Annotated in this window: 49 protein-coding genes (1 of these 49 only partly in view); 22 read left to right on the top strand and 27 right to left on the bottom strand. The window is 70.8% G+C overall.

Translation table 11 applies throughout. The features are described 5' to 3' along the window. The 5 genes in view from ACFQ8T_RS06700 to ACFQ8T_RS06680 are tightly spaced (at most 20 nt apart) and all read left to right on the top strand, a layout consistent with a single transcriptional unit that may run on beyond the window. A protein-coding gene (locus ACFQ8T_RS06700; protein WP_430545773.1) for an ABC transporter substrate-binding protein crosses the window boundary here: on the top strand, nucleotides 1–1,394 show its 3' portion. The gene continues 13 nt to the left of window position 1, outside the view; only the last 1,394 of its 1,407 coding nucleotides appear in the window; its start codon lies off the left edge, out of view; its stop codon occupies nucleotides 1,392–1,394. Next, nucleotides 1,391–2,335, top strand: a complete 945-nt coding sequence (locus ACFQ8T_RS06695; protein WP_430545772.1) for a carbohydrate ABC transporter permease — start codon at nucleotides 1,391–1,393, stop codon at nucleotides 2,333–2,335. The genes ACFQ8T_RS06700 and ACFQ8T_RS06695 overlap by 4 nt, the downstream gene beginning before the upstream one ends. Then, the gene (locus tag ACFQ8T_RS06690; protein WP_430545771.1) at nucleotides 2,335–3,201 is read left to right on the top strand and encodes a carbohydrate ABC transporter permease; all 867 of its coding nucleotides are present in this window, start codon (nucleotides 2,335–2,337) and stop codon (nucleotides 3,199–3,201) included. Before ACFQ8T_RS06695 ends, ACFQ8T_RS06690 begins: the two co-directional genes overlap by 1 nt. Nucleotides 3,202–3,221: 20 nt before the next feature. Next, entirely contained in the window at nucleotides 3,222–4,370 is a 1,149-nt protein-coding gene (locus ACFQ8T_RS06685) for an ROK family transcriptional regulator (RefSeq protein WP_430545770.1), read from the top strand. Next, entirely contained in the window at nucleotides 4,367–5,296 is a 930-nt protein-coding gene (locus ACFQ8T_RS06680; protein WP_430545769.1) for a Gfo/Idh/MocA family protein, read from the top strand. Before ACFQ8T_RS06685 ends, ACFQ8T_RS06680 begins: the two co-directional genes overlap by 4 nt. Nucleotides 5,297–5,393: 97 nt before the next feature. Here ACFQ8T_RS06680 and ACFQ8T_RS06675 read toward each other — a convergent pair whose 3' ends face one another. The 5 genes from ACFQ8T_RS06675 to ACFQ8T_RS06655 form a co-directional block, all read right to left on the bottom strand. Next, the gene (locus ACFQ8T_RS06675; protein ID WP_430545768.1) at nucleotides 5,394–6,053 is read right to left on the bottom strand and encodes a 4Fe-4S single cluster domain-containing protein; all 660 of its coding nucleotides are present in this window, start codon (nucleotides 6,051–6,053) and stop codon (nucleotides 5,394–5,396) included. After that, nucleotides 6,043–6,771, bottom strand: coding sequence for a ComEA family DNA-binding protein (locus tag ACFQ8T_RS06670; protein WP_430545767.1), 729 nt, complete (start codon nucleotides 6,769–6,771; stop codon nucleotides 6,043–6,045). Before ACFQ8T_RS06670 ends, ACFQ8T_RS06675 begins: the two co-directional genes overlap by 11 nt. Nucleotides 6,772–6,862: 91 nt before the next feature. After that, complete coding sequence (locus ACFQ8T_RS06665; RefSeq protein WP_430545766.1) at nucleotides 6,863–7,069, bottom strand: DUF2997 domain-containing protein; 207 nt, start codon at nucleotides 7,067–7,069, stop codon at nucleotides 6,863–6,865. Beyond that, a complete protein-coding gene (locus tag ACFQ8T_RS06660) occupies nucleotides 7,066–7,434 on the bottom strand; it encodes a hypothetical protein (RefSeq protein WP_430545765.1) in 369 nt (122 codons plus the stop codon). The genes ACFQ8T_RS06665 and ACFQ8T_RS06660 overlap by 4 nt, the downstream gene beginning before the upstream one ends. Nucleotides 7,435–7,520: 86 nt before the next feature. After that, nucleotides 7,521–9,203: an AAA family ATPase gene (locus ACFQ8T_RS06655; protein WP_430545764.1), complete on the bottom strand. Its 1,683-nt coding sequence runs from the start codon at nucleotides 9,201–9,203 to the stop codon at nucleotides 7,521–7,523. A 164-nt stretch (nucleotides 9,204–9,367) separates the two neighbouring features. Here ACFQ8T_RS06655 and mobF point away from each other — a divergent pair, with 164 nt between their 5' ends. Continuing rightward, the gene (gene mobF / locus ACFQ8T_RS06650; RefSeq protein WP_430545763.1) at nucleotides 9,368–12,706 is read left to right on the top strand and encodes a MobF family relaxase; all 3,339 of its coding nucleotides are present in this window, start codon (nucleotides 9,368–9,370) and stop codon (nucleotides 12,704–12,706) included. A gap of 336 nt (nucleotides 12,707–13,042) precedes the next feature. On the opposite strand, the gene ACFQ8T_RS06645 is transcribed toward mobF, so the two are convergent. The 3 genes from ACFQ8T_RS06645 to ACFQ8T_RS06635 are packed head-to-tail and all read right to left on the bottom strand — an operon-like array spanning nucleotide 13,043 to nucleotide 18,923. After that, nucleotides 13,043–14,227, bottom strand: coding sequence for a GIY-YIG nuclease family protein (locus ACFQ8T_RS06645; RefSeq protein ID WP_430545762.1), 1,185 nt, complete (start codon nucleotides 14,225–14,227; stop codon nucleotides 13,043–13,045). A 2-nt stretch (nucleotides 14,228–14,229) separates the two neighbouring features. Continuing rightward, entirely contained in the window at nucleotides 14,230–16,212 is a 1,983-nt protein-coding gene (locus ACFQ8T_RS06640; RefSeq protein ID WP_430545761.1) for a DEAD/DEAH box helicase, read from the bottom strand. After that, on the bottom strand, nucleotides 16,209–18,923 hold the full coding sequence (locus ACFQ8T_RS06635; RefSeq protein ID WP_430545760.1) for a DNA methyltransferase: 2,715 nt from the start codon (nucleotides 18,921–18,923) through the stop codon (nucleotides 16,209–16,211). Before ACFQ8T_RS06635 ends, ACFQ8T_RS06640 begins: the two co-directional genes overlap by 4 nt. A gap of 272 nt (nucleotides 18,924–19,195) precedes the next feature. On the opposite strand from ACFQ8T_RS06635, the gene ACFQ8T_RS06630 reads away from it, so the two are divergent. The 6 genes from ACFQ8T_RS06630 to ACFQ8T_RS06605 all read left to right on the top strand — a co-directional run bounded on the left by ACFQ8T_RS06630 (nucleotide 19,196) and on the right by ACFQ8T_RS06605 (nucleotide 24,989). After that, nucleotides 19,196–19,885 (top strand): hypothetical protein, encoded by a 690-nt coding sequence (locus ACFQ8T_RS06630; RefSeq protein WP_430545759.1) that lies wholly within the window; start codon nucleotides 19,196–19,198, stop codon nucleotides 19,883–19,885. Beyond that, nucleotides 19,878–20,996, top strand: a complete 1,119-nt coding sequence (locus ACFQ8T_RS06625) for an XRE family transcriptional regulator (protein WP_430545758.1) — start codon at nucleotides 19,878–19,880, stop codon at nucleotides 20,994–20,996. Before ACFQ8T_RS06630 ends, ACFQ8T_RS06625 begins: the two co-directional genes overlap by 8 nt. A gap of 390 nt (nucleotides 20,997–21,386) precedes the next feature. Beyond that, the gene (locus ACFQ8T_RS06620) at nucleotides 21,387–22,517 is read left to right on the top strand and encodes a 3-oxoacyl-[acyl-carrier-protein] synthase III C-terminal domain-containing protein (RefSeq protein WP_430545757.1); all 1,131 of its coding nucleotides are present in this window, start codon (nucleotides 21,387–21,389) and stop codon (nucleotides 22,515–22,517) included. After that, complete coding sequence (locus ACFQ8T_RS06615; protein ID WP_430545756.1) at nucleotides 22,514–23,242, top strand: iron-containing redox enzyme family protein; 729 nt, start codon at nucleotides 22,514–22,516, stop codon at nucleotides 23,240–23,242. The genes ACFQ8T_RS06620 and ACFQ8T_RS06615 overlap by 4 nt, the downstream gene beginning before the upstream one ends. Next, nucleotides 23,242–24,069 (top strand): DUF6999 family protein, encoded by an 828-nt coding sequence (locus tag ACFQ8T_RS06610; protein ID WP_430545755.1) that lies wholly within the window; start codon nucleotides 23,242–23,244, stop codon nucleotides 24,067–24,069. The genes ACFQ8T_RS06615 and ACFQ8T_RS06610 overlap by 1 nt, the downstream gene beginning before the upstream one ends. A gap of 38 nt (nucleotides 24,070–24,107) precedes the next feature. Continuing rightward, a complete protein-coding gene (locus tag ACFQ8T_RS06605) occupies nucleotides 24,108–24,989 on the top strand; it encodes an alpha/beta fold hydrolase (RefSeq protein WP_430545754.1) in 882 nt (293 codons plus the stop codon). A 41-nt stretch (nucleotides 24,990–25,030) separates the two neighbouring features. Here the strand turns inward: ACFQ8T_RS06605 and ACFQ8T_RS06600 are convergent, their stop codons facing one another. From ACFQ8T_RS06600 to ACFQ8T_RS06570, 7 genes are all read right to left on the bottom strand, one after another. Then, nucleotides 25,031–26,071 (bottom strand): NAD(P)-dependent alcohol dehydrogenase, encoded by a 1,041-nt coding sequence (locus tag ACFQ8T_RS06600; RefSeq protein WP_430545753.1) that lies wholly within the window; start codon nucleotides 26,069–26,071, stop codon nucleotides 25,031–25,033. A gap of 77 nt (nucleotides 26,072–26,148) precedes the next feature. Beyond that, complete coding sequence (locus ACFQ8T_RS06595) at nucleotides 26,149–27,630, bottom strand: MATE family efflux transporter (RefSeq protein ID WP_430545752.1); 1,482 nt, start codon at nucleotides 27,628–27,630, stop codon at nucleotides 26,149–26,151. Between the two features lie 127 nt (nucleotides 27,631–27,757). Further along, nucleotides 27,758–28,201: a MarR family winged helix-turn-helix transcriptional regulator gene (locus ACFQ8T_RS06590; protein WP_430545751.1), complete on the bottom strand. Its 444-nt coding sequence runs from the start codon at nucleotides 28,199–28,201 to the stop codon at nucleotides 27,758–27,760. 93 nt (nucleotides 28,202–28,294) lie between these two features. After that, nucleotides 28,295–28,831, bottom strand: a complete 537-nt coding sequence (locus ACFQ8T_RS06585) for a gluconokinase (RefSeq protein ID WP_430545750.1) — start codon at nucleotides 28,829–28,831, stop codon at nucleotides 28,295–28,297. Nucleotide 28,832: 1 nt separating this feature from the next. Beyond that, nucleotides 28,833–29,774, bottom strand: coding sequence for a D-isomer specific 2-hydroxyacid dehydrogenase family protein (locus tag ACFQ8T_RS06580; RefSeq protein WP_430545749.1), 942 nt, complete (start codon nucleotides 29,772–29,774; stop codon nucleotides 28,833–28,835). Then, nucleotides 29,771–32,086: an alpha-xylosidase gene (gene yicI, locus ACFQ8T_RS06575; RefSeq protein WP_430545748.1), complete on the bottom strand. Its 2,316-nt coding sequence runs from the start codon at nucleotides 32,084–32,086 to the stop codon at nucleotides 29,771–29,773. Before yicI ends, ACFQ8T_RS06580 begins: the two co-directional genes overlap by 4 nt. 47 nt (nucleotides 32,087–32,133) lie before the next feature. Next, a complete protein-coding gene (locus ACFQ8T_RS06570; RefSeq protein ID WP_430545898.1) occupies nucleotides 32,134–33,144 on the bottom strand; it encodes a LacI family DNA-binding transcriptional regulator in 1,011 nt (336 codons plus the stop codon). Nucleotides 33,145–33,315: 171 nt separating this feature from the next. Between ACFQ8T_RS06570 and ACFQ8T_RS06565 the strand changes: the two genes are divergently transcribed. The 3 genes from ACFQ8T_RS06565 to ACFQ8T_RS06555 all read left to right on the top strand — a co-directional run bounded on the left by ACFQ8T_RS06565 (nucleotide 33,316) and on the right by ACFQ8T_RS06555 (nucleotide 36,345). Further along, on the top strand, nucleotides 33,316–34,521 hold the full coding sequence (locus ACFQ8T_RS06565; RefSeq protein WP_430545747.1) for an extracellular solute-binding protein: 1,206 nt from the start codon (nucleotides 33,316–33,318) through the stop codon (nucleotides 34,519–34,521). A 46-nt stretch (nucleotides 34,522–34,567) separates the two neighbouring features. Further along, nucleotides 34,568–35,518, top strand: coding sequence for a carbohydrate ABC transporter permease (locus tag ACFQ8T_RS06560; protein ID WP_430545746.1), 951 nt, complete (start codon nucleotides 34,568–34,570; stop codon nucleotides 35,516–35,518). A gap of 74 nt (nucleotides 35,519–35,592) precedes the next feature. Continuing rightward, nucleotides 35,593–36,345 (top strand): carbohydrate ABC transporter permease, encoded by a 753-nt coding sequence (locus ACFQ8T_RS06555; RefSeq protein WP_430545897.1) that lies wholly within the window; start codon nucleotides 35,593–35,595, stop codon nucleotides 36,343–36,345. Nucleotides 36,346–36,433: 88 nt separating this feature from the next. Here the strand turns inward: ACFQ8T_RS06555 and ACFQ8T_RS06550 are convergent, their stop codons facing one another. The 3 genes from ACFQ8T_RS06550 to ACFQ8T_RS06540 form a co-directional block, all read right to left on the bottom strand. After that, complete coding sequence (locus ACFQ8T_RS06550; RefSeq protein WP_430545745.1) at nucleotides 36,434–38,971, bottom strand: polysaccharide lyase family 8 super-sandwich domain-containing protein; 2,538 nt, start codon at nucleotides 38,969–38,971, stop codon at nucleotides 36,434–36,436. Between the two features lie 110 nt (nucleotides 38,972–39,081). Beyond that, complete coding sequence (locus tag ACFQ8T_RS06545) at nucleotides 39,082–39,765, bottom strand: hypothetical protein (RefSeq protein ID WP_430545744.1); 684 nt, start codon at nucleotides 39,763–39,765, stop codon at nucleotides 39,082–39,084. A 335-nt stretch (nucleotides 39,766–40,100) separates the two neighbouring features. Further along, complete coding sequence (locus tag ACFQ8T_RS06540) at nucleotides 40,101–40,697, bottom strand: DUF6318 family protein (RefSeq protein ID WP_430545743.1); 597 nt, start codon at nucleotides 40,695–40,697, stop codon at nucleotides 40,101–40,103. A 261-nt stretch (nucleotides 40,698–40,958) separates the two neighbouring features. Between ACFQ8T_RS06540 and ACFQ8T_RS06535 the strand changes: the two genes are divergently transcribed. The 3 genes from ACFQ8T_RS06535 to ACFQ8T_RS06525 all read left to right on the top strand — a co-directional run bounded on the left by ACFQ8T_RS06535 (nucleotide 40,959) and on the right by ACFQ8T_RS06525 (nucleotide 43,437). Continuing rightward, nucleotides 40,959–42,116 (top strand): FAD-dependent monooxygenase, encoded by a 1,158-nt coding sequence (locus tag ACFQ8T_RS06535; protein WP_430545742.1) that lies wholly within the window; start codon nucleotides 40,959–40,961, stop codon nucleotides 42,114–42,116. Then, nucleotides 42,113–42,901, top strand: a complete 789-nt coding sequence (locus ACFQ8T_RS06530; RefSeq protein ID WP_430545741.1) for a hypothetical protein — start codon at nucleotides 42,113–42,115, stop codon at nucleotides 42,899–42,901. The genes ACFQ8T_RS06535 and ACFQ8T_RS06530 overlap by 4 nt, the downstream gene beginning before the upstream one ends. A gap of 107 nt (nucleotides 42,902–43,008) precedes the next feature. Then, nucleotides 43,009–43,437 carry a YybH family protein gene (locus ACFQ8T_RS06525; RefSeq protein WP_430545740.1) on the top strand — a complete coding sequence of 143 codons (429 nt, stop codon included), beginning with the start codon at nucleotides 43,009–43,011 and terminating at the stop codon, nucleotides 43,435–43,437. A 39-nt stretch (nucleotides 43,438–43,476) separates the two neighbouring features. On the opposite strand, the gene ACFQ8T_RS06520 is transcribed toward ACFQ8T_RS06525, so the two are convergent. After that, on the bottom strand, nucleotides 43,477–44,139 hold the full coding sequence (locus tag ACFQ8T_RS06520; RefSeq protein ID WP_430545739.1) for an SDR family NAD(P)-dependent oxidoreductase: 663 nt from the start codon (nucleotides 44,137–44,139) through the stop codon (nucleotides 43,477–43,479). A 252-nt stretch (nucleotides 44,140–44,391) separates the two neighbouring features. Between ACFQ8T_RS06520 and ACFQ8T_RS06515 the strand changes: the two genes are divergently transcribed. Beyond that, nucleotides 44,392–44,889, top strand: coding sequence for a pyridoxamine 5'-phosphate oxidase family protein (locus ACFQ8T_RS06515; protein ID WP_430545738.1), 498 nt, complete (start codon nucleotides 44,392–44,394; stop codon nucleotides 44,887–44,889). 29 nt (nucleotides 44,890–44,918) lie between these two features. On the opposite strand, the gene ACFQ8T_RS06510 is transcribed toward ACFQ8T_RS06515, so the two are convergent. From ACFQ8T_RS06510 to ACFQ8T_RS06490, 5 genes are all read right to left on the bottom strand, one after another. After that, entirely contained in the window at nucleotides 44,919–45,206 is a 288-nt protein-coding gene (locus ACFQ8T_RS06510) for an SHOCT domain-containing protein (protein ID WP_430545737.1), read from the bottom strand. Nucleotide 45,207: 1 nt separating this feature from the next. Further along, the gene (locus tag ACFQ8T_RS06505; RefSeq protein ID WP_430545736.1) at nucleotides 45,208–45,639 is read right to left on the bottom strand and encodes a DUF6325 family protein; all 432 of its coding nucleotides are present in this window, start codon (nucleotides 45,637–45,639) and stop codon (nucleotides 45,208–45,210) included. A 174-nt stretch (nucleotides 45,640–45,813) separates the two neighbouring features. Next, the gene (locus tag ACFQ8T_RS06500) at nucleotides 45,814–47,232 is read right to left on the bottom strand and encodes an MFS transporter (RefSeq protein ID WP_430545735.1); all 1,419 of its coding nucleotides are present in this window, start codon (nucleotides 47,230–47,232) and stop codon (nucleotides 45,814–45,816) included. A gap of 114 nt (nucleotides 47,233–47,346) precedes the next feature. Then, nucleotides 47,347–47,958 (bottom strand): TetR/AcrR family transcriptional regulator, encoded by a 612-nt coding sequence (locus ACFQ8T_RS06495; protein ID WP_430545734.1) that lies wholly within the window; start codon nucleotides 47,956–47,958, stop codon nucleotides 47,347–47,349. A gap of 33 nt (nucleotides 47,959–47,991) precedes the next feature. Beyond that, nucleotides 47,992–48,498: a GNAT family N-acetyltransferase gene (locus ACFQ8T_RS06490; RefSeq protein ID WP_430545733.1), complete on the bottom strand. Its 507-nt coding sequence runs from the start codon at nucleotides 48,496–48,498 to the stop codon at nucleotides 47,992–47,994. 104 nt (nucleotides 48,499–48,602) lie between these two features. Here ACFQ8T_RS06490 and ACFQ8T_RS06485 point away from each other — a divergent pair, with 104 nt between their 5' ends. Next, nucleotides 48,603–49,184, top strand: a complete 582-nt coding sequence (locus ACFQ8T_RS06485; protein ID WP_430545732.1) for a hypothetical protein — start codon at nucleotides 48,603–48,605, stop codon at nucleotides 49,182–49,184. Nucleotides 49,185–49,195: 11 nt separating this feature from the next. Here the strand turns inward: ACFQ8T_RS06485 and ACFQ8T_RS06480 are convergent, their stop codons facing one another. Continuing rightward, a complete protein-coding gene (locus ACFQ8T_RS06480) occupies nucleotides 49,196–49,696 on the bottom strand; it encodes a pyridoxamine 5'-phosphate oxidase family protein (protein ID WP_430545731.1) in 501 nt (166 codons plus the stop codon). A gap of 129 nt (nucleotides 49,697–49,825) precedes the next feature. Between ACFQ8T_RS06480 and ACFQ8T_RS06475 the strand changes: the two genes are divergently transcribed. Next, nucleotides 49,826–52,501 carry a right-handed parallel beta-helix repeat-containing protein gene (locus ACFQ8T_RS06475; protein ID WP_430545730.1) on the top strand — a complete coding sequence of 892 codons (2,676 nt, stop codon included), beginning with the start codon at nucleotides 49,826–49,828 and terminating at the stop codon, nucleotides 52,499–52,501. Here ACFQ8T_RS06475 and ACFQ8T_RS06470 read toward each other — a convergent pair. Continuing rightward, nucleotides 52,468–52,878, bottom strand: coding sequence for a VOC family protein (locus tag ACFQ8T_RS06470; protein ID WP_430545729.1), 411 nt, complete (start codon nucleotides 52,876–52,878; stop codon nucleotides 52,468–52,470). The two genes, ACFQ8T_RS06475 and ACFQ8T_RS06470, sit on opposite strands and share 34 nt — an antisense overlap. A gap of 130 nt (nucleotides 52,879–53,008) precedes the next feature. On the opposite strand from ACFQ8T_RS06470, the gene ACFQ8T_RS06465 reads away from it, so the two are divergent. Next, complete coding sequence (locus ACFQ8T_RS06465; protein WP_430545728.1) at nucleotides 53,009–53,974, top strand: helix-turn-helix transcriptional regulator; 966 nt, start codon at nucleotides 53,009–53,011, stop codon at nucleotides 53,972–53,974. Nucleotides 53,975–54,010: 36 nt separating this feature from the next. Here ACFQ8T_RS06465 and ACFQ8T_RS06460 read toward each other — a convergent pair whose 3' ends face one another. Then, on the bottom strand, nucleotides 54,011–56,500 hold the full coding sequence (locus ACFQ8T_RS06460) for an amylo-alpha-1,6-glucosidase (RefSeq protein WP_430545727.1): 2,490 nt from the start codon (nucleotides 56,498–56,500) through the stop codon (nucleotides 54,011–54,013). Nucleotides 56,501–56,620: the final 120 nt, after the last annotated feature.

Genomic DNA, 56,620 nt, shown 5'->3' with positions numbered 1-56,620 from the left:
GGCAATCGCGGCGACTCAGGCAGGTCGGCTGCATCGCCCTGGCCGCCGCCGTCGTCGCAGGGACCGGTGCCTGCGCACCACCGTCGGACGCCGGCGACGACGACACGCTCGTCGTCTGGTCGCTGGAGAACCTGCCGGAGCGGGTCGCGGCGACCCGCGCCATCATGGACCGCTTCACCGACGAGACCGGGATCGACGTCCAGCTCGTCGCCGTCGACGAGCAGCAGGTGCCGCAGCTCATCCAGTCGGCGGTGCTCTCCGGCGAGATGCCCGACGTCATCGGCGCGCTCTCACTGTCGTACGTGCGGCAGCTCGCCGGCCTCGGCCTGGTCGACACGGCGACGACGAACCAGGTCGTGGCGGACCTCGGCCCGGAGACCTTCGAGGACTCCGCGCTCGAGCTGACCAGCGACGGTGACGACCACCTCTCGGTGCCCTCCGACGCGTGGAGCCAGGTCCTCGTGTACCGCAAGGACCTGTTCGAGCAGGCCGGCCTCGAGCCGCCCACGTCCTACGACGCGATCCGCAAGGCCGCCGACGAGCTGACCGGCGACGGTCGGTTCGGCATCACCCTGGCGACCGACCCGGCGGACGTGTTCACCACGCAGTCGTTCGAGTCCCTCGCGCTGAGCAACGACTGCCAGCTCGTGGACGCCGCCGGCGAGGTCACCCTGGATTCGCCCGCGTGCCAGCAGACGTGGGACCTCTACGGGCAGCTCGCCACCCAGGACTCGCCCCGCGGCACGCAGTCGGTGGACTCGACCCGCGCGACCTACTTCAACGGCAGCGCCGCCATGACCGTGTGGTCCACGTTCATCCTCGACGAGCTCGCCGGCCTGCGGAACGACGCGATGCCCGCGTGCGACGAGTGCGAGAACGACCCCGAATGGCTCGCCCGCAACAGCGGCGTCGTCACCTCGATCTCAGGGCCCGACAACCCTGACGGCGCCACCTACGGCGAGATCACCTCGTGGACGCTGATGGATGGCGCACCCACCGACCAGGCGTCCCAGCTCGTCGAGTACATGCTGTCCGACGGCTACGAGGACTGGCTGGGCATGGCCCCCGAGGGCAAGTTCCCCGTGCGCGCCGGCGACGCCGAGGACCCGCAGCGGTTCGCCGACGCGTGGGAGAACCTCGAAGCCGGCGTCGACACCAAGAAGCCCCTGGCCGACGTGTACGACGCGCAGACCATGGACGCCCTGCGGTCGGTCGGCAAGAACATCGACCGATGGGCGATCACCGAAGGGCAGGGCGGGCTGCTCGGCCCGGTCAGCACGCAGCTTCCGCTGTCCAAGACCGTGAGCGAGCTCGCCGGCGGCCTGCCGCCCGAGGACGCCGCGGCCCAGGCCCAGCGCGACGTCGAGGCCATCAACGAGGAGGTCGAGCAGTGAGCGCACCGACCATGACCCGGCCGGAGGCCGCTCCGGTGGCCCGGCGGCGGGCCTCCCTGGCGTCCCGGCTGGAGAACCGCGACGGCCTGATGATGATCGCGCCCACCGCGCTGATCATCCTCGTCGTCATCGTCATCCCGATCGCGTGGAACGTCGTGCTGGCGTTCCAGGACACGTCGCTGGAGACCATCGCCCAGCAGGGCATCACCGGCTCGCCGACGCTCGACAACGTCATCGGCGTGGTCACCGCCCCCGGATTCTGGTCGTCGCTGTGGACGACGGTCGTCTACTCGGTGTGCGCGACCGCCGGGTCGGTCGCCGTCGGCCTGGCGGCGGCGCTGGCGTTCCGGCGGCCGTTCCGCGCCCGCGGCGTGCTGCGTGCCTTCATGCTGCTGCCGTACGTCGCGCCGGTCGTGGCCGTGGCGTTCGTGTGGGAGATGCTGCTCAACCCGCAGTACGGGCTGGTCAACACCTGGGGCACCTCCCTGTTCGGATGGGACCAGCCGGTGGACTTCCTCGGACAGAAGCCCTTCGCCCTCATCACCGTCATCTTCTTCGAGGTGTGGCGGTACTTCCCCTTCGCCTTCATGTTCCTCACCGCCCGCCTGGTCGCCCTCCCGAACGAGATCGAGGAGGCGGCCCGCGTGGACGGCGCGACGCCGTCGCAGGCCTTCCGGCACGTGATCCTGCCGCAGCTCGTGCCGACGATCGCGCTGCTGTGCCTGCTGCGCCTGATCATGACGTTCAACAAGTTCGACGACGTCTACCTGCTGACCGGCGGCACCGCCGGCACGGAGATCGCGCCCGTGCGCGTCTACAACCAGCTCACCGGCAACCTCGACATCGGCGGTGCCGCCGCGAACGCCCTCGTGCTCGCGGTCGTGCTCGCCCTCTTCCTCACCGTCTACATGCGGTTCTTCGGCCGGAAGGAGCAGGACTGATGAATCGGCTCGCCTTCGAGCTCAGGCTCTGGCCCATCCTGCGGTGGGTGCTCATCGCCGTCCTCGTGATCGCGACGGTCTTCCCGTTCTACTACATGGTGCTGCTCAGCTTCGTGCCCATCGAGCAGCTGCTGCAGCACCCCGAGCGGCTGTGGGTGCCCCTCGAGAATCTCACCACCGACACCTACACCGAGGTGCTGCGCAGCGAGGCCGACGGCGGCCAGGGCTTCGGCCTGTTCATGCGCAACTCCGCGATCGTGTCGCTCTCGTGCACCTTCCTCACGTTGCTCGCCGTCATCCCTGGCGCGTACGCCGTCTCGCGGCTGACGTTCAAGGGCCGCGACTCCATGGGCGCACTGTTCCTGGCCGTCTACCTGTTCCCGGCCATCGTCATCGCGATCCCGCTGTTCGTGGGCTTCTCCCGCGCGGGGCTGGGCACCTCCCTCGTCGGGCTGGTGCTCGTCTACATCGCGCTCACCGTGCCGACGTCGATCCACATGCTGCGCTCCTACTTCGAAACCATTCCGGGATCGATCGACGAGGCAGCCACGCTCGACGGCGCCAGCCGGTGGACGATCCTGCGGCGCATCACCGTGCCGCTCGCCATGCCGACGATCATGTCCACCGCGCTGTACATCTTCATGATCGCCTGGAACGAGCTGCTCTTCGCGCTGTTGTTCCTGGTCACCGACCGGGACAAGTGGACCGTGTCGCTCGGGCTGTCGCAGCTCGCCAACGGCATCGAGGTGTCCAAGACGGTCCTGATGGCGGGGTCGGTGCTGCTCACGATCCCGGTAGTGCTCCTCTATGGTCTCGCGGAGCGGGCGCTGACCGAGGGGCTGACGGCCGGCGCGGACAAGGGCTGAGAGAGCGGGGCGCACGAAGCATGGGTATCGGACCGGGAGACGTCCTCGAGCTGGTGCGGCACGGCCGCGCCACCACGCGGGGGGAGATCGCGGAGGTAACGGGCCTGTCGCGGGTCACCGTCGCCCAACGGGTCGACGCCCTCCTGGAGGCCGGGCTCGTCGAGGGCGCAGGCGCAGGCGACGCGACCGGCGGACGACGGGCCACCCGGCTCGGGTTCAACGCCCGGGCCGGGCGGGTCGGCGTGGCCGTCGTCGAGACGGCCCACGCGCAGGTCGCGGTCACCGACCTCGCGGGCGAGATCCTCGCCCGCTCGACGCTCGACGTCGACGTCGCGGACGGCCCGGAACCCACGCTCGCCGCCGTGTCCACGGCGCTCCGCACCCTCCTCGACGACGCCCCGGACGCGCCGCTCCTCGGCGTCGGGGTGAGCCTCACCGGACCGATCGACCCCGCCACCGGCCGGCCGAGCGAACCTCCCATCCTGCCCGGCTGGGACGGGTACGCCGTGGCCGAGGACGTCGTCGAGCGGCTCGGGCGCACCGTGCCCGTCGTCGTGCGCAACGACGCCGACGCGATGGGCTTCGGGGAGTACGCCGCCCTGCCCGACCCGCCCAAGTCCCTGTTCATGCTCAAGGCGTCCACCGGCATCGGGTCCGGCATCGTCCTCGACGGCCGGATCTACCAGGGCAACGACGGCGCCGCCGGAGACATCGGGCACGTGCGCGTGCCGGAGGCCGAGGGCATGGTGTGCCAGTGCGGCGCGACGGGGTGCCTCGCTGCGGTCGCGTCCGGGCGTGCGGTGGTTCGCCAGCTGCGCGAGCACGGTCACGAGGCGCAGTCGGGGCGCGGCGTGCGGGAGCTGCTCGCGCACGGCGACCCGGACGCCGTCCGCCTCACCCGCGAGGCCGGCCGCACCATCGGCCGGGTGCTGGCCACCGCCGTCACGCTCGTCAACCCGGGCATGCTGCTGCTCGGCGGCGACCTCGCCTCGGGGGCGCTGCTCAGCGGCGTCCGCGAGTCGCTGTACCCCGCGGTGCTGCCGCGGGCCACGCGTCATCTGTCCATCCAGCTCGCCCGGCTGGGAGACGACGCGAGCCTCGTCGGCATGGCCGGCCAGGTCATCCAGCAGGAGCTGTCGGCCGAGGCCGTGAACAGGAGGATGGCGTGAGCACCGGACCCGTGTCCGTCGGTCTCGTCGGGACCGGCTACTGGGCGCGCACCATGCACGCCCCGCTGCACGCCGGCGACGGACCCACCCGGCTCGCGGGCGTCTGGGGCCGCGACCCCGACCGGACCGCCTCGGTCGCGGCCGAGCACGACGTCACCGCGTTCCGCAGCTTCGAGGAGCTGCTCGACTCGTGCGAGGCCGTGGACTTCGCCGTCCCACCGGCGGTCCAGGCCGAGCTCGCCCCGCAGGCCGCGGCGCGGGGCCACGGGCTGCTGCTCGAGAAGCCCCTCGGACTCACCCTCGACCAGTCACGCCGCGTAGCCGACGCCGTGCAAGAAGCGGGTGTGCCGCACCTGGTCGTGCTGACCAAGCGCTACCACGCGCGCACCCGCGACTTCCTCGCCGCTGCCGCACGACTGCAGGACAAGGGCCCGATGCTCGGCGCGTCCGCCCGCTACCTGCACGGCGGCTTCCTGCAAGGGTCCTTCGCCGCCGCCGCCGACACCTGGCGGTCCGGTCCGCTCGGCGCCCTGCGCGACCTCGGCCCGCACCTGCTGGACCTCGTCGACCTCGCCGTCGGGCCCGTCGTCGCCGTCGCCGCCGAGCAGGCGCGCGACCAGCTCACCACCGTCACCACCTGGCACGCCGACGGCGCCGTCGCCCAGTCCGTGCTGTCCGGGGCCGTCGCCGCCGACGGCGTGCTCACCGACGTCGACGTCTACTCCTCCGCCGGCGTCGCGCGCTACACCACCGCCGACATGGACCACGACGAGTGCTGGACCAGCGTCCGCAGTGAGCTCGCATGCGCAGTCCGCAGCGGAGCCCCCGTCACCGTGGACGTCGCCCGAGCCACGCGCGTAGCCCTGCTCGTCGATGCTGTCGAGAGGTCACTGGCCGACGGGGCCCGCGTATCCGTCGAGCGGTAGATCGTGCCGTTGGCGGACCGAGCTCGGTCCGCCCCGTACGCACCCGCGAGGACGTCCACACGTCTGGCACCCGAGGCAGTTCGAGCACGGCGTCTGCCTAGCGGTCTCTCCCGCGCCCGGCCAGCGGAGTCACGCCCGCGAGCAGGTTGTCGAGTTGGTCCACCGGGGCCCAACCATTGATTGCGACGCTGCCGTCCATCCCAACGCGGATCTCCACCCGATCGTGAAAACTCGTCAGCCTGGCCGCCAGGTGTCGATAGCGGTCCGTGAGGAAGTGGAAATTCTGGTTGGTCGAGCCCACCCAGGGCCGCGCAAAATCGGGAGATTCCGCGCGGTAGGGGCCGTCCACCAGAATGTCGGTCTCGGCCAGCAATGTGCCTGCACTCTCTGGCGCGTTAGGCCCCTCAAGGGTGGTGAGCTCGTACCCGCTGAACACCATTACGGAGAGCCCGGCACGACGGACCTTTGTCGCGAGCTCCGCGAACCCAGCGGCTTGATCGAAGGGTTCGCCGCCTAGCAGGGTGATGCCTTCGATGGAATCACGTTCGGCCGCGCGCATGACGTCCTGTGCGAGGTCGTCCACGTCGACCACGCGTCCGCCCTTCGCACCCCACAGGTGTGGATTGAAGCAACCCGGGCACCGGATGGAGCATCCCTGTGCCCAAACCGCAAACCGCGGTCCTGGACCCTCGGCCTCGGTGCGCTGGACGGTGGACCCGATCCTGAGCGCCAGGCCGTCTCGGCTATCAGAAGTCAAGGATCCGCCCGCCTGGTTGGTTGGGCGGCGCCGTCGGGTGCTTGCGCTGGTCCTGGATATTGCCCGGCGAGGCAGGGGGCGGGCCAAAGTGCACTCTTCCGCGGATCTTCACCATCTCGTGCGGTTGAAGGCCCACAGCAGCAATGAGATCATTGAGGTCGCGGAAGCCGCCGCGTTCGTCCCGGACGGCGATGATGTGCGCAGCGAGCGCCGAATCGCCCCCCGCAGCCAGAGTGAGCTCGTCAGCGGAACACCCGTTCACATCCACCGGAACCGCGGTGGCGGCACGATGCGGCGCTACAGCTGCGGACGGTGAGGAAGTATCGACCGGAGCGGTGGTGCTGGGCGGTGCCGCAAGGTACTGACCTGTGTCGACGCCGAGCACGCTTGCCTGCGGCGCCGCCGAAGTGGAGTGTGCGGCGAACGGTGTGCCTGGCGATGCGGCGCTGCTCGATGACTGGTTGTACCAGGCGTGCGCCTCTGTACGGGTAGCGCGCCATCTCAGGTACGCGCGATTAATGATCGCACCATAGAGGATGAGCCCCACCCAGCCGAAGAAGATAAGGCCGGCGCCGAGATCGCTGACCTGTTCACCTTCGGTGTTCGGGTCGGAATCGGGAGTGAAGATCCATAATGCCGCAGAAACCGCGCAACCGATCACCATGGCGATCCAGAACTTCCTGGTACGCACACGCAGGCCAACGTAGACGAAGCCCACGAACGAGAGGAGGCCCACCCCAAGTATGACGGCGAGCATCCATGCGCTGTGGCGGATTCTCCAACCCCTCGTGGCGAGGGGCGATGTCGGACTACTGCTGGCGGAGCTCATCGTCTGTTTCTCTTTCAAGGGTCGTTTGATCGTATTCTTCGGTGAATTTGCTGGTGACGGTCCGGGCGTCTAGGAGATCCTCGAGGAGGGCGCTGCTGTCGAGGCACTTCGGTCCAGCCATGCCCTTGGTCTCGGCAGCGAGCGAGCCGTCGGGCCCCACGATCACGATGATCTGCTCTGCGGTCACGATCCCCCCTGGTGCACATCGAGGACGAGGGTGACGCTGTCGTCGTCCTCGACCCTCTCCGAAACGACAGTCAGGCCGGCCGCTGGGGCGCGCTCGTGCAGACGAGTGAGCACGGCGCGTTGGACCTGGCGACCGTAGGCGAGGTCGACCGCCTTGACGATGGTGGTGGCGGAGTCCTGGTCGACGTCTCCCGTCATGTCGACCTGCCAGATTCCCTGGTCATCCCGACGGAACTCGGCGTGAATGGCCTGCCAGTCCGCCACAAGTGCTTCCGCTGACCAGGTCACGACGGCTTGAGTGTCGGCGAGGGCGGCCGCAAGGAGGCGCACGTCCCGCATCCGTGTCTGAACTCGCTGGATGGTCATGCCCTCAACGTCGGAGTCGGGCCGGGAAGCCTTCTACGCGGCTACGGCCGCGAATGCTAGGGGAACCAAAGTCAGTGAAACGCTCATCAGAAATCCACCATCCTCCCGCCCCGGGCAAGCGGCTCCGATGCTTCCGACGGTGCCGCGAGTCCGGACGGTGCCGGGGGAGGTGTTTCCGGGCTCGTCTGCTCGTAACCCGAGCGATCCTCCGCGGCCGTTGCGGCGACAGCCCGCGAGGCCGCCCAAGCGCGGACCTCGGTGATCTGTTCAGCTTGGGTGACGCTCAACGGGACCATGTTCCTGATTGCCCGAAACAGGTCGTCCTCGACAAGCAGACGTCGTTCTGCGAACGCGTCGAACAGCGAGACGACGACGGCCTGCTCGATCTCGGCTCCCGAGTAGCCTTCGGTGGCGTCTGCCAGTCGGTCGAGCAGGGGGGCGGAGACGCGTAGAGCGCCGCTGGCCTTGCTCTCACGCAGCCTCTTGTTGATGTGCAGCGTCCAGATGTCGCGCCGCTCCAGGCGTGTGGGCAGGTCGATGAAGAAGATCTCGTCAAAGCGCCCCTTCCGAAGGAACTCGGGTGGCAACCCATCGACGTTGTTCGCTGTAGCGATCACGAACACCGTTGCGGATTTCTCCTGCATCCAGGTCAAGAACGATCCGAAGACGCGCGACGAGGTTCCGGAGTCCCCGCTGCTGCCGACACCCGAGAAGCCCTTCTCGATCTCGTCCAACCAGAGGATGCAAGGGGCCATGGCCTCCGCGGTGCGTATCGCCGCGCGCATGTTCTGTTCGCTTGAGCCGACCAGGCCGGCAAAGATCTTGCCGATGTCTAGACGCAGGAGCGGCAACTCCCAAGCGGCGGCGATCGCTTTCGCCGTCAGAGACTTCCCGCATCCAGGCACCCCCGTCATGAGGACGCCCTTGGGTGCAGGCACGCCGTATTGGGTGGCCTCATCGAGCCAAGAGTCATCTCGCTTCGTGAGCCATCGCTTGAGGTTCTGTAGCCCGCCGACGTCGTCAAGCTTCAGGCTGACGTCGACGAAGTCCACCAGGCCCGCCTTTCGGACGGCCTGCCGCTTCTCAGCCTGGACGACGTGGACGTCGTCGTTGGATAGCACCCCGTCGTCAACCATGGCCCGCGCGAAGGCGTTCGTCGCCTCGTTCAGGGTGAGTCCGAGCGCAGCCTTGGCGAGTCGTTCGCGGCCGTCACGATCGACATCTATCCTGATCCGGCTCCCTTCTACGGTATTGGTGGCGATCATTGCGTCGAGCACCCCGCTGATCTCTTTCTCTGAGGGCAGCGGGAAGTCGACCAGAGTGATCTCCTTCTCGAGCTCCCGCGGGATCCGCAGCAGTGGGGCCACGATCACCAGCACGCGCGCGGTGGCGCCAGACTGAAATGCTGCGGCAGCGTCACGCAAGCCGCGGACCAGTCGGGGTTCCGCCGGGCGCCGGTCATCGCCCAGCTGGGCATGTAGATCGAGCATGACGAAGACCCCCGCTTCGCCCTTCCGTAGCATCCAGTCGATGGCCTGTTGCGGATCGTCGGTACCGCGTTGGGGTTCGCCGTCCGGGCCGACGAACCCTCGCGTCGCGCTCCAGACGTAAACGGGGCGCGTAGTGCGCATCTGGTTCCGGTCGGAAGCGACGGAGCGAACCTCATCGACGACACGGACTTCTTCGAACGACTCGATGTAGAGCACCGGGAAGCGGGCACGAAACAGCAGTGCTAGCTCGTCTCGGAACGAGCTCGAGACAGAGTTCACGGCGTCGGTTCCCTCCTGTGCCCGGCGAATCCACTCATGGTCTCAACGCGTCGCCCACCCGGCACGTCGTAAGCGCCGGGAGCAACCGTTGGGCGCAAAACGCACGTCTCGAACCGTAGTCGGATCCGGACCCACACCTAGTGCGTATGACGGTGTCACTGCGGGTGATTTCGGCAGGACAGGGCTACGCCTACCTGCTGCGGTCGGTCGTGACCGGTGACGGGAACGAGCCTCGGGCGTCGGCGTTCACGCGGTACTTCACGGAGGCGGGCACGCCGCCCGGGGTGTGGATGGGCCGTGGGGTCGGGCACCTCGGCGACGGCGCACTGCAGCCGGGGATGACGGTGACGCCGGCGCAGCTGCAGGCAATGCTCGGTCACGGAGTGGACCCGGTCACCGGCGAGCCGCTCGGGCGCCAGTTCCGCGAGTACCCGACGGCGAAGGATCGGGCCGCGCGCCGGGTTCGAGACGTGGATCGTTCGCTGCCGGCGGCAGAGTTCGACGCCGAGGTGGCGCGGATCCAGGCACGGGAAGCGGCGCGTGGTTCTCAGACGTCGACGGCGGGGTTCGATCTGACGTTCTCGGTACCGAAGTCGGTGTCGGTGCTGTGGGGCCTGGCGGATGCGACGACACAAGAGCTGATCGTCGCGGCGCACCACGACGCCGTCGCGCACGTGCTGGACTTCCTGGAGCGGGAGGTCGCGGCCACACGAACCGGCCATGGGGGAGTGGCGCAGGTACCGGTCGTCGGGGTGGCGGCGACGGCGTACGACCACTGGGACTCGCGGGCGAACGACCCGCAGCTGCACACGCACCTGGTGATCTCGAACAAGGTCAAGGCCGCCCACGACGGGCAGTGGCGCACGCTGGACTCGCGCGCGCTGCACCACGCCGTCGTCGCGCTGTCCGAGCACTACAACGCCGTCCTCGCGGACCGGCTCACGAACACGTTCGGCATCGGGTGGGAGCGGCGCGTCCGCGGGCCCGACAGGTCCACGCAGTGGGAGATCTCGGGCGTCATGGACGAGCTGCTGGCGGAGTTCTCCTCCCGCAGCCACGACATCGAGGTCGTCAAGGACCGTCTCATCGAGGAGTTCGTCGCGACGCATGGGCGCCGGCCGTCCGCGAGGCAGGTCGTGAAGCTGCGCGCGCAGGCCACGCTCGAGACACGCCCCGAGAAGACCATCCACTCCCTGGCGGACCTGACCGCGGACTGGCGACGTCGAGCCCAGCCCCTGCTAGGCAGCGAGCCGACGGCCTGGGCGCAGCGCGTGGCACTCGGAGGGTCCGTACCGGTCCTCAGCGCAGACGCCGTCCCACCGGATCTGGTCGACGACGTCGCCGCCCAGGTCGTCGACGTCGTCTCGCAGAAGCGCGCCACCTGGACGCACTGGAACCTGTGGGCGGAGGCGTCCCGACAGACGATGGGCTGGCGGATGGCGACCGCCGCCGACCGTGAGCAGGTCGTCGCGCTCGTCGTCGACGCCGCCACGCGGCGTTCCGTCCAGCTCACGCCCTCCGAGCTCGCCAGCACCCCTGCGGCGATGCGCCGGCCCGACGGGACGAGCACCCTGCGCCCGCAGCACAGCGAGAAGTTCACCAGCCATGAGTTGCTGGCCATGGAGGACCGCCTCCTGCGCCTCGCCGACGACGCCGGCGGGCCGGTCGTCGGACGGACGACGGCGTCGCGCGTCGTCGCTGGACGGACGCCTGACGGCGTCAGATTCGAGGCCGAGCAGTCTCGCGCCGTCGCGCAGGTGCTTACGTCGGGCCGGCGGCTGGATGCGCTTGTCGGCCCGGCCGGCACGGGCAAGACGACGGCGATGTGTGCCCTGGCGGCGGGGTGGATCGCCGCGCACGGTCGGGGGAGCGTGGTAGGGATGGCGCCGTCGGCCGCGGCAGCGCAGGTGCTGGCTGGCGATCTCGGCATCCGCTGCGACAACACCGCGAAGTGGATCTATGACCATCGCCGCGGGCGCGCGGACTTCGCGCCGGGGCAGCTCGTGATCGTCGACGAGGCCACGCTCGCCTCCACGCTTGCCCTGGACACGGTCGCGTCCCGTGCCGCGCAGGCCGGCGCGAAGGTCGTGTTCGTCGGCGACCCAGCCCAACTGCAGTCCGTCGACGCCGGCGGCGCCTTCGCCATGCTCGTCTCGGCGCGCGGCGACGACGCGCCGCGGCTGGCCGAGGTGCACCGGTTCGCGCACGAGTGGGAGAAGACCGCCTCACTGAGGCTGCGCGACGGGGACCCGGCCATCATCGACAAGTACGAGACACACGGGCGCATCCGCGAAGGCAGTACCGACGAGATGGTCGACGCCGCCTACAACGCCTGGCGACACGACGTCGGCACGGGCCGCGCGAGCATCCTGGTCACGGAGGCCTCCGAGACCGTCCGACAGCTCAACGACCGCGCCCGCGCCGAACGCATCCGCTCCGGCGCGACCTCCGCCGGTCGCGACGTCGTCCTGCGCGACGACGCACGGGCCTCCGCAGGCGACGTCGTCGTCACGCGCCGCAACGACCGCCGCCTGCGGACGGGGTCGAACACCTGGGTGCGCAACGGCGACCGCTGGAAGGTGACCCATGTGCGCCTCGACGGCGGGCTGGAGGTCCGCCCTGAGGGGCGACGGCGGGGGAGCGTCGTGCTGCCGGCGGGCTACGTCGCCGAGCATGTCGACCTCGGCTACGCCGTCACCGCTCACCGCGCTCAAGGGTTGACCGTCGACACCGCGCACGTCGTCGTCTCGCCGTCGAGCACCCGAGAAAACCTCTACGTCTCGATGACCCGAGGCCGCCAGGCGAACACCGCCTACGTGGCGCTCGACAGGCCCGACCCGCTGCACGCCACACCGCCCGACCTGGACGTCACCGCGCGCAGCGTCCTGTTCGGAGTCCTGAATCACACCGGCGCCGAGGTCTCGGCGCACCAGGCGACCGAGATTGAGCAGAACCGGTGGGCCGGCATCCGTCAGCTCGCGGCCGAGTACGAGGCCATTGCCACCGCCGCGCAACGAGACCGCTGGATTCGGCTCGTGCGCAGCACTCTGCGCAGCGCCGGCGGGTTCGCGCGCGACGACGCCGACAGGGCGGTGCAGTCCGAGGCGTTCGGGGTCCTCGCCGCGGGACTTCGACGTGCGGAGGCGTACGGGTACGACGTCGACGCGCTGCTGCCTCGCCTCGTCGTCCGGCGCAGCCTGCTCGACGCCGACGACGTCGCTGCGGTCCTGGTCGCGCGCCTGGGCCGCGCGACCACTCGACCGTCGCGTGATGTGCAGCCTGACCTCGTCGAGGGGCACATCGTTGCCGCCCGCGGCCCGTTGCAGGACGAGGTGGTCCGCGCCCTGGGCGAGCGTCGCGCGCTCATCGAGGCGCAAGTGCACGCCGTCGAGAGCGATACCGGTCCCCGCCGAGCTGGAGTCGGGAGGAGCCGGTCTGCGTCGACAGCCGGTGCCGGTCGTCGTCAGCACGGACATGCGCGACCGGGCGTCACGATGTCGTGAGACACCAACACAGAACGAGGCAGGCAAGGCGCGATGGGTGGACCAACTCAATAAGCGGACTGCATGCGCGATCGCGAGTGAAATCTCGTAAGGGACCGGGTGAGTGATGACGTCGCACGGAATGTCCGGTACGGAGCGGTGTGGGAGCTCGCGGCTCTCAGCGGAGGACAGCCCGGCACACGAATCGGTTCGTCGTCCCACCCAGAATTGACGAGAGCACTACGACCTCTCGGGCCTCAAGCTCGAACAAGACTGCGGCCGTTACGAATTGGATGCCGAATTCGATCAGCTCGTCTGGAACATGCCGCTGGCTAGGTCTCGTCCGCTGCCGACTCGTCAGTCGGGCCCGACCAGCCGCTGTGCCGCACGGTCGTAGACGTAGTCGACAATGTCCCCCGATATGATCAGCTCGATCGCCTGGTCAATCACGCTCCGGGGGACGACGAACCATTCCGACGGATCGTAGGCACGGCCCTTGTGGTCGGACTGCGTGATGTCGAGGCGCGCCTCGGCGAAGACCCGGTGCAGCAGGTGCTCGAGGGTTGACACCTTGAGGTTGTACGTCCGGTAAGTGGCTACCACTTCTACGGCGGCCATTAGGTACGTAGCGGACTTTTCGGCGTTCTTAATCCGATTCGCAACCGCTCCGCGGGTGAATCCGATCTTGTGCAGGTCCTTAATCGTGCCGATCTGAGGATCATCGCTGAGAGATCGGAGCACATAGATGTAGCCGCTGGCCTCATCGTCGGTAAGGATCTCTGGTGCCTCGGACTGAACGACGATCTGTCCGTCCTCATCGCTCAATCGAATCGCCAACGACTGGCGGTACATCGACGATTCGGTGCCATTCTCGAAGATGCATCGCAGTCGTTCGCGCTTATTCTCTCGAACGGTGGTCTTCTTGTACTCTGTCTCGCCGACGTCGGCGACGAGGAGCATTACGCCGTTTAGGACGAAGAATGCGCCCGGCACGATGTGGGCCATCCCCGGGTACGGCAAGAGCCTGCTCGCGCCGTCACGCAGCTCTGCGTGCTTCTGTTTGAACAGCGGTTCGAACTGTTCGAAGTCCGCAGCCTTCTCTCGGCGAGCGGCATTCCCGCTGTCGTAGACCTGGCGTCGGACAGGAAGGTCGGAGACGTCCAGCAGCCCGGACTCGTCGTCGAGCAGGTCGGCGTGGTCTCCCCCGAGCAGGTCGTCAATCGACGCCGGAGGCTCGGGCGTCGCCAGAAGGCCCAACTCGTCGATCGGCATGAGCGCAGCGATCTTCTCGTCGTTGGCGAGGATCCCGTCGAGGCGTGCACCGAGCTTGCGTTCGGCGATCTCGCGCGTCGTCGAGCTCGGGATCCTGCCGTGCACCCGACGGAACTCAATGATCTCCAAGAACGCTCGTTCCAGGCGATGAGCCGACGTGACCTTTGCCGCCTTCGCAGGGGCGTCCAGGAGCCCGTCGAAGTCGGAGTCGAGGATCTCATCGATACTGCGTGGAAGGTCCGTGCCCACGGCCTCGATGTCGTCGTTCACACTCACGTCTCGTCCATCTCCGTCCCCCGCGCGGCCGCCTCGCGCTCCTGCTTCTTCCGCTGCAGGAACAGCAACACCTCGGCGAACCGCTTCTCTGTCGGATCCTCCGAGCGGAAGTTCGGCTTGCGACCGTTGACCTTCACCCACTGCTGGATCTTCGGCCAAGCCGTGAGGGCCTCCTCCTCGGTGACGTCGACCCGGGTCGCCGTGATCGCGTCCGAGATGATCCGCAGCACGCTGGGGGTGACCGACCGAGAGATGACCTCGAAGGCGCGCTGGAACGGGTTCACGGAGTCGATGAGGTTGATGTTGATGTCATCGATGTTGACGAACTTCTCGGACATCTTGATGAACCGCTTGTCGCCAACCTCGCGTACCTCGCCGTTCTTGATCACGGAGTCCACGACGACCTGCTGGCGCAGCTCCTCGACCTGCGCCTCGTCCAGGTCGGGGTAGCGCTCCCGGATGATCTTAGGGATCAGCACTTTGTTCGTCGTCTCCGGGTCCACCGAGGAGAACGCGGCTTTGGCGAAGGTGTCGTCTTGCAGGATCGTGGCCTTGAGGTCGTTGAGGTCGGTATCGACGATCTGCTTGACTCGGTCGGTCGACGGCTCCTTGAAGCCCTTGATCTTGATGACACCCGGCGGGGCTGCCGCGTCGTCGCCGGCGCGCTTGGCCTTGAACTCGAAATTCTGCGCCAGCACTTGTTCCATCAGGAGCGATGCGGTGATCGCCTTGAGCATGCTGTTCACCGATACCTTCACCTCGGTCTGCGAGGCGTCGGGCTCGGCGATCAGGTTGGTGAACTGGGCGTGCTCCTTGCCGGGGGCGTCACGTGTGACGCGGCCGATGATCTGGATGACTTCGGTCAGTGAGGCGCGGTAGCCGACGGTGAGGGCATGCTCGGCGAAGGGCCAGTCGAAGCCCTCCTTGGCCATGCCGAGCGCGACGATCACGTCGACGGCGTCCCGGTCTTTCGAAGCGACCGTCGACAGGTAGTGCAGGGTGTCGGCCCGAGCCTTTTGGTCGGTGTCATCAACGAGATCGGCGAGACGCAGCTTTGCGCCGGAGTCCTTGCGGCGGATGGTGATGATGCCGGTGTTGGGATCGGTCGACTCGACGCGGCCGATAGAGTCGATGATGAACCCCACCTCCTCGACCTTGTCCTTCGTTGACTCGCCCGAGTTCACGTTCGGGATGTGGATGATCGTCTTCTTGTCGACGTCGAAGACTTCGCTGATGGCGTCGGTGTAGCGGCCCTGGTAAAAGTGATGGCCGATGCCCAGCGAATGCAGGTACTGGTACCCGTTGAGTTGGTCGTAGTAGTTGAAGGTGACCGGTGTGAACTGGGCCTCGTCCTCGGCCGACAGCACGGGGACCGAGTCACCACGGAAGTAGGAGCCCGTCATGGCGACGATGTGGACGTCCGATCCGGACATGACGTCGCGCAGGAGTGCGCCGAGGCGGCTAGCCTCGATATCCGCGGAGACGTGGTGGAACTCGTCAATAGCCAGAACGATGCCGTTGAACACCTCGGGGGACAGCTTCTCGAACGCGAACCGCAGCGTCGCGTGCGTGCAAACCAGCACCGCGTCGGGGCCGTTCAGGAAGTCAATGAACGCGCCGACCTTGCCCTGCGAGGAGCCGGGGTCGCACAGGTTGTGCTCGGGCTTGACCTCCCAGTCGGCGAAGAAACCGTGGTCCGTAAGCCTCGTCGAGGAGAACGACGCGCCGATGGAGCGCTCAGGCACTGCGACGATGACCTTCGTTCGGCCCTGGTTGTAGAGCTTGTCCAGGGCTACGAACATCAGTGCACGGGACTTGCCGGACGCCGGCGGGGCTTTGACGAGCAGGTTCTGGGCGTCGCGCTTGGCGAAGACGCGCTGCTGCATCTCCCGCATGCCCATCGCGTCGGTGTTCACCGACCCGCACGTGCGGGCGTAGGTGACGTCGACGATGTTGACCGGCTTCTTCACCGCGTTCACGTCCGTGCGCTCCTCGTCTTCTTAACCGGGGCCCGGGTGGCCTCCTCGGCGGTCATCGCTTCGTACATCACGAACAAGTCCGAGAGTCGCTGTTCGTCGGTCTCGTAGCCCCGATTGGAGTAGATCGTGTCGACCAACGCATCGATGTCGGCATGCGCCGTCCGCAGGTCGTCGGGCATCAGATCGGGATCGTAGAGCTCGGCCAGCGTGCTCTCGCAGTGGTACTCGCGCACGTCCAGCACCCTCAGCGCCGCAACAGTGAGCTGCTCCTTTACCGCCTCGGAGAGAGGAGGAACGGGGAAGTTGTTGTAGACGATGGTCGCCGAGTAGCGGTAGTCGGTCTTCAGCTTGCCCCCGACTGCTCGAGTCCAGGTCATGTGCATTGCTGAAGTCAGAAGCGCGAAGACCCACAAGTCGGCGTCGTAGATAACGTTCGCCGAGTCGGAAATCACCCAACGCGGCTCAACGTATCCAATGGGAATGTACTCCCGGCTCTCGGACGAGTGCCTTGGGATCAAAACTGCTGCGACGCTGGCTTCGCGCTGCTCTCGAAATCGGTAGGCAATTGACGCTTTGCTTTTTGTCCCGGCATCCTTGCTTTCAAGCCGAAATGACGCGGTTCGTGCGATTCGCTCGGCAACTTCTGGGATCGCTTGTGCGGAACCCAGCTCGGATGCACGTATCCAGAGGCACCAACGGGAGGTACCAGAGATGAACTCGTGGCTACCAGTGAGCTCGCGCACTAGTGGGGACGCTTCAGGTCTCGCCGAGATCAGGTCTTGGCGCTCTTGAGAACTCAGAATCAGATTGCCACCATCAAGCGGCATGTTTCCGAACATCATCGGGGGGAAACCTGTCGCGAGAGGCCTTGATCGCCGCAGGAGCTGAACGTCAGGTCCATTGCTCAGGTAGCCGTTGATGTTTGTCGCGGCGATCTGCAAGCCGTTCGTATAGATGTACTTTGTACCTGGCCGAACCACCCGGAGCCCGATGACGGCCACAGTGACGCCAGCGTTGCGTTTCGCGTTGTTCTCCCACTTGAACGACGTGTAGGCGAATCCAATTTCGATGCCCTTGGCGAAAATCATCGGGAACATCAGCCCGACGTGCTCGCCCTGTGCCACGGAGTTGGTTGTGACGAATGCCAGTTCGGCGCCGGTGCCCTCGATGTAGTCGGCCCCCTTGACGAACCAGAGCGCGATGTAGTCGAGGTTCTTCGAGTATGGGCGTCGTCCGAACACGAACTCGTAGTCGGCCTTCTGATCCTTCGTCTGGGTCTTCGACCCGGCGTAGGGAGGATTCCCGATGAGGTAGATCTCGCTACCGTCGTTCGGGCAGACCGTCATCCAGTCGACGCGGGCGGCGTTGCCCTGCTGGACGTGGCCGGCCTCCTTGAGCGGGATCAGCGGGATCGAGACGTTGAACTTCTCATGGAACTCTTTATTCATCTGGTGCTTAGCGATCCAGAGCGACAGAATCGCAACTTCGACGGCGAAGTCGTCGATCTCGAGCCCGTGGAAGTTCTCGATCTTGATCTTTGATTCGGCGAACAGGACCCGATGCTTGTCGTCGAGGTCGGCGAGGCGCTCCAGGATTGCGTGCTCGAGACGGCGCAGCTCCTTGTAGGCGATGACGAGGAAGTTGCCCGAGCCGCAGGCAGGATCGAACACCTTGATCGCGCTGATCCGCTCCAGCAGCGCCTCGAGCTTTCGTGCGGAGTTGAAGCTCGCGTCGAACTGCTCGCGGAGTCCATCCAGGAACAGCGGCTCGATCGTCTTGAGGATGTTCGGAACCGAGGTGTAGTGCTGCCCGAGGTCGCTGCGCTTCCCCGGGGTGACGATCGCCTGGAACATCGATCCGAAGATGTCGGGGTTGATCTCGCTCCAGTTCAGCGTCCCCAAGGAGAGCAGGAGGTCGCGCGCCGCCTTCGTGAAGGTCGGCACCCTCTGGTTCGGATCGACCGTGAAGAGCTGGCCGTTGACGTACGGGAACGCGGCGAGGTGGTTCAGCTTCGCGCCTGGATCCTCGATGTCCAGCGCAGTGAACAGGGCGGTCAGGAAGTCATCGACGTCAGACCCATCCCGCTGCGTGTGCGAGCCGACGGCATTCGTGAACTGCCCTTCGGTGAAGATCTCCGTGTCCTCGGCGAAGAAGCAGAAGAGCAACCGCGTGAAGAAGACGTTCAGCGCGTGCCGGCCGTGTGTTTGGTCGAGCATGCCGGGGTTGGCGGCGAGGAGCTCGTCGAAGAGCTTGCCCATCCGTTCGGCAGCCTTGACGTCGGCGTGGGCCTCGCTGACGTACTGCGTCTTCTCCATGCCGGCCCAAGGCAGGAAGAACGTGAAGTGCTGGTCGATGTCCCGGATCGGGATCATCAAGTTCTCGCCGGTCTTCGTGTCGACAGCGATCAGTTCGGTGTAGTCGGTGACGATGACGAAACGCGTGCGGTACCGCACCACGGACGGCGACGTCCTCAGGTCGTCGATCACGGCGAGCGGGTCACCGGTCGTCTCCTTGAAGTAGACGACGTTCTTCTGAGCGACCTCTGTCGTCTTGTCGTCGGCGACGCTCAGCGATCCGTTGCGCAGGCGCGTGACGTTGCCCTGGGGCTTCCCGTACGCAAGCAGCAGGTCGAAGATGAACTCTCGGTCGTAGGACTCGCGTCCGCCGAGCGGGGCGACCCGCTCCTCGACGGCTCGCAGGTTCAGTCTCACCACGGAAGCTCCTCAGACACGAGCACATCTCACCACGAGTCGCCGACATCCTGGGGCTCAAGCACGTGCTGCGTCGTGCACGTCCCACTGGCGCGCGGCGCTGCAGTTCGATCATGCCTCTAGGGGCAGGCTTCCGAGTCGCCGAAGCGTGGGCGGCGGTCCGGAACACGGCACGCGCGTCAGTGAAGCCTGAGTGCGCGTTTGGTGTGCAATACTGAAGCTAGCGCCGGCCGACCAGACGGATCCGGACACCCGCTTCAGGAGGTTCCGCCGTGACTCCGAACACCCCCGTCGACGCTCTTGGCCCCCACTACGACACTGCTCGCGACGTCGTCGTTGAGGTCGTCCGGACCCGTACGGAACGTATGGTCGACGCCCATCAGGTGTCCGGGACGCGGAACACCAGTCTCTTCGGCACCCAGTGGCGCGACTTGCTGACCGACTCGCGTGTGGCGTTGACGTCGCGTGGCTTTCGGTCGCACAAGCTCCCGCCCGCGGGATACGAGCTCCCGGTTGTGAACGACTGCCTCATCTACGTGTGGCGGGTCTCGGACGACACGGATGCGGTCAAGAACTTCGCGTCGAGCCCGACCCGACTCAATGGCTTCGCGACTCCTCCGCCGCCGATGTCGCTGTTTGACGGCACCGTCATCGACGTCGTCGAGCCCGTTGTTGAGGTCGGCGAGTCGCAGGAGGCGCTCGCGATGCGCAACGCTGCTCAGGAGCACATGCCACTGGTTCTCGTCATGATCTGGTCGACCCCTCGCGGTCTCAGCGGTATCGAATGGGGTGTGGCGACTCTGAACTCCGAAAGCAAGGTCGTCCTCCACGGGCAGGAGTCCATCTGGTCGCCGGAGCTCGTCACCGCGAGCGTCGACACGGACGTCGAGTCGTTCGACAGCGGTGTCCCGGCCAAGCCGATGGTCTCGCTCCAGACGCAGAGCAGGCCGACTGATGGGTAGCGATGCACCTCGCCTGTTCGACCTGCCAAGCGCGACAAGTGGCAGGTTCGAGCCGGCGCGCCTAACGCAGGCTCGCGTCCGTCTGGGTCTCAGCAAGACGGAGCTCGCGGGCGAGGTGGGAGTCTCCGCGAACGCGATCGGACAGTACGAAGCCGGCGTCAACTCGCCGCGACCGGAAGTGCTTTCGCGCCTGGCTGACGCGCTCAAGGTCCGGCCGGGCTTCTTCAGTGTCGGACGTCCGATGGCCCGACTGGAAGCGGTCAACGCACACTTCCGCAGTTTGCGTTCTGCCCGAGTGGGAGAGCGCCAAAAGGCCCTCGCAATGGCCACGCTGATCTGGGAGATCACCTTCGCCCTCGAGCGGTTTGTGCGGCTGCCGGAGGTCGATCTTCCGGTCGTCCCGGCAGGATCCTCGCCCTCAGAGGCAGCCGCTGCTCTGCGACGGCACTGGAACCTGCCCGACGGACCGGTCAAGCACCTGGCTGCCACGGTCGAGTCGCACGGAGTCGTGATCGCCGCACGCCCTCTTGCTGAGATTGATGCGGTTGACGCGTTCTCGGCCATGATCGTCGACCGCCCGATAATACTCATGACGCCGCGCAGAAGCGCGAACGTGTTTAGACACCGGTTCTCGATCGCCCACGAACTCGGGCATTTGCTCCTGCATGGTGACTCGGGCGAGCACGGTGTCGCGATCGAACGGGAGGCGGATGAGTTCGCCGCCGCTTTCCTGACGCCCGCCGCGGCGATGGATGGTGCGCTACCTCAGCGCCTGGACCTGGCGGCGCTCGACCGCTTGGGTCGGACGTGGGGTGTATCTCCCACGTCGCTGGTACGAAGGATGGTCGAACGCGGACGGACAACTGAGTCGTCTGCGCGGCGTGCGTACCAGCGCCTCGCCATGACCGACGATCCAAAGGCAGACCCGACGAGTGCCTATCCGGGTGAGATGCAGTCGCTCATCTCGAAGGCCAACCAGCTCTCTGAAGACGTCGGAGGCGGTGCACCGGCCGTCGCGGATGCGCTTCGGCTGTTCGTGCCGGAGGTTCGGGATCTTCTGGGTGTGGTCGACCAGCGCCCCGTGCTTCGGCTGATCCAGGGAGCCGGCTGACTGAAGAATGGGGCGAGAGACAGGTTGGGTCGAACCCCAACACCGTGTGCCGCGCGACGGGACACATGCCACGAACGCGTCCGCACCCCCGTTTCGAGTGGCACGCGAGTTGCACGGCCGCTCGGAAGGGAGTGCAAGAACCGCGGAATTGCAACGATCCTGGGACCTCGGACTACACGATCAACTTCTGACCGGCCCGCGAACGGCGGCTTACCACGGCGTCCAGATCGGGAGCCCTCGGCACAGGGGGTGCGGACCCTGGCGCGATGAAGCAGGTCGGGCGAGGCGCGGGCGGAAGAGGCTCCACCTGACCAGGTTCAGAGGTTCAGACGTGTCGGGGGTGTTATGAAACCAGCGACACGACGGGGTCAGGTGTGGCTGAATACCCCCATGCCAGCGACCGCGTACTTGACCGGCCTGGGCCGGTACCTGCCCGGCGAACCGGTAGCCAACGAGGACGTGGCGCGCCGGCTCGGTGGGGTCGACAAGCGCACTGACGGCCTGCGCGCCCGCATCCAGCGCGCCAACGGCATCCGGCAGCGGTACTACGCGCTGGACGACGAGGGCCGCACCACCGAGCTGAACGAGGAGCTCGCCGTCCACGCGCTCGAGGACGCGCTGGCCGACCGGGGGATCGCCGCCTCCGACCTGGGCATGCTGGCCTGCGCGACGACGCAGGGCGACCTTCTAGTGCCGGGGTTCGCGTCGATGGTGCACGGACGCCTCGGCGGCGGGCCCATGCAGGTGCTGACGGCGAGCGGCGTGTGCGCGTCCAGCATCGCCGCGCTCGACGCGGCGGTGAGCAAGGTGCGGCTGGGCGACCACCCGCGGGCGGCGGTGGTGGGTTCGGAGCTGGCCAGTCGGTGGCTGCACCAGCGGCGGTTCGACGGCGTCGAGGACCACCTGGACGCACACTTCCTGCGGTGGATGCTGTCCGACGGCGCGGGCGCCGCGATCGTGGAGTTCCAGCCGCGACCGGACAAGCCGTCGCTGCGGGTGGACTGGGTGCGGCAGGTCTCGCTCGCGCACGAGCACGAGGTCTGCATGCGCGCCGGGCTCGACGGCCCCACCGCAGTGGCGGGCCGTACGTGGCAGGACTACGACGACGTGGCCACCGCCGAGAAGGCCGGGCTGCTGCAGATCCGGCAGGAGACGGCCGTGCTCGACGAGCTCGCCGCGGCCGGGCTGGCGCAGTTCGAGGAGCTCGTGGATCGCGGCCTGGTCGACCTGAAGAAGCTCGACCACGTGCTCTGCCACTACAGCACCAACGCCTTCCGCGACGTCGTCTTCGACGCGCTGAGCGCGCGCGTCCCCGGCATGGACACGAGCCGCTGGTTCTCCAACCTGGAGACCTGCGGCAACACCGGCGCCGCGAGCATCTTCATCGCGCTGGAGGAGGCATGGCGCACCGGGCGCTTCGCGCCGGGCGACACGATCCTCCTCGCCGTCCCCGAGTCCGGACGGTTCGCGTTCGGGTTCGCCCACCTGACCGTCGTCGCACCGCGAGGGAGCACCAGATGACCAGCACCGAGGCCAGCACGGAGACGAGCACCGCGACCGTCGAGGGCTACCGCCCGCCGCAGCCGGACCGGGCGGGGCTGCTCGCCCGGCTCTCCGACGTCTGGACGGACTTCGAGGCCCGGCTGGCCGAGGTGCCGATCCTGCGGGCGCTCGACGACGGCGACGTGACGGTGGCGGACTACCAGCGCCTGCTGCACAACCTGCGCCAGCAGGTGGTCGACGGGTCGCTGTGGATCGCGCGGGCGGCGTCCAACTTCGACATGGACCACTTCGACCTCCGCTCGGCCGCCATCTCACACGCGCTGGAGGAGCACCGCGACCACCTGCTCCTCGAGCGCGACTACGTCGCCGTCGGCGGCTCCCTCGAGGCGCTGCGCGCGGGCCGGAAGAACCTCGGCTCGCAGGCGCTGTCCGGCTACATGTTCCACGAGGCGAGCCGGCCGAACCCGGTCGGGTGCCTCGGTGCGATGTTCATCATCGAGGGCCTCGGCGCGCAGAAGGCGGGCGTGTGGGCCCGGCGCTTCCAGGAGGTGCTCGGGCTGGCGGACAACCAGGTGCACTTCATGGCGTACCACCAGGACGCCGACGCCGAGCACACCGGCACGCTCGACGCCATCCTCACCTCCGACCGGATCGACGACGACGCGGCCGACGCCATCGTCACCTGCGCGCGGGTGGTGGCCCGGCTCTACGTCATGCAGCTGACCGAGCTGGACGAGATCTGATGCCCGTGCGGTCCGACCCGAGCATGTGGGAGGCGATCTACGCCGACCCCTCTGTCCCGCTCGACAAGCCGCTGGTGCGCATGATCATCGAGGACCAGCAACGCCCCTCCCGGCGGCTGCTGTACCCGATCGCGCGGATCGTCTCCCGGGTGCTGGTGGCCGTGCTCTCCGTCGTGAAGCGGGTGTTCCCCGGCCGGTGGATGACCCTCGCCACCATGGACGCGCTCTGCCTGTGGTTCCTGCGCCGGTTCGTGTCGCCGGACGCCGTCGAGCTGCTGATCCGCCACTTCGTGGTGGAGACCAACCTGGTGAACTTCATCATCCGCAACACCCCGGCCGCCATCGAGCCGGTCACGCTGCGCCCGACGACGCTGTCCGGGCTGGGCGACAACGCCGTCGTCGAGCACGACGTCAACGTCTACGACGTGCTCATCGCGCTCGAGGGGATCGACATCACGGCGCCCGAGCGCCTGAACTTCGCCCAGCTCGACGTGCCGGACCTCGACCCCGAACGCCGTCGCCCCCGCCTGCTGCGCCTCGACATCCAGACGGCCCTGTGCCTGATGAACATCCCGTTCTGCATCGCGCTGAACCTCGAGGAGTTCCGCCGCGCGATCCACTCGCTGCGCTTCGACGACTCCTTCCTGAGCATCCTCGCCGTCCTGACCGACGACGAGACGTTCGAGCACTGGAAGATGGGCGCCCTGAGCCTCTGGATGGACACGAACGTGGACGTCCCGCAGCTCGTCTACCGGCACGCGCTGGTCTGCGAGTACGCCCACGCCCACCTGGTCTCGATCGCGCGGCAGCGGGGCGAGGGGGAGTAGGCAGGGCGTGCACCCGGGCGCGTTGCTAGCGTCGCCGCATGTTCGACGGCTTCCGGCTGGACCGGGTGGAACTTCCCGAGGTGACCCTGCGGGTGCGGCACGGCGGCACCGGCACGCCGGTGGTGCTGCTGCACGGGCACCCCCGGACCCACACGACGTGGCACGCGGTGGCGCCGCTCCTCGCACAGGAGCACACCGTGGTCTGCCCCGACCTGCGCGGCTACGGGAGGTCGACGCTGCCGCCCGACGCGCCGGACCACGCGCAGTCCAGCAAGCGGGCGATGGCGCGGGACATCGTCGGGCTGATGTCCGCGCTGGGCCACGACCGGTTCGCCGTGGTGGGCCACGACCGCGGGTCGCTGGTCGCCTTCCGCACCGCCATGGACCACCCGGAGCGGGTCACGCACCTCGTCGTCATGGACGGGCTGCCCGTGGTCGAGCACCTCGAACGGACGGACGCGCGGTTCGCCCGCGCCTGGTGGCACTGGTGGTTCCTCGCCCAGGACGACAAGCCCGCCGAGCGCGTCATCACCGCCGACCCCGACGCCTGGTACCGCACGCCGCCGCCGGAGGACATCGGACCCGGCAACCACGCCGACGTCTGGGAGGCGCTGCGGGACCCCGCCGTCGTGCACGGGATGTGCGAGGACTACCGCGCCGGTCTCGGCATCGACCGCCGCCACGACGAGGACGACCGCGCGGCCGGGCGTCGGGTCGGGTGCCCGACGCTCCTGCTCGAGTCGACCGGGGACGACCTGGACATCCACGGCGACCCGGCCGCCATCTGGGAGCCGTGGCTCGACCGGCCTCTGCGGCACCGCCAGATCGGGTCCGGTCACCATCAGGCCGAGGAGGCCCCGGACGAGGTGGCCGCCGCCCTGCGGGAGTTCCTCGCCGGCGCCGACGCCCCTGCCGTCTGACAGCGACGTCGGCACCGGCCCGCGAGGGCGGCGATGCGGTGCTACAGGGTCGCGGTGTCGATGACGAACCGGTAGCGCACGTCGCTGGACAGCACGCGCTCGTAGGCGTCGTTGATCTGGTCGGCGGCGATGAGCTCGGTCTCGGGCGCGATGCCGTGCTCGGCGCAGAAGTCGAGCATCTCCTGGGTCTCGGCGATGGAGCCGATGCTGGAGCCGGCGAACGACCGGCGGTTGTTGAACAGCGAGAACACCTGGATCGGCAGCGGCTCCGGCGGGGCGCCGACGTTGACCATGGTGCCGTCGAGGCGCAGCAGCCGCAGGTAGAGGTTCAGGTCGAGAGGCGCGCTGACGGTGTTGACGATGAGGTCGAACCGGTTCGCGAGCGCCTCGAACGTGGCGGCGTCGTCGGTGGCGTAGTAGTCGGTCGCGCCGAAGGCGAGTCCGTCGTCCTTCTTCGCCAGGGTGCGCGAGAGGACGGTGACCTCGGCGCCCATCGCCGCGGCGATCTTGACGGCCATGTGGCCGAGGCCGCCCATGCCGACGACCGCGACCCGCTTGCCGGGGCCGGCGTTCCAGTGCGCGAGGGGCGAGTAGGTGGTGATGCCCGCGCACAGCAGCGGCGCGGCGGCCGCGTAGTCGAGGGCGGCGGGGACACGGAGGACGAAGTCCTCGTCCACGACCACGTGCGTGGAGTAGCCGCCCTGGGTGATGCTCCCGTCGCGGTCCACGGCGGCATACGTGCCGGTGTTGCCCTTGAGGCAGTAGTTCTCCATGCCGGCGCGGCAGTTCTCGCACTCGCGGCACGAGTTGACCATGCAGCCGACGCCGACCCGGTCGCCGACGGCGTGCTTGGTGACGGCGGGGCCGACCTCGACGACCTCGCCGACGATCTCGTGGCCGACGACCTGGGGGTAGGTGATCGGGCCCCAGTCGCCGCGCACGGTGTGGATGTCGGAGTGGCAGATCCCCGCGTAGCGGATGGCGATCAGGACGTCCTTCGGGCCGACGTCGCGACGCTCGATGGTCGTGGGGACCAGCGGCTCGGTCGCGGACGGGGCGGCGTAGGCGTTGACGGTGCGCAAGAGAGTTCTCCTTCGTCAGTGGTGCGGCGCTCACAGTACGTGCCGCGGCCCGTCGCCGGGTGCGGCGCCAGGCACCGTCAGGCCCCCGCGGCAGCGAGCGTCTCCTGTGCCCGCTCCGGGCTGCCCTCCGCCAGCCCCCGGTCGATGGCGCGGCGGAACGCGAGCCACAGCACGACGCCGACGAGGCACACGAGGATCTCGGTGACGGTCAGTGCCCAGACGATGCCGGCGAGCCCGAACCAGAGGTTGCCGAGGATCACGATGGGGATGAACAGCACGCCCTGCGCCAGGGACATGACGATCGCGGGCGTGGCCCGGCCGGTGGCCTGGAAGAGCGAGGTGAGGAGGCCGGCGAAGCCGTTGGCGATCATCGCGACGAGCTGGGCGGTGAGGATGGTCGCGCCGATGGCGAGGACCGTGGGATCGGGGACGAACACGGAGAACACCTGGTCGCGGAACAGGATCACGACGGCGGAGAACAGGACCCCCACGCCGCCGACGGTGAGCGCGGACGTGCGCAGCGCCGCGGTCAGGCGTCCGCGGTCGCCCTTGCCGTAGGCGTAGGCGAGCAGCGGCAGGACGCCGAGGGTGACGCCCATGAGGAGGAACTCGGGGACCTGGGCGATGCGGACGGCGACGCCCATGGCGGCGAGCGGGCCGTCGCCGTAGGCCGCGGCGAGGTTGTTCAGCACCAGCGAGGTGACGATGAGGAAGGACGCCTGGAGCAGCTCGCCGACGCCGACGCCGAAGACGGGCTTGAGCACGGCGGGGGAGAGGGTGAACCAGCGCGGGGCGACCCTCAGGTGCTCGCTGTGCCGGGTGAGCCAGACGGCGAAGTACGCGACGACGGCGAGGTTCGACAGGCCGGTGGCGACGGCGACGCCCGCGACGCCCCAGTGCAGCCCGAGGATGAACACGGCGTCGAGCACCAGGTTGAGGACGGTCGAGCCGATCAGCCCGAGCATCACCTGGCGTGACGCCCCCTCGGCCCGCACGAGCTGCTCCAGGCAGAACGCCGCGGTCAGCACGGGCACGAAGAGGAGCATGACGGCGACGTACGTGCCCGTCGCCGCGGCGGTCGCGGCGTCGGCGCCCAGCAGTGCGACGAGCGGCTGGAGGAACACCAGCCCCAGGGCGCCGAGCACGGCGCCGGTGATCACCGCGCCCCAGACGGCGAAGGACGAGACGTGCTTGACCTTCGCGCCCTCGGCGGGGTCGCGCTCGGCCGCGCCGAGCAGGCGGGAGATGAGCGACCCGCCGCCGACGCCGAACACGCCGCCCACGGCCATGACCAGGCCCAGGATCGGGGTGCCGAGCGTGACGGCGGCGAGCAGCGCGTTGTCGTGCAGCGAACCGACGAAGCCCGCGTTGATGACGTTGTAGACGGCGCCGACGATCATCGCGGCGGCCATCGGCACGCACAGGTGCACGAGGGCGCGGACGATCGGGGCGGAGGAGAGGTACCAGCGGTTGGTGCCGACGGCGTCGGCCGCGGCCGCGGCCGTGGTGGTGGTGTCGGGGGAGGTGGGATCGGGGGTGGTGAGGTCGGTGGTGCTCATGGCTGCTGCTCCGTCTCGGGCAGGCCTCGGCGCACGCCGACGGACGCCGGCGCGGCGGGGGGAAGGAGTGAGGGGTGGGCTCTGAGAGGGGGAGCCGGTCGTGCGCGGCGCGGCGGCGCCGGGCGGGTCAGTCCCGGGTGGGCTGCGGCAGCTCCGAGACGATCTTGGTCAGGAGGGCTCGCAGGGTCTCTCGTTCGGCGGCGTCCAACGGGGCGAGGATCGTCTCGTCAGCCGCGGCGATCGCGTCGGAGAATCCGGCGACGAGCTGCGCGCCGTCAGGGGTCGCGTGGACGCGCTTCACGCGCGCGTTGCCGGGCTCGGGCCGGCGTTCGACGAGGCCGCGGCGCTCGAGTCCCTGCAAGAGGCTCGTGACGCTCGCCGCGCTCGTGCGGCTCACCTCGGCGATGTCGCGCTGGATCGCGCCGGGGTTCTGGACCAGGTAACCGAGCACGAAGGCCTGCTCGTGGCTGAGCTCGCGCTCGCGGATCCAGTCCTCGGCCGCCTTGCGCTGGGCCCATCCGATCCAACGGACGAGCTCCAGGCTGCTGGTGGGCACGGGCTGCTCGGTCATGAGTAGAAATCTAACCGTTAGAACCCTAAGTGTCAACGAGGGGCAGGCGACGTCGCCCGGCGCGGCGGACGGAGCGGCGTCGTGCCGGCGGCGTCAGGACGGGACGGTGGGGTTGAACAGGGCCGCGACGACGTCGACGGCGCGGTCCGCGGGCCGGCCGACGTCGACCACGACGCCGGTCTCGTCGGCGCCCAGCTGCTCGAGCGTGGCGAGCTGCGAGTCCAGGAGCGCCGGCGGCATGAAGTGGTCCGCGCGCGCGGCGATCCGCCGCGCGAGCAGGCCGCGGTCGCCGTGCAGGTGGACGAACAGGACGCCGCCGCCCGCGCCGTCGCGCAGGGCGTCGCGGTACGACCGGCGTAGGGCCGAGCAGGCCATCACGACGGGGCTGCCGGCCTCGGCCCCGGCCCGCAGCACCTCCGCGACGCGGGCGAGCCAGGGGAGCCGGTCGTCGTCGGTCAGCGGGGTCCCCGCCGACATCTTGGCGACGTTCGACGGCGGGTGCAGGTCGTCGGCGTCCACGAACTGCAGGCCTATGCGGGCGGCGAGCAGGCCGCCCACCGTCGACTTGCCGCAGCCCGCGACGCCCATGACGACGACGCCGCGCAGGTCGTCGACGCGGATCGGGCCCACGTCAGTAGCCCGTGGCCGGGTCGACGACGGCGTCGAGCGGCTCGCCCGCGACGAACCGGCGGAGGTTCTCCTCGACCCGCGCGCGCAGCAGCGGCGCGACCATCTCCGGGGTGTCCGCGGTGTGCGGGGTGATCAGCGCTGTCGGCAGGTCCCACAGCGGATGGCCGTCGGGCAGGGGCTCGGGGTCGGTGACGTCGAGCGCCGCGCCGCCGAGGTGGCCCGAGGCCAGCGCCGCCACGAGGGCGTCGGTGTCCACGAGCCCGCCGCGCGCGATGTTGACGAGGACGGCGCCGGGCTTCATGGCGGCCAGCTCGTCCGCGCCCAGCAGCGCCCGGGTCTGCGTGGTCAGCGCCGCGGCCACCATGACGACGTCGGCCCGGGCGAGCTCGGCCGCCAGGTGGTCCGTGGTGACGGTGCGCTCGGCTCCGGGTACCGGCTCGGCCCGACGGCGGACCACGACGTTGCGCGTGCCGAACGGCGCCAGGAGGTCGAGGTACGTGCGGGCGATGCCGCCGGCGCCGAGGACGAGCACGCCGGCGCCGAACAGCGACGTCCCGGCGGACGTGCCCCACGAGCGGGCGCGGGCGCGCTCCGGCAGGTGCCGGAGCGTCGCCAGGGTCAGCGCGAGGGCGTGCTCCGCCACGGGACGCGCGAAGGAGCCCTTCGCGGAGGTCCACGTGATGCCGGGCGTCCCCAGCAGCCCGGCGGCGGCGTACGCGTCGACCCCGGCCGACGGCAGCTGGACCCAGCGGGTCGCGGGCGCCGACGCCAGCGCCGACCGCAGGTCGGCGAGGTCGCCGCCGAACCAGAGCAGGCCCTCCGTCTCCGGGCCCGGCGCGACCAGCCGGCCGCCGGCCGCCTCCACGGCGTCCGGCAGCCAGCCGGGCAGGTCCGAGCCGGGGTGCGCGACGCTGACGCCGGGGCCCGCCGTCGGGCCGCTCATGCCGCGACCCGCGCGACGCCGTCCGCGGCCTGCGCGCGGGCGCCGCCCAGGACCTCGACCGACCAGCCTGCCCCGAGCGCCGACTCGACGACGACCTCGTCACCGTCGCGCCGGACGGTGAACGCCACGGCCTCGCCGTCGGCGCCGTCGACCTCGACGCTCCGCGTCCAGCCGTCGGCGCCGGGGTGCACGAGCAGCGTCAGCCCGTCGAGGTGGTCGGCGTCCGGGCGCTCCTCGTGGGCGCTGAGCGGGACGACGCCGCCGGCGCGGACGTAGACCGGCAGGGAGTCGAAGCCGTGGTTCTCCCGCACCCAGCGGCCGCCGGCGACGCGCTCGCCGTTGAGGAGGCCGGCCCACTCGCCGTCGGGCAGGTAGAGGTCGACGTCGCCCTCGGCGTTGAACACCGGCGCCACGAGCAGGTCGGACCCGAGCATGTACTGGCGGTCCAGGTGCGGCACCGCGGGGTCGTCGGGGAACTCCAGCAGCATGGGCCGCATCATCGGCGTGCCCGACCGGTGCGCCTCGTGCCCGGTGGCGACGAGGTACGGCGCGAGCCGATTCTTGAACCGCGCGAACGTGCGGGTCACGGCGACGGCGCTCGTCGGGTCGGACTCGTCCTCGCCGAACATCCACGGGACGCGGTAGGACCCGCTGCCGTGCATGCGGCTGTGGCTGGAGAACAGGCCGAACGCCGTCCAGCGCTTGAACACGCCGGCGTCCGGCGTCATCTCGAAGCCGCCGATGTCGTGGCTCCAGTACCCGAACCCGCTGTACGCGAGCGACAGGCCGCCGCGCAGCGACTCGGCCATCGACACGTACGACGCCGTGGAGTCGCCGCCCCAGTGCACCGGGAACTGCTGCCCACCGGCGGTGGCCGAGCGGGCGAACAGCACGGCCTCGCCGGTGCCGCGCTCCTCGGCGAGCACCTCGTGCACCGCCTCGTTGTAGAGGTGGGTGTAGTAGTTGTGCATCCGCTCCGGGTCGGAGCCGTCGAAGTACTCGACGTCCACCGGGATCCGCTCGCCGAAGTCGGTCTTGAACGCGTCGACGCCCTGGCGCACGAGCACGCGCAGCTTGTCCTTGTACCAGGAGGCGGCGTCCGGGTTGGTGAAGTCCACCAGGGCCATGCCGCCCTGCCAGCGGTCCCACTGCCAGACCGAGCCGTCCCGACGCTTCACCAGGTAGCCGGCCGCCATGCCCTCGTCGAAGAGGGGCGACTGCTGGGCGATGTACGGGTTGATCCACACGCACACCCGCAGGTCGCGGTCGTGGAGACGGGCCAGCATGCCCTCCGGATCGGGGAAGGTGCGCTCGTCCCACTCGAAGTCGCACCAGTTGAACTCGCGCATCCAGAAGCAGTCGAAGTGGAACAGGCTCAGCGGGATGTCCCGCTCCGCCATCCCGTCGATGAACGAGTTGACCGTGGCCTCGTCGTAGTCCGTGGTGAAGCTCGTGGACAGCCACAGCCCGTAGGTCCAGGCGGGGATCTCGGCGGGGCGGCCCGTGAGCGCGGTGTAGCGCTGGAGGATCGTCTTCGGGTCCGGCCCGTAGACGACGAAGTAGTCGAGGGCCTCGCCGAGCACCGAGAACTGCACCCGCTCGACGGCCTCGGAGCCCACCTCGAACGAGACGTGGCCGGGGTCGTTGACGAACACGCCGTACCCGCCGGTGGTCAGGTAGAACGGCACGTTCTTGTACGCCTGCTCGCTCGACGTGCCGCCGTCGTAGTTCCAGATGTCGACCGTCTGGCCGTTCTTCACCACCGGGCCGAAGCGCTCGCCCAGGCCGTAGACGAGCTCGCCCACGCCCAGGTCGAGCTGGTCGAACACGTAGCTGGTGCGCCCGTCGCGGCGCAGCTCGATCGGGCCGTGGTCGACGGAGGCGTCGGGCGCGACGTCGGCCCACGCGGCCGACTTGCCGCTCGACCCGGTGAGGCGGCGCCCGCCGGCGTGGAACGACAGCTCCCAGGACTTTCCGACGGACAGCTGCACGCTGAGGTCGCCGGTGGTGAGCGTGCCCTGGCCGTCGACGACCTTCGCCTCGCCGACGCCGTCCAGCAGGTCCAGCTCGAAGCGGCGGGGCTCCTGGCGGCCCTTGTGGTGGACGTGCTGCACCCGCACGACGTTCTCCATCGGCGACGACACCGTGGTCGTGATGACCGGGTTGTTCAGGGTGTCGCCGCGGTGCCGCACGACCTTGGTCGGCGCGACGGAGCGCAGGCTCGCGCCGTCGGCGGCGACCCGGTCCACCTCGCGGGCGTAGTGGATCGCGACGCCGGGGCGGGCGTGCCAGAAACCGTCGGTGAACTTCATGGGGGAGGGCCTTCCGTGGTGCGGGTGGTGCGGGGCGCCGGCGGGCGTCAGCGGGCGTCGGCGGTGGAGCCGACGAGCCGGAGCGTGCCGGGCAGGAGGTCGTGGGTGGGGGCGGCGGACGGGTCGGCGAGACGGTCGACGAGGTCCTGGACGCTGCGGGAGCCGAGCTCGGCGCCGGGCGCGACGACGGCGCTGACGGCGGGGTCCGCCGTGGCCAGGTCCGCCGCGGAGGTCGCGAGCGCGAGGACGGAGACGTCGTCGGGGACGGCGCGCCCGGCCCCGACGAGCCCGTTCACGAAGCCGGACAGCGCCGCCTCGTTGAGGACGAGGACGGCCGTGACGTCGGGGTGGTCGGCGACCAGGGCGGTGGCGGCCTGCCGGCCCGAGCGCGGGTCCTGGCCGCCGCGGACGACGATCGGGTCGAGGCCGCGGCGGGCCGCCTCGGCCTCGTAGGCCTGCGCGGTGCGGACGACCGGCCCGTACCCCGACCACGCGGGGCCGGCGGGGCCGCCCGGCTCGCCGAGGAACAATGCGACCCGGCGGTGGCCGAGGTCGGTGAGGTGGTCGAGCCCGGTGGCGACCATGCCGGCGAAGTCCATGTCGACGTACGACAGCCCGGTCGTGTCCTCGGTCCGGCCGATCAGCCCGAAGGGCACCTCGCGCTCGGCGAGCAGCGCGACGCGCGGGTCGTCGGCGGTGACCTCCATGAGCAGGACGCCGTCGACGAGCCCGCCGGACAGGTAGTCGTCGAGCTGGGCGACGTCGTCGACCGGCCAGAGCACGACGTTGAAGCCGCGCTCTGTCGCGGCGCTCGCGGCCGCGGTGACGATGCTCAGCGCGGTGCTGCCGAGGCGGTGCTGCAGGGCGGGGAAGACCAGCGCCACGATGTGGCTGCGGCGGCTCGCCAGGGCCCGGGCGAGCACGTTGCGGCGGTACCCCAGGTCGGCCATCGCGTCCTCGACGCGGGTGCGCGTCGCCGGGGCCACGCGCTTGGTCCCGTTGACGACGAACGACACGGTCGTCAGGGAGACGCCGGCCCGGTCGGCCACGTCCTGCATGGTCACCACGGGCACTCCTCAGGTCGGGAATCAGGTCGGGCACCGGGCTCGGGGAACGGTGCTGCGGATCGATGATCACACAGCCGGCCGAGATTGGTAAAGCGCTTTGACAGCCTCGCCGGGTCGTGCCTAACCTCGCCGTCACGTGAACCGAGCGAAGGAGCTACGACTGTGCGACGAACCCACACCGCCGTCGGCGCGGCGTCGGCCGCCGTCGTCGTCCTGGGGCTGTCAGCCTGCAGCGGCGGTGCCCGTGCGGACGACGGCACGCTGGTCGTGACCGACACGCTGTCCGACACCAGCGCGCCCGTCTACCAGGAGGTCTACGACGCCTGCGCCGCCGAGGTCGGGATGAAGGTGCAGGCCAACCACGTGGCAGGCTCCGGGCTCATCGCGACCGTCCTGCAGCAGGCGTCGTCCGACACGCTCCCCGACGTCCTCATGCTCGACAACCCCGACGTGCAGCAGATCGCGTCGTCGGGCGCGCTGAGCCCGCTGACCGACTACGGCATCACGGGCGAGGGGTTCCCGCAGGGCGTCGTCGACGCGGGCACCTACGACGGCGACCTGTACGGCATCGCGCCGGTCGTCAACACGGTCGGCCTGTTCTACGACGTCGACGCGCTCGCCGAGGCGGGGATCGAGCCGCCCACCACCTGGAACGAGTTGCGCGCGGCCGCCGAGGCGCTGACCACCGACGGGCGCTACGGCCTCGCGTTCAGCGCCGCCAACACCTTCGAGGGCACGTGGCAGTTCCTGCCCTACCTGTGGAGCAACGGGGCGGACGAGGACGACCTCACGTCGCCCCAGGCGGTCGAGGCGCTCTCGTTCGTCAACGGCCTCGTGCAAGACGGGTACGCGTCGTCGAGCGTCGTCAACTGGTCGCAGAACGACGTCAACGACCAGTTCATCGCGGGCAAGGCCGCGATGATGGTCAACGGGCCGTGGAACATGCCCGCGCTCGAGGCGGCCGACGGGCTCGACTACGCCGCCGTCCCGCTGCCCGTCCCGGAGGCGGGGGACACGCTCGAGGCGCCGCTCGGCGGCGAGGCGTTCACCGTCCCGCGCACCGGGAACCCCGAGAAGATGGCGAAGGCCGGCGACTTCGTCGCGTGCGTGACCCGCGGCGAGCACCAGCTCGCGATGGCGACCGGCCGCGGCGCCGTCCCGTCGGACACCGAGGTCGCCGCGGAGGCGGCCGCCGAGAACCCGGTCGTGGCGACGTTCGTCGACACCGTGCAGACCGCCCGGTCGCGCACCGCGCTGCTCGGGCCGGACTGGCCCGGCGCCGCCACCCAGATCTACACCGCCCAGCAGCTCGCGCTGACCGGGAGCGAGCCTCCCGCGGAAGCCCTCGAGCGGGCGACGGAGCACTGATGCGCACGCTCACGTCGCGCGCGTCGTCACCGAGGAAGGATCGACGATGACCACCACCCTCGCCGGCCCGGCGCCCGTCGTCGCGCCCGGTCGCGGCGCCGACCGTCGGCGCAGCCGCGCCCGGATGCGCGAGCGGACCGCCCAGTGGCTGTTCCTCGTGCCCGCGATCGCGTACGTGCTCGTGTTCTTCGGGTACCCGATCGTCAAGAATCTCGTGATGGGGTCGCAGGACTACACCGTGCGGACCTTCGTCTCGGGCGAGGCGCCGTGGGTCGGGCTCGACAACTACGTCGAGGTCGTCACGAGCGGCCTGTTCCGCACCACGGTGCTGAACACCGCGCTGTTCACGCTCGGCTCGATCGTCGGCCAGTTCGTCATCGGGCTGCTGTTCGCGCTGTTCTTCAAGCGGCGGTTCCCGCTGGGGAACGTGCTGCGGTCACTCCTCCTGCTGCCCTGGCTGCTGCCGATGATCGCGGGCACCGCGGTGTGGAAGTGGATCCTCGACCAGGACGGCGGCATCCTCAACGAGGCGCTGGGCTCGATCGGCATCGCGCCGGTCCACTGGCTCACCAGCCCCGACGTCGCGCTCGTCGCCGTGGTCCTGGTGAACGTCTGGGTGGGCATCCCGTTCAACATGACCCTGCTGTACTCCGGGCTGCAGAACATCCCCGACGAGCTCTACGAGGCCGGCGCCCTGGACGGCGCCACCGGCGCCAAGGCGTTCTGGCACATCACCTGGCCCAACCTGCGGCCCGTGGTCAGCGTCGTCCTCGTGCTCGGCGTGATCTACACCCTGAAGGTGCTCGACATCATCCTGGGCCTCACCGGCGGCGGACCCGCCAACGCGACCCAGACCCTGGCCACCGACTCCTACCGGCGCTCGTTCCAGGAGTTCTCCTTCGGCACCGGCGCCGCGGTCAGCAACATCCTCATCGTGGTGTCGCTGCTGTTCGCCGTCGTGTACCTGCGCGTCAACAAGCGCGCCGTGGATGAGTGAGGTTCATCGTGAATCAGACGACCGACGCCCGGAAGCTGCGGTACACGATCGTCGGGATCGTGCTCCTCGCGGTCATGCTGTTCCCCGTCTACTGGATGGTCAACGTGTCCCTCCAGGGTGGAGGTACGGCGGCGAACAGCTCGTTCTTCCCGACGAACGTCACGTTCGAGGGCTACCAGCGGGCGTGGGAGGACCAGACGGGCAACCTCGTCACCAGCATGATCGTGGCCCTCGGCGCGGTGCTCGTGTCGCTGGTGGTCGCCACGCCCGCCGCCTACGCGCTGTCGCGGTTCCGCCTGCGCGGCATGGGGATCTTCCTGTTCGTGCTGCTCCTGGCACAGATGATCCCCGGCATCGTCATCGCGAACTCGCTCTACACGCTGTTCAACGACCTGGGCCTGCTCAACACGTACGTCGGGCTGATCCTCGCGAACGCCACCCACGGCATCCCGTTCGCCATCCTCATCATGAGCGCGTTCATGCGGTCCATCCCGCCCGCGCTCACCGAGGCGGCGCGCGTCGACGGCGCCGGCCACTTCCGCGCGTTCTGGTCGATCATCGTGCCCGTGAGCAAGAACTCGCTCATCACCGCCGGGCTGTTCAGCTTCCTCTTCGCGTGGAGCGACTTCATGTTCGGCCTCGCCCTCACCACGGGTGCGGACATCAAGCCCATCACCCTCGGCATCTACGACTACCTGCAGGGCAACGTCCAGAGCTGGGGGCCCGTCATGGCGAGCGCCGTCATCTCCTCCGTGCCGGCGATCGTGCTCCTCGTCCTCGCGCAGCGGTACATCGCCGCCGGCGCGCTCGGCGGCGCGGTGAAGTGAGCCGTCCGGACGGAGCTCCCGTGGGCGTTTCGCCCCGCGGTCGCGGATGAACGTGGCCAGGCCAGGCCAGGCCAGGACGCAGTGTGACCTAACGGCGCCGCAGCGTCGCGGTGAGGCTCGCGCCGTACGCCTCGTGCGTGCGCGCCCGGACCTCGGTGCCGCCCGGCACCCGGCGTACCTCGACGCCGTCGTCCGCAGCGACGACGTCGAGGCGCCGGCCCCGGACCGTCACCGTGACGGCGTCGCGCCGCATCGTCGGGTCGGACAGCGCGAGGGTCACGCCGTCGTCGTCCTCGCGCACGAGGACCGACGCCGGGCCGTCGACCACCAGGTTCCGGATGTGGGCGCGGCCCCGGAACACGGTGGCGGCCGTGAGCCCGAGGCCGGAGTGACGCACGGCCTGAACGCGCTCGTCGTTGGCGAGCACGTCCAGCGGGCCGCGCCGCCCGTAGCCGGCGAGCTGTTCGGCGGTCGCGCCGGGCACGATCGCGTACGCGATCGGCGACGGCTGCGCCGCGTGCTCGACGGCGGCCGTGAACACGCGCTTCGTCACCGCGGTGTCGGGGTTCGACGTCCGGACCGTGCGGCGGCTGCGGGTCACGTCCTCGAGCGTCACGCGCACGGGCTCGGAGTCGAGGACGGCGTACCCGACCGCTACGCCCTGCCCGGGGTTGTCCCACCGCAGCCACGCGAGCGTCGCGGCGCCGTCCGACGGCGACCATGGGCCGCCGTCGGTGCGGGCGCCCGTCACGACGACCCCGTCGCCGGGTGCGGCGATGCGGGAGTCGAGCGTCGTGACGACGGCGCGGCCGTGCTCGTCGCGGATGCCCGCGGCGAGGACGACGACCTCGTCGTCAAGTAGGAACCACGACTTCACCGCGCGGGCGTTCGCGTAGGCGACGAAGTCGTCCGGCAGGACGCCGGCCTGCGCGTCGAGCCAGGGGACGTCGTCCGACAGCACCATGCCGGCGGCGCCGTACGTGCCCAGCGTCGCACCGCCGGAGAAGGCGTTCGTGCCGCGCGGGAAGTAGACGTAGGTGTTCTGCGACTCCGACGACGAGGTGAACCCGAGCGGGTGGCCGGGGTTCTCGTACCAGGCCTGCCCGTACAGCTCGGGGATCGACTGCCGCTCCTCGACGGGCACGGTGGTGCCCGGCAGGCGGTAAGGCGAGACGGTGGTGTAGAAGTCGACGCCGAACGCCTGCGTGTGGTCCTGGCCGGCGAGGTAGAGATAGTGGGCCCCGTCGCCCTGGAACCACGGCCGGAGGTTTTCGCCGCTCATGTACTCGTACCGGCTGATGCGGTCCGAGCTGCGCGCCAGCGCGAACGTGTACGCGGGGCGGCGGTGCACGGTGCGGTCCATCGCGTTGAGGGCGACGGAGCGCTCCGGCGGGTTGAGGTCCGCGACGGGGGCTCCCGCCTCGGCGAGGAGGTCGGCGTACCGGACGGCGCTCACCGGCGAGACGAACCGGGCGGGGTCCGGCGGCGTGGGCGACGCCGTCGCGAGGTGGCGGACGTACGCGCCGAGGGCGGTCGCGTTCTCGGCGCTCGTGTAGCCGCCGAGGTCGACGGCGGCCTCGAGCACCGTGGCGACGTCGGCGTACCCGGTGCCGGTGCGCGACACCGCCCGGCCCTTGACGATCTCCATCATCCAGCCGTCGACGATGACGGGTGCGAAACCGTCGCGGACCCAGCCGTGGACGACGTCGGGCAGCTCGGTGCCGCCGGCGGCGGAGGTGCCGTCGAGCAGCTTGATGGTCTGCACGACGCGGGTCAGCAGCGTGCGCCCGTACGACCCGGTGTAGGCCACCGAGTGGTGCTGGATGAACGACCCGTCGGCGTAGTAGCCGTCGGTGTTGCCGTGCTGGATGTCGTACGGGTCGATCGTCGCGAACACCGTCGACTGGTCCGCGATCGCCTTGGCGACGCGGGCGTCGTCGCCGGTGACGGCGCCCTGCAGCACGCGGTTGGTCGTGATGTCGGCGAGGTTTGCGCCGGTGTGGAAGCGCGAGTCGAGGTCGACGTCGCCGTCCTTGCCGTGACGCAGGTAGGCGTCCATGGAGGCGACGTACCGCGGGATCAGGTCGGGGCGTTCCGCAGCGATGAGGTCGGTGAGGAGGGCGAACGTCTTGCTGACGCTCGCGGGGATGCCGATCTCCCAGGTGAACCAGTTGCCGTAGTAACCGGTCGCCTGGTCGCCGAAGTGGTGCGCGTGCAGCCACTCCAGCCCGTCGAGCACGCGGCGCCGGACCGTCGTGCTGCCGACGAGGTCGGAGGCGTAGCCGGGGGTGCTGGTGGCCAGGGCGATCTCGTACAGCCGGAGGAACGAGGTGCTGAGGTTCGGGTCGCTGGTGCCGAGCGGGAGGCCGGCGAACAGCTCGCCGGGCCCCGCGCCGTCCAGACCGGCGAGGTGCGAGCGCGCGGCGGAGTGGATCGCGGCGAGCCTCGCCGCGGCCTCCGGCCGCCTGTTCGATGCCGCCGTGCCGGCGAAGATCGCGCGGGCGTTCGCCAGGAGACGAGGGTGGTCCGCGGGGGTGGCCGCGCGGGCGCGCAGCGGCGCAGCGATCGCCAGGAAGGCCCCGGCGGGCACCATGGCGAGGACCTGGCGGCGAGTCGGCTCCGGCATGACGAACTCCCTTGTTCGACGATGTCGATATCCAACCAAGATGGCGCGCGCGGGGGCAAGAGTTTCCCCGCCCCGGCCGACCGGCAGTCGGAGAGTGGTGCGGTCCCGGCTCAGCAGACGTCGTTGCCGGCGAGGTCCTCGCAGACGAGGCGGGTGCGCGCCTCGGTGACCGTGGCGGGGCCGGTGGTGCTCGTCGTCGAGATGGTGCCCGGGATGTCGGTCCAGTCGCTGGTGCCCTGGACGCGGAAGCGGCCCTGCCAGGTGGTGGTGAGCGAGACGGTGACGCCGTCGCGGTAGACGTTGCCCTTGTCGTCCACGGCAGTGCCCGCGTTCTCGCCAGGCGTGCCGAGCTGGCTGTAGGTGTGCCCGACCCACGACTGGTCAGGGGTGGCGTCGCCCTCGTGCCACGGGCGACCGGGGGAGGTCGTCGTCAGCGTGCTGCCGGTGGGCGAGTACGGGTCGTCGAAGTCCCACGTGTACTCGGTAGGCTCCGCGCGCAGGACGACGGGCACGCCGAGCAGCGTGACCGTGCGGTCCTGTGGTGCCGCGGTGGTGTACGCGGGGTAGTGGACGTTGACCACCATCGGCGGGTTGCCCTGCACCGTCGCTTCCGGCGCCTGGATCTTCATGGTCTTGAACTCGCGCTGTGCCTGGCGTGCGAGGTCCGCGGGGGAGACGCACTCGTCCTCGGAGAGCTGCTCGGCGTCGTCGTAGGTGCCGTTCTCCCGGACTCGCTGCACCCAGAGCGCGTCGAGGGCGTACTCGCCGTCGTCGCACGGAGTCGTGATCTCCACGACGTCCGTGCCTTCCGGGCATGCACCCGGTGCTGTGACGATTCCGCTGAGGGAATCCAGGTCTTCACCCAGCGTCCCGCACGTCACCGCGTCAGTGCGGGCGTAGCGATCCCGGGGCTTGTCGGAAGCCGCAGGCTCCCTACCATCGGGAGTGTTCTTCCACCCGCTCCCGCGGGCCTCTGCGCCGGTCTCTTTCGAGTTGTCGTCTGCGAAGCCGGAGTACTTTCGCTCGGACTCGGATGCTGCAGATAGCTGATGCGCGCCTGCCTGAATCAGCGGCGTCGAAGCGAGGGAAACCAGAGTCAGCGCAACCGCGGCCAGCCGCGCGGCGACCTTCACGAGCTCTGGTCCGTTCGAACCTCGACAACAACCCATTGTCCGTCACGGCGGGCCATCTCGACTCGGGATTCTGTAGTGTCAGCGGCTTCGCTGAAGACTTCGCTTCCTGAGGTGTCGGTGACGCTCACGGGAGAAATTCGCACAGCCACGTCCATCGGCCAGATTTCTGTAGTGGCCTCCTGCTCGTAGGTGTGCACCACACGCGCCTTCACATCACCGCCATGCCACTGGTCTCCCTGTTCGGCGATCTCGTTTGCTTGGTCAATACGCGCCGAACAATGAGTGCAGCTCTTGCTCGACATCTCCTCATACTTGGCCGTGTCGCCGGTCTTCATGATGTACGGGTCGAGCTCGAGGAAGTACACGGCCGCCGCTTCAGCGCCGGCGGGGCCGTCGTCGTCCATCTCCTTCGGCCGCTCGGGTGCGACGACGACGGCGGTGGCGCTGGGCGACGGGGACGCGGAGGGGCTCTCGCTGGCGGCGGTGGTCTCGGGAGACGGCGTCGCGGGCGGGTCGTCGTCGCAGCCGGCGACGAGGAGCGCAGCGGCAGCGGCGATGGAGGTGGCGGCGAGAATGGCCCGGCTGCGGGTCATGACGGGGCTCCCTGTCGGCGGTGACGTCGCGGTCACTGTAGGGCAGATCGTCATGTGGTTGCCCGAGCGTCTGTGGATATCGCGACCGTGCAGGTGGCGGTGGGGACGACGCTCGTCGACCGCGAGACCGGCTCCGGCGACAGTCGCGCCGAGGTGGGTACGAACGGGCCCCCGGGGGTGAAACATGGCGCGGACGGTGCGTGCGCCGGGCCCCGGACGGACGATCCAGAGGAGGGGGCTTGTCGCGGGAGAGGGACTGCGGTGAGAGTCCTGGTGGTGGGCGCGGGGATCGGCGGCCTGGCAGCGGCCGTGGCCCTGATCGATCGGGGGCATGACGTCGAGGTCGTCGAGCGCGCGGAGTCGCCGCGCGAGACCGGTGCGGCGTTCATCCTCTGGAGCGGCGGGACGGCGGTGCTCCACGACATCGGGATCTCGCTCGACGGGCTCGGGACCCGGCTCGAGGTCCTCGAGAACCGCGGCTGGGACGGTCGCCGGCTCGGACGCATCCGGGTCGGCGCTGCGACCCGCCGATTCGGCTCGCCGCAGGTCTGCGTGCGGCGCCGCGACGTGGTCCGGCGGCTCGCGGCCCGGCTGCCGGACGGCGTGGTCCAGTACGGGAAGAAGGCCGTCGCCGTGACCCAGGACGGCGGCGGTGCGGGCGTCAGGCTCGAGGACGGCACCAGCCGGACGGGGGACGTCGTGGTGGGGGCGGACGGCGGGCGGTCGGTGGTGCGGCGCGACCTGCACGGATCGGCGGAGCCGCGCGCCACGGGCTGGGTCACCTGGCAGGGGATGCTGACGGCGCGGGCCGACGCGGACATCACCGGCACCGGGCTGTTCGTCGTCGGCCCCGAGGGGCTCGTCGGCATGTTCGACGCCGGCAACCATCAGGTCCAGTGGTGGTTCGACCACCCATGGCGCCCGGACGAGCCGCGGCCGCGCTCGGTCGTCGCGGACCTGGCGGGCCGCTTCGGACACTGGGCCGAACCGGTGCCGGGTCTCCTCGCCAGGGTCGACGACGCCACCATCGGCTTCTACCCCCACTACGGTCACGACGTGGCCCGTGAGTGGGGGCGCGGACGGGTCACGCTGCTCGGCGACGCGGCGCACCTCATGCCACCGACCGCCGGCCAGGGGGCGAACCAAGCACTCGAGGACGCCTGGGTCCTGGCACGCGCGCTGGACCACGCGCAGGACGTGCCGGCCGCGCTGCGCGACTACGAGCGCCGTCGTGCGCGCCGGGCGCGTCTCGCCTCCAGGGTGGCGATGCGCGAACGAGCCAACCAGTACCGGCCTCGACAGGCACGGATGCTCCCCGATCCGGTGGCGACAGCGCTCTTCGTCCGATGGCTCGGGCTCCTGAGCGACCGGCTCGCCGCAGGGCCCGTCGACGGGGCTGCCGGAGCCTCGCCAGCATGACCACGCCCGACGCGACGGCCCCCGACACCGCCGCAGGCCCGCGCGTGCTGCGACCGCTGGCAGTGGTGCTCGGCATCTTCTGGAGCGTGCTGTTCTTCGGGATCATCGACCTGACCAGCTACTTCGACGGCCCGGAATGGGTCCCGATGAGCCTCCTCGCGACCGGCTGGGGCCTCATGTTCACGGTCATGGTGGCCGCCCCTCTCCTGGCCGCCGGGATCTGGCCGAGCCTCGGTGACGTCGCCGCGCTCCAGCTCGTCCTCGGCGGGCTGGCGATCGCGGTCGCGGCCGCGCTCAGCGGGACGCCCGCCCACCTGATCGTCGCGGCGGGCGTCGCCGGGTCTGCCGCCGCTGTGGCCGTTCCGGTGCGACGGCCGCCGACGGTCCCTCGACCGCACCTCCGCGACTGGTGGCCGGGGGCGTGGGCCGCCGTCGGGGCCTGGGCATGGGCCGGCTACGCCGGGATGGCCGTCGCCGCCACCTGGCGGGGGCTCGCCGACGACGTCACGGTGGGCTTCCAGCACTGGCCGGTCCAGGCCGCGCTGCCCCTCGCACTGTCCCTCGTCGCGGGGCTCGCGGCCATCCACCCGGCGGGCTGGGCGCTCCCGACGACGTGCGTCGCGGTTTGCGCGGCATGGCTCGGGGCGGTGTCGGTCATCCGACCCGAGGTGCTGGGGAGCCTGGGCGCGGTCTGGGGCGTGGCGGCCGCCGTGTGGGGCGTCGGGCTGGTGGTCGCAACGTGGATCACGGCGCCGCGAGGCGGGCGCCAGGCCTCTGTGGAGTGATCCGCCGCAGGGGTTGAACGGTCGCTGCCGGTGTGGTGACGTGGAGGCTCCGAGGCCGCCGGCGACCGTCTCGCGGCCCGCACCGCTCACCCCGGGAGGTCAGGACGATGGTGTCGACGTGGGCCGACTTCCAGGCGGCGCAGCGCTCCGCCCTGGCCGCCTTGGTGGCCGGCGACCCGCACGACTTCCAGCAGCTCTGGGACCGGGCCCCGGACGTCTCCCTGCTCGGTGCGTTCGGCGGGGTAGCGCGCGGCTGGGAGGAGGTGCGCGACCGCCTCGCCGCCGTGGCCGTCACGTACCGCAACGGCGTCTACCGGCGGCTCGACCAGCTCGACGAGCACGTCCACGGGGACACCGCCTGGACCGTGCACGTGGAGGAGATCCACTCCCGGTCCGCGACCGGGGAGCCCGAGGTCCGCGAGCGTCGCGTCACCAAGGTCTACCGGCGTCGCGCGGCCGGCTGGCGGATCGTGCACATGCACGCCGACCCGCTGGTCACCGCGTCCTTCCCCGACGAGGGCGCGACCGGCGTCTGACGGGCCGCGGCCGTCGCGCGGGGTCTCAGTCCGGTGGCTTCAGCCCAGCGGCCGCACGAACGTGCGGAACTCGCCACGCTCGACGTGCAGCTCCCAGAGCCGCTGGGCGAGAGCGTCGGGATCGTGGTCGGGCTCCCCGCCGCCGATGCCGAGCGGGATGATCAGCTGCGCGACGTGGATGCCCTCCGGCGCCAGGGCCTCGTGCAGCAGCCGGGCGTAGGCGCTCTCGGCGGCGAAGGCCACGGACGTGCCGGTCACGGCGTCGCGCGGCCGGACGGCGCTCCCGCCGTTGGGGAACAGGACGGTGCCGCGGCCCAGCTCGCGCATCCCGGGCAGGACGTGCCGGACGGCGGCGGCGGGGCCGAGCACGGACATCTCGAGCGGGCCGACGAGGTCGTCGGCGGTGGTCTCGAGCGTCGGCTTCATGAACTCGCGCGCGGGCACGGGGCTGTACTGCAGCACCTCGACGGGGCCGAGGTCGGCGGCCGCCCGGTCGAGCGCGGCGGTCAGCGCGGCGCGGTCCCGGGCGTCGGCGACGAACCCGGCGGCGGTGACCCCCTCGTCGCGCAGCCCGGCCGCGAGCCGGTCCAGCTTCGCGGCGTCCCGGGCGACGAGGGCGACCGAGAAGCCCTCGCGGCCGAAGCGCCGCGCGACCGACAGCCCGAGGCCGGGGCCGGCGCCGATGATGGCGAGCGTCGTCATGTCGTTCCTCCCACGTGGCGGTCGGCGTCCGTGCGGCGCCGGCTCGGGTCCCAGTCAACGCCCGCGGCGGCGGTCGGGGGAGTGCCTGGCGTGGGGTGTACCGGCAGGGGACCCCACGGTGCCCACGTCGGGCGGAGGGGCCGCGGCGGCGGTTCGATGTCGGGAGCACGCCGATGTCGAGGACGCGCGGCCCGCTCCGTCCCCGGGGTGAGGGCGGCGGCCGGCGCCGCGACCGACGGAGGGACGCACGCGATGGAGCAGCAGGAGATCGACCGCGAGCTGGCGGACGCGAGGGAGCTCCTCGGCTCGCCGTCCGCCCTGCATCTGGCCTACACGGCGCAGGACGGCACCCCGCGGGTGGTCCCCGCGGGGTTCTGGTGGACCGGCCGGGAGCTGGTGGTCTCCACCGCCGAGACGGCGCCCAAGGTCGCCGCGCTGCGGGCCCGCCCGGACGTGGCCCTGTCCCTCGTCGACGGCGACTCGCCGTCGGGGGCGAAATCGCTGTCGGTGCGTGGCCGCACGGAGATCACGGTCGTCGACGGCCTCGTGCCGGAGTACCTCGCCGCCGCCGGCAAGGGCATGGCCGGGGCGGAGCTCGAGCAGTTCGAGCAGGCCTGCCGCGCGCTCTACGACCGCATGGCGCGCATCGCCGTCGTGCCGACCTGGGTCCGCTACTACGACTTCGGCACGGGCCGGATCCCGGCGTTCCTCCAGGAGCTCGCCGCGCGCGGGACGGCGGGGCGCGGCTGAGCCGGACGCGCTCTCGCCGAGCTCCCGCGTCAGGACCCGAGCAGCTTGGCCTTCTGGGCGGCGAACTCCTCGTCCGTGAGGACGCCGCTGTCACGGAGCCGGCCCAGCTTCTCCAGCTGTGCGATGACGTCGTCGCCGCCGGCCGCCGCCGGTGGCGGTGCGTACTGCTGAGGCGGCGGCGCGTACTGCTGCTGCGGCTCCGCGTACTGCTCCTGCGCGGCCCAGCGGCCGGCCTGACGTCGTGACACCCGGTTCGACACCGCGGTCGCGGTCCCCGCGACCACCGCGGTGCGGGCGACCCCTCGTAGCAGTCCCATCTCACTCCTCCTCGAGCTTGTCGAGCGCCGCGACGACGTCGTCGACCGGGATACGGCCGCTGGAGACGACCTCCGCGCCGGCCTCGCGCATGGCGGCGACGAAGGGTCCCGCCCACGTGTTCTCGTACACGATCATCCCGACGGCGCTGCCCGGTTCCACGAGGGAGGCGCCGCGCGCCAGGTCGTCGTCGTCGAGCAGGCCCGACGTCACCCCCTCGAACACCGCGAGGTCCAGCTGCCCGTCGTCGTCGAGGTCCGTGAGCGCCACGCCGACGACGCCGGTCTCCGTCACCTTCGCCACCCGCAGGTCGAGGATCCGGATGATCCCGCGCTCCACGAGGTCCAGGAGCGCGGGCAGCCCCTTGCCCTGCAGCCTCGCGCCGGGGAACTCCAGGACGAGGTAGTCGATCGGTCCCACCTGCTGCTCGGTCATGGAGGTCCTCCTGCGACGGTGCCAGCCTGCCGGTCGCGTCCCGTGCCGCCGCGACGGACAGGCTGGCATGAGCCCGTGCGCGGCGGGTGCGGCAGCACCCAGCGTCTCTCTCCGGCCCGCGAGCGGCCACGCGACGGCCGGATATCACCCGGCCCGGCCCGGTGGTGAGTCCCGTCAGCGGCCGGCCCGGGCCGGTGCGAGCAACGCGAGCGCGGCCACCAGGGCGACCGCGGCGGCGAACCAGTACCCGGCGGCGAACGTGTCGAACCCCGGGTCGACCAGGGCAGCGGCGGCGACGCTGGACACGGCCGAGACGCCGGTCGCGGCCCCGAACTCGTGGAACGTGCTGAGCGCGCCGGAGGCCACGCCGGCCTCGTGCGGCTCCGCGGCGGAGAACAGGCTCCCCGCGGCGGCGACGAACACGGCGCCGACGCCGAACCCGGCGACGGTGATGCCCACCACGAGCACCGTCATCGAGAAGATGCCGGCCGCCGCGGCCAGTCCGACGGCGGCGACGAGCAGCCCGACGACGGACACGGCGCGCACGCCGAGGCGGGGGAGGACGCGGCCCGCGACGGTCGACCCGAGGATGGTGCCCACCGCGACGGGCAAGAACGTCAGCCCCGTGTCCAGGGCGCTGAAGCCGTGGAGCTGCTGCAGCGTGAACGAGCCGAGGAAGAACACGGAGATCATCAGGGCCGTGGCGACGAAGATCAGCCCGAGCCCGCGCAGCACCGGCCGCCGGACGAGCATGGCCGGGTCCACCAGCGGCGCCGCGGACGCGCGCAGGTGGCGCGCGAGCAGCACGTACCCGACGACGCCGACGAGCAGGGCGACCAGGGTCGGCGGGCTCAGCCAGCCGGCGTCGCCGGCGGTGACGAGCCCGTACACGACGGCGGCGGTGGCGGCGGTGGCGAGGGCGGCGCCGAGCACGTCGAGCCGACCGCCCGACCCGGGCCACGGCCGCACCCACCGGAACAGGGCCAGGAGCAGCACCACCCCGACGGGCACGTTGACGTAGAACACCCACGGCCAGCCCGGGCCCGACGTCAGGACGCCGCCCACGAGCACGCCGACCGCGGCGCCCGCGCCGCCGAGCGCCGACCAGACGCCGATGGCGCGCGACAGCTCCGGCCCGCTGAACGTCCGCACGATGACGGACAGCGCGGCCGGCGACATGGCCGCCGCGCCGGCGCCCTGCAGGGCGCGGGCGGCGAGCAGCAGCTCCGGGGACCGCGCGAGCCCGGCGAGAAGCGACGCGAGGGTGAACAGCGCGAGGCCGGCGAGCACGACGCGGCGCGGCCCGAGGACGTCGGCGGCCTTGCCGCCGAGCAGCATGAGCCCGCCGAAGACGAGGGCGTACACGCTCGCCACCCAGGCCAGGCCGGAGCGGGAGAGGCCGAGGTCGGCCCCCATCTCCGGGAGCGCGATCGCCACGACGGTGACGTCGACGATGAGCATCAGCTGGGCGATGCCGAGCAGCGCGAGGATGCGCCAGCGCCGGGGGTCGGGCGCGGCGGCCTGGTCCTGCGCGGGCTGATCCTCCGGAGCCTGCGGGGTGGTCTCCGGGGCGGGCTTCTCTGGTGACGTCATGGCACGGTCCCTCGAGGTGTCGAGCACGGATAAGTCGAACATGCCTGTTCAAGTAAATTAACTCGAACATGCCTGTTCGACAAGAGGGTCGTGCGGGTGACTTCCGGGGCGGCGTCAGGCGGAGAGCGCGCCGAGGGTCGTGGCGCGGACGAGCGCGGGGGCCTCGTCCGCGGTGATCTCGCCGCGGTGCACCGCGGCGGAGGCGCCGTGGAGGATCGCCTGCAGCACGCTGACCTGCCAGTCGACGGGCATGTCGTCGCGGAGCTCGCCGGCGGCGCGGCCGCGCTCGAGCAGGCCGCGGACCCGCTGCGCGGGCCCCTCGTGCGCGCGGCTCATCTCCTCGGGCGGCAGGACCTGCGAGCCGGCGACCACCAGGGCCCCGAACCGGTGGGTCAGGTGCCAGGTCGCCTCGAGCAGACGGCCCAGCGCCTCGCGGGGGTCGCCGTCCAGGTCGACGGTCGCCAGCGCCTCGTCGGTCTGGGCGATCGCGCGGTCCACGACCTCGCGCACGAGCGTCGCCCGCGAGTCGAAGTGCCCGTAGAGGGTGACGCGGCCGACGCCCGCGGCCTTGGCGATCTCGTTGATGCTCGCGTCGGGGTCCGTCGCCAGCACGCGGGTGGCCGCGGCCAGGATCGCCTCGACGTTGCGGACGGCGTCGGCGCGCTTGGCGCGGTCCCGGCCGCCCCCGACCGTCGTCTCCGTCGTCTGCGCCGGTGTCGTGACCACGAGCTCCTCCAAGCCTGTACAGGGGTGTCCAGGTTAACGGTCCGGGCTCGCGAACCGGTGGCAGTCCACCTCGACGGTCCCACCCGGCACCGGCGCGCGGTGCACGAACCGGCCCTCGTCGAGCCAGCCCTGCCGCGCGTAGAAGCGGCGCCCCGGCGCGTTCCCCGTCGCGACGGCGAGCCAGGCGCGCGGGTGCCCGGCGTCCCGGACGGCCTGCGCCGCGTGCCCCAGGAGCGCCCCGCCGACATCGGCGCCGCGGGCCGCGCGGTCGACGTAGAGCTGGTCCACCTCGTCCCCGGCGACCATGACGAAGCCCGCGACGGCCCCCTGGCGCACGGCGACGGTGGTGTCGGCCACGCGCTCGCGGGCGCGCTCCGGGAAGGACGTCGGGGTGCGGGCCGCCACGAGGGCGTCGGGCACCTGGCCCAGGTGGGCGTCCGCCCAGCCCTCGTGCCAGATCCGCGCGACGGCCTCCGTGTCGGCCGGGGTTGCCGGCCGGAGCTCCACCGGACCGGGCGTTCCCGCCGTGGGGTGCGACATCGTCGTCCGCCCTTCCTCTAACTTGAACAAGTGTGTACAGTTTATCGCGCTCGATCGTCAGCGTTTCACCTCACGCGGTTCGCACGCACGAGAGCGAGAAGACCATGACCCAGGACCAGGTGTCAGGCACGTCGACGGCCGGGACCGACCGGCGCTCGGTGTTCGGCAGGGTGTGGCCCGCGGCGCTGGGGGTGCTCGTCGCCGCCGCGACCGTGTTCGGGCTCGCCGACGCCCGCGACGTCGCCCCGGTGCTCGCCGCGTCCGGCCTCGTGTACCTGGCGGCCGCCGCGCTCGGCCGGCCCGGCGCCGCCTGGCTCGCTTTCGGCGTGACGTTCGTCCTCATCGGCGTCACCAAGGTCGTCGACCTCGACCCGACGCCGTGGATGATCGGCCTCGCCGTCGTGCTGGCCGTCGTCGGCCTCGCGGCCGGGCGCCGGCGCCCGCCGTGGTCGCTCCCGCTCCAGGCCGCGGCGATGCTCGTCCTCGGGGCCGCCGCGCTGGTCGCCGTCCGGCTGGACGCCACCGCGGGCGGGCTCGTCGTCGCCGTCGGGCTGCTCGGGCACGCCGCGTGGGACGCCTACCACCACCGCACCGGTCGCGTCGTGGCCCGGTCGTTGTCGGAGTTCTGCGGCGTGCTCGACGTGATCCTGGCCGTCGCGCTCGGGGTGCTCGTGCTGACGGCGTGACGGCAGGTCGGTCAGAGGCCGAGATCGACCTCGCGGCGGACGTCGCGGTCGGGTTCGAGGACGAAGAACCGCGAGACGACGGCGCGGTAGAGGCGCAGCTCGGCGGGCGCGACGACGCGGTCGACGGTCCAGGGGCCCAGTCCCTCGGCGCGGGAGCGGCGGTCGAAGATCGCGAGGCAGCGGTCGCGCTCGGCCTCCGGCACCTCGCTCGCCATCGCCTCGGCGTACACGGCGCGCGGGCGGCCGTCGACGGGCACCGGGGTCTCGAAGACCACGATCCCCACGGCCGACCGGCCGGCGACGTTGGTCGAGTGCCGCGTGCCGAGCCGGGAGACCCAGACGAGCTCTCGCCCCTCGCGCGCGAACCAGACGGGGGTGGGCCACGGGTTCCCGTCGCCGTCCGCGGACGCGAGGACGAGGTAGCGGCCGTCGTCGAGGACGCGCCGCGCGAGCTCGGCGTCGTCGTCCGTCGCGGGGCCGGGGCTCGCGGGCGGTTCAGGGGCGGGCGTCATCACGGGCCTCCTCGCGGGTGGGACGTCGTCCCCCGTGTCTACACCCATGGTCCGACGCTCGACCTTGCGGTCACGGGTGATCGTCGGACACTATGAACATGTCATATGTCTGATCATTGGGGATCTCACATGCATGCTGGCAGGACGCTCAGAGGACTGGCCGCGGCAGCCGCGGCCGCCGCGATGGCGGCGACGACGGCGGGCGGCGCGGCGGCCGCCCCGCTCGGCGCGACGGCGGGGCGGGGCCCCGTCGTCTACGTCGCGCCGGACGGCGACGACGCCGCGGCGGGCACGAAGGACGCACCGCTGCGCACGATCGAGGCGGGTCGCGACGCGCTCGCCGGCCGCACCAGCGAGGCTCGGCCGGGCACGGTCGAGATCCGCGGCGGGGAGTACGTGCTCGACGACGCGGTCGATCTCGAGGGCGCCGCGCACTCGTGGGTCACGTACGAGGCGTACGAGGGCGAGGACGTCCGGGTGACGGGGGCGCACGAGCTGCCGGCGGACGGCTGGCAGCGGCTCTCCGACCTCACGGCCGACGAGCTGGCCGACCCGGTGCTGTCGTCGAACGCCCGCCTCGACACCCCGGAGCTGCGCGACGGCGTGTGGGTCTACGACCTGGGCGCGGCCGGCGTCGACCCCGGCACGCTGTACAAGAACGGGTTCAACTGGCTGCCGCAGCCGTTCGCCCCCGAGCTGGTGGTGGACGGCGAGACCCAGACGCTCGCCGAGTACCCCAACGGCGACGGGTGCACCGGCGCCGACGACGCCTGCTACCTGTACGGCGACGGGGCCAAGTGGAAGGTCGACGGGCAGGGCGACCTCACGCAGCCGGACCTGGTGGACCGGTTCGGCGAGGAGAACGACTGGGCCGCCAGCGGCACGACGCCCCGGGCGCAGTTCGAGGACAAGAAGCAGCAGCTCGACGACCCGGCCCAGCGCGACACCTGGTCGCAGGACGAGATGCGGGCGATGACGCCGCCGCTGTACGAGGCGGGCGGACGCCTGCTCGACGGCGACCGGTACCAGAGGTGGGCGCCCGAGGCCGTGCCGACGATCGAGGACCACGGCACGCGCGGGTTCGGGGAGTACTCCGACGTCCCGGTCCAGGCGGACCCGGCGTGGATCGACGACATCGACAACACCCGCTACGAGACCGAGGGCTGGCTGTCGGGCTACCTCGGCAACAACTACGCGAACGACATGGTGCGGATGCTGGCGTGGAGCGGCACCACCATGTACGCGAAGTACCCGTCGATGTACTGGCCGCGCGACGACTACACGAAGGTCAAGGCCGTCAACGTTCTCTCGGAGCTGGACGCCGAGGGGGAGTACTACGTCGACCGCTACGACGACAACGACGTCCTGTACTTCAGGCCCGCGGGCGACGCCGTCGCGGGCAAGCAGATCACCCTGCGCGCCTTCGACGACAACCTGTTCCGCCTCGAGGGCACGACCGGCGTGACGATCCGCGGGCTGAGCCTGTCCGACTCGCTGGTCAGCGGCGTCCAGCTGCTCGACGCCGAGCGGACGCTGATCGACGACGTGGAGGTCTCCAACGTCAGCATGGACGCCGTCCGGATCGGTGAGACCACCGAGTCGATCACCGCGCTGCCGGACTACGAGACGGTCCGCGGCGGCCACGACAACGTGGTGCGGAACTCGTACCTGCACGACCTCGGCGGGGGCGGGGTCCTGCTCGGCGGCGGGGACCGCAGCACCCTCGAGCGAGGGGACAACGCGGCCCGGAACAACGAGATCGCCCGCTTCTCCCAGCTCGCGACGTACACGCCGGCGGGGTACCTCTACGGCGTCGGGAACTCGTTCGAGAAGAACTACGTCCACGACGCGCCGCACATGGCCGTGCAGATCATGGGCAACGACATGAGGGTCAACGGCAACTACTTCGCCGACCTCGTGACGAACGCCGGCGACCAGGGCGTGGTGTACACCGGGCGTGACTACACGTACCTGGGCAACGAGATCGCGTACAACCTCTTCGAGCGGATCGGCGGCTCGAACGACGCCTTCTACATGGACGACGGCGTCTCCGGCATGCGGTTCCACCACAACGTCGTGAAGGACGCGCACTCGGGCGTGTTCTTCCAGTCCGGCCACAGCAACACGGCCACGGACAACGTGTTCGTCGACGTCGACCGCACCGGGCACGACCAGCTGTACCACCGCAACGGCGAGCGCGGGCTGCCGGTCGCGAACGGCTGGGTGGTGCAGAGCCGCTTCAACGCCTTCCTCGACGTGCGCGAGGGGGAGAAGTACAGCGCCACCCCCGAGGACGTCGCCCGGTGGCACGCCCACTACACGGACGGGAAGGCGCGGTACTCCGACGGCACGAAGATCCTGTTCCCCGAGATCGACGACTGGTACGTGCCCCGCGTCACCGCGACGGGCGTGGACTGCCGGGCGGCGGACTACGGCGTCGCCGAGGGCTGCGACCGCGCGACCGTCTGGGAGGACCCGGACTCGGTGTACGTCCCGGCGCGCAACGTCCTCGACCGGTCGGTGATCATCGGGGGCGGCGAGTACGAGTTCGGCCAGAGCTCGTTCGCCGACCCCGACGCCACCTACCGCCTGGACACCTGGAGCGACCGGATCAACACGAACCTCAGCGAGCCCGGTTCGGTCGAGGCCGCGGGCCTCGACCTGTCGACGCTGAAGTTCTCGCCGCGCGGCGAGGTGGCGCGGACGCTCGGCCGCGACTGGGTCGCGACCTGGAACCGGCTCGTCACGCTCGACGGCGTCGGGCGCCCGGGTCAGGACGTCAGGGAGGCGAGCACGTCGCGGTAGTGGGAGTTCTCCATGACGCCGAGCACGTTGCCGAACGGGTCGACGACGGCCGCGGTGACGAACCCGGGGCCGCGCTCGATCGGCTCCTGGTACGCGGTGGCGCCGAGCTCGAGCAGCCGCGCGACGGCGCCGCGGACGTCGTCGACCGCCCAGTAGGCGACGGCGCCCGCGGCGCCGTCAGGCTGCGGGGGTGCGAAGCGCCGGTCCATGATCCCCAGCTCGTGCTGGTAGTCGCCGATGCGGAACTCCGCGTAGGCGAGCGCCCCGCCGGCCTCGCGGGCGAAGTACGCGTCGGTGCCGAGCACCTCGGCGTACCAGTCGCGGGCGGCGGCGACGTCGTCGGCCAGGTAGGTGATGGTGGTCAGTCCGCGCAGCATGTCGGCTCCCGGTGCTCGGTGTGTGGGTCGGTGGGACGGTCGGTGCGATCGAGGTCTGGTGACCTCGTGAGTACCACTCTTCCGCTCAAAGTGCTCACCTGCTGACTACTTTTCGTGGCAGTCTCGGAGCATGCGCGCCGACCGGCTCATCCAGGTGCTGCTCCACCTCCAGTCGCGCCCCCGCGTGACGGCGGCCGAGCTCGCCGACGCGCTCGAGGTCTCGGTGGCGACCGCCCGCCGGGACCTCGAGGCGCTGTCGGCTGCGGGCGTGCCCGTGTACCCGCAGCCGGGCCGTGGCGGCGGGTGGTCGCTGCTGGGCGGGTCGCGCACGGACCTCAGCGGCCTCACGGCGCCCGAGGCGCGCGCGCTGTTCCTGCTCGCCGGGCCGGGCGCGGCGTCGTCCGACCACGCACGCGCGGCGCTGCGCAAGCTCGTGCGCGCGCTGCCCGCCACCTTCCGGGCCGAGGCGGAGGCGGCCGCCGCGGCCGTGGTCGTGGACCGGGAGGGGTGGAGCGCGGCCGGCCGGGTCCGACCGCCGGAGGTCGACGCGCTGCAGCGCGCCGTCGTCGAGCGGCGCCGCGTGCGGATCGACTACACCGGAGCGACCGGGCGGTCCTCGAGCCGCGTCCTCGACCCCTGGGGGCTCGTCGACAAGGACGGCGCCTGGTACCTGATCGCCGGCACGGACCGCGGCCCGCGCACCTTCCGCGTCGACCGCGTCGGCGCGCTGGACGTCACCGACGAGCCCGCCGTCGTGCCCGACGACGTCGACCTGCAGGCGGAGTGGGACCGCGTCGTCGGCGAGGTCGAGCTCAGGCGGTCCGCGACGTGGGCCACCGTGCGCGTGGCCCCCGAGCACGTCGACGTCCTGCGCGCCCAGTTCGGGCGGCACACGGTCGTCGTCGACGGCGGCGACGGCGCCCGCGCGACCGTGCGGGTCGCCGCCCCCACGCCGCTCGACGTCGCGCGCCACCTGGCCGGCTGGGGCGCCCAGGCCGACGTCGTCGGCCCGCCGGAGGTGCGGGCGGAGCTCGCGCGTCTCGGGGCGGAGCTGGTGGCGGCGCACCGCGGGACGACGACGGGCGCCCGGCCGTGACGGGTGGTCACGACCGGGCGCCGGGTAGCCGTGGGGTCAGAGGCAGACGTGCAAGCTGCCCTCCCGCACCGTGGTGCGCAGGGTGGTGCCGGGTCGCGGCGTCACCACCAGGCGTGCGGTCCTGGTGGCGTGGACGTCGAAGCACGCACCGTCCCGGGTGAGCGCGAAGTCGCGCACGACGACGCGTCCGCCGGTCGAGCGGAACACCGTCCGCCCGTCCCGCTCCAGCACGGTGGCCCTCGGGCTCACCGTCGCGGCCCAGGTGTGCCCGCCCACGCGCACGTCGTCCACGGTGTTGCGGCCGGGCAGGGCGTGCGAGCCGAAGGTGACCGACCCGGGGCGCCCCCAGGCGTCCTCGGCGACGAGCTCGTGCACCGCCATCAGGGGCATCACGTTGGACCACGTGTAGTAGCGCCACGCGCTGTCCACCGCCGAGGCGTTGACGACCTGGCCGGGCTCGGGGTCGAAGTACTCGGGGAAGAACCCGTTCTCGTCCCAGCTGTCGAGGTACATGGCGGTGCTCTTCGTCGCCAGCTCGCCGGCGGCCTCGTCGAGCCCGTACCGCTTGAGGCCGTCGTAGACGGTGGCGTTCATCGGCGGCCAGACGGCGCCGCGCCACTGCTCGCAGGTGTTCTCCTCGCCCCAGCCCAGGTAGTACGTGTACTCCGGGGACGACGTCGCGGAGACGTCGCCGTTCGCGCAGTACTCCGCGTCGTCGCGGCTGATGCTCGGGATCGCGTACTCGCCCCAGAACTGCTCCGGGTCGAGCAGGTTCTGCTCGACGGTCCGTGCCGCCCGCTCGGGTGTGGCCAGGCCCCCGAACAGCGGGTAGAAGATCGTCGGCGTGACGACGTTCCCCCAGGTGCCGTCGAGGTTGCGGTCGAGGTACATGCCGCGCTCGTCGTCCCAGAGGGTGTCGTTCGCGGCCTTCTTGGTCCGCGCCAGGACGGCCGCGAACCGGTGCGCGTCCGCGGGCCGGTCGAGCGCGGTGGCGAGCTCGGTCAGGGAGTCCGCCATCAGCGCGTAGTAGGAGGTCAGCGCGACGTCGGTGAGATCGGTGTTGTCCCGCTCGTCGCCGCTGCCGCCCTCCTTGGCGATGCGGTCGGCGGCGAGGTAGACGGGCAGGTCGTCGAGGCCGAGGTGGTTGCCCACCTTGCTCGGGTCACCGTCGTAGGGCGCCTCGAGGAGGCCGTCGTCGTTCACGTCCCACTCGGGCAGCCTGTCGAAGAACTCCACGAGCGCGGGGTAGGCCTGCTCCACCAGCTCGCGGTCGCCCGTGGCGTCGTAGATCCGCTTGACGGCGTAGGCGTGCATCGGGCCGGCGTGCAGCTGGTCGTAGCGCGGCCCGCCGGAGGCGAACAGCACGCGCTCGTGCTGCCGCGCCAGGTCCGGGTCCACGGTGAGCGCGGTGATCGCGTCCCAGGCGGAGTCCCAGCCGGTGAAGATCGAGTCGTTCTCCGACCCGCCGCGGCCCCAGCCCCACACGAGGAAGCTCTGCCGCGACTGCTCGTCGTAGTTCGCGTTGAGGGCCATGGCGCTGCGCATCGCGGTCGCCGCGCGGCCGGCCGGCCCGCTGCCGCTGAGGGTGCCCGCGTCGGCCTGCGCCCGGGCCCGGGCGAGGGTTCCGAGGATGCTGCCGCGCGAGGCGCGGTCCGCCGGGGGCGCGTCCGCCACGCTCGTGGTGAACGTGATCGTCTCGCCCTCCTCGAGGTCGTACCGCAGGGCCGCCGCGGCGTCGCCGGCGGCGCCCTCCTCGCCCACCATCGCGGCGACCAGGTCGTCCTCGGACGCGTAGGCCGCGGCGTCGTCGGGCGCCTGCGTCGGGAGCAGGGCGAAGTGCCCGACCTCCGTCGGGTCGTCGAGGCCGGCGCCGGTGGCGCGGACGCCGCCGTCGGTCACCTCGTAGGAGTTCTCCTCGTCCCACGGGGGCGAGGCCTCGAGGAAGACGGTCGCGTCGGCGTCGCGCGCGGTGACCGACCCGACCAGGGTGTTCGGCGCCGTCCGCGCGAACCGCAGCAGGATCGTCTGCTTGTCGCGCTGCGTCTGGTCGTAGCGCTCCTGGAGCGCCGGCAGCTGCTCGCGGGCCTCCGCCACCTGGTCGGCGGACCACTCGTCCGGGTGGTCGAGGATCTCGCGCAGCGCCCCCAGGCGGTCGGGGGTGATCGAGCGGTCGTCGCTGCTGATCTCCACCTCGTAGTACGAGCCGTCGACCGTCACGGGGCCGACGTGGGCGACGTTGCCCAGCAGGCCCTGGTTCTCCCGGACGAGCTTCCCTGCGGCGGTCAGCAGGTCGACCCGGAGTGCGAAGCGGCTCTCGCCCTCGCCGACGAGGAGGGCGCCGTTGTCGTCCCGCTCGACGTAGCCGGGCAGGGCGAAGGGGCGTTGCAGCCCGACGTCGGTGTCGTGCGGTCCGCCCCCGCCCGTCGCGCCCCCGGCGGGGACGGCGACGGTCGCGAGCAGAGCGGCCGCGGCGCCGACGACGACGGGCGCGCGGCGCAGGGCGCGGGTGTTCTGGCGGTCGGTCATGGTGGCTCCTGGTGTGTGAGCGCTCACATTCGGGCGGAGGTGCGGCCGTGCCCGCCCGCGGGGGCGGGGATGACGTCGCCGATGACCATCTGGTCCACGGTGTTCTGCACGGGGTGGGGA

Source organism: Isoptericola sp. NPDC056618, assembly GCF_042792715.1.
Classification (GTDB): Bacteria; Actinomycetota; Actinomycetes; order Actinomycetales; family Cellulomonadaceae; genus Isoptericola; species Isoptericola nanjingensis.
This window is presented reverse-complemented; position numbering and strand designations above follow the sequence as displayed.

Excerpts from the sequence above, each read along its gene's own strand:
- ACFQ8T_RS06555 (WP_430545897.1), top strand. The coding sequence starts at position 35,593 with ATGCTGTTCCCCGTCTACTGGATGGTCAACGTGTCCCTCCAGGGTGGA.
- ACFQ8T_RS06685 (WP_430545770.1), top strand. The coding sequence starts at position 3,222 with ATGGGTATCGGACCGGGAGACGTCCTCGAGCTGGTGCGGCACGGCCGC.
- ACFQ8T_RS06620 (WP_430545757.1), top strand. The coding sequence starts at position 21,387 with ATGCCAGCGACCGCGTACTTGACCGGCCTGGGCCGGTACCTGCCCGGC.
- yicI (WP_430545748.1), bottom strand. The coding sequence starts at position 32,086 with ATGAAGTTCACCGACGGTTTCTGGCACGCCCGCCCCGGCGTCGCGATC.
- ACFQ8T_RS06475 (WP_430545730.1), top strand. The coding sequence starts at position 49,826 with ATGCATGCTGGCAGGACGCTCAGAGGACTGGCCGCGGCAGCCGCGGCC.
- ACFQ8T_RS06540 (WP_430545743.1), bottom strand. The coding sequence starts at position 40,697 with ATGACCCGCAGCCGGGCCATTCTCGCCGCCACCTCCATCGCCGCTGCC.
- ACFQ8T_RS06465 (WP_430545728.1), top strand. The coding sequence starts at position 53,009 with ATGCGCGCCGACCGGCTCATCCAGGTGCTGCTCCACCTCCAGTCGCGC.
- ACFQ8T_RS06460 (WP_430545727.1), bottom strand. The coding sequence starts at position 56,500 with ATGACCGACCGCCAGAACACCCGCGCCCTGCGCCGCGCGCCCGTCGTC.
- ACFQ8T_RS06605 (WP_430545754.1), top strand. The coding sequence starts at position 24,108 with ATGTTCGACGGCTTCCGGCTGGACCGGGTGGAACTTCCCGAGGTGACC.
- ACFQ8T_RS06615 (WP_430545756.1), top strand. The coding sequence starts at position 22,514 with ATGACCAGCACCGAGGCCAGCACGGAGACGAGCACCGCGACCGTCGAG.
- ACFQ8T_RS06625 (WP_430545758.1), top strand. The coding sequence starts at position 19,878 with ATGGGTAGCGATGCACCTCGCCTGTTCGACCTGCCAAGCGCGACAAGT.
- ACFQ8T_RS06580 (WP_430545749.1), bottom strand. The coding sequence starts at position 29,774 with ATGAGCGGCCCGACGGCGGGCCCCGGCGTCAGCGTCGCGCACCCCGGC.
- ACFQ8T_RS06470 (WP_430545729.1), bottom strand. The coding sequence starts at position 52,878 with ATGCTGCGCGGACTGACCACCATCACCTACCTGGCCGACGACGTCGCC.
- ACFQ8T_RS06610 (WP_430545755.1), top strand. The coding sequence starts at position 23,242 with ATGCCCGTGCGGTCCGACCCGAGCATGTGGGAGGCGATCTACGCCGAC.
- ACFQ8T_RS06570 (WP_430545898.1), bottom strand. The coding sequence starts at position 33,144 with ATGCAGGACGTGGCCGACCGGGCCGGCGTCTCCCTGACGACCGTGTCG.
- ACFQ8T_RS06530 (WP_430545741.1), top strand. The coding sequence starts at position 42,113 with ATGACCACGCCCGACGCGACGGCCCCCGACACCGCCGCAGGCCCGCGC.
- ACFQ8T_RS06520 (WP_430545739.1), bottom strand. The coding sequence starts at position 44,139 with ATGACGACGCTCGCCATCATCGGCGCCGGCCCCGGCCTCGGGCTGTCG.
- ACFQ8T_RS06500 (WP_430545735.1), bottom strand. The coding sequence starts at position 47,232 with ATGACGTCACCAGAGAAGCCCGCCCCGGAGACCACCCCGCAGGCTCCG.
- ACFQ8T_RS06485 (WP_430545732.1), top strand. The coding sequence starts at position 48,603 with ATGACCCAGGACCAGGTGTCAGGCACGTCGACGGCCGGGACCGACCGG.
- ACFQ8T_RS06690 (WP_430545771.1), top strand. The coding sequence starts at position 2,335 with ATGAATCGGCTCGCCTTCGAGCTCAGGCTCTGGCCCATCCTGCGGTGG.
- ACFQ8T_RS06480 (WP_430545731.1), bottom strand. The coding sequence starts at position 49,696 with ATGACGCCCGCCCCTGAACCGCCCGCGAGCCCCGGCCCCGCGACGGAC.
- ACFQ8T_RS06590 (WP_430545751.1), bottom strand. The coding sequence starts at position 28,201 with ATGACCGAGCAGCCCGTGCCCACCAGCAGCCTGGAGCTCGTCCGTTGG.
- ACFQ8T_RS06660 (WP_430545765.1), bottom strand. The coding sequence starts at position 7,434 with ATGACCATCCAGCGAGTTCAGACACGGATGCGGGACGTGCGCCTCCTT.
- ACFQ8T_RS06510 (WP_430545737.1), bottom strand. The coding sequence starts at position 45,206 with ATGGGACTGCTACGAGGGGTCGCCCGCACCGCGGTGGTCGCGGGGACC.
- ACFQ8T_RS06560 (WP_430545746.1), top strand. The coding sequence starts at position 34,568 with ATGACCACCACCCTCGCCGGCCCGGCGCCCGTCGTCGCGCCCGGTCGC.
- ACFQ8T_RS06525 (WP_430545740.1), top strand. The coding sequence starts at position 43,009 with ATGGTGTCGACGTGGGCCGACTTCCAGGCGGCGCAGCGCTCCGCCCTG.
- ACFQ8T_RS06515 (WP_430545738.1), top strand. The coding sequence starts at position 44,392 with ATGGAGCAGCAGGAGATCGACCGCGAGCTGGCGGACGCGAGGGAGCTC.
- ACFQ8T_RS06490 (WP_430545733.1), bottom strand. The coding sequence starts at position 48,498 with ATGTCGCACCCCACGGCGGGAACGCCCGGTCCGGTGGAGCTCCGGCCG.
- ACFQ8T_RS06505 (WP_430545736.1), bottom strand. The coding sequence starts at position 45,639 with ATGACCGAGCAGCAGGTGGGACCGATCGACTACCTCGTCCTGGAGTTC.
- ACFQ8T_RS06595 (WP_430545752.1), bottom strand. The coding sequence starts at position 27,630 with ATGAGCACCACCGACCTCACCACCCCCGATCCCACCTCCCCCGACACC.
- ACFQ8T_RS06550 (WP_430545745.1), bottom strand. The coding sequence starts at position 38,971 with ATGCCGGAGCCGACTCGCCGCCAGGTCCTCGCCATGGTGCCCGCCGGG.